The sequence below is a fragment of the Levilactobacillus yiduensis genome (assembly GCF_024718525.1).
GTDB classification, from domain to species: Bacteria; Bacillota; Bacilli; order Lactobacillales; family Lactobacillaceae; genus Levilactobacillus; species Levilactobacillus yiduensis.
In genome coordinates, this window is the sequence record NZ_JAMXAZ010000003.1 from 68,033 (window position 1) to 125,703 (window position 57,671).

The window sequence follows — 57,671 nt, forward strand, 5'->3', positions numbered from 1 at the left end:
CCGGTTCTGGCTTCGGTTCTGGCTTCGGTTCTGGCTTCGGTTCTGGCTTCGGTTCTGGCTTCGGTTCTGGCTTCGGTTCTGGCTTCGGTTTCGTTTCCGGTTGGCTACTGCTAGAATCCGGTGGTAACTGTTCCGTTCCATTAATCGCTTTAACCTTAATATGTTGCGTTTCACCATGATGCAGGACAATCCTCGTACGATCACTCGGATCAACTAGTTCAAACTTCTGCGGTGGCGTTAAATCAGCTGCACCACCCAAGGTCAACTTTCCTTTGGCTGTCCGATGACTAATGAGTTTTCCATTTGTATCTTCGAAATAAAGTTCGACAGTGGTTGGTCTCTCACTGCCATAATAATGTGCCTTCTTACCAGCCACTGGCATTTTCTTAGGCGCCTGAAGCCCTGAATATCTAAATGCGACAAATTCTTCCAGTGGCGGTACTTCTTCTCCCGGACGAACCTGTCTAACAGAAAAAAACTGATCTGTAGTCCTCTCATTTCCGTCCTCGTCAATTCCTGAGACAACGTGCTGAATGTGTAGGTTATAAGCATCTACTCGTGTATCTCCTAAAGCCGAAACCGACCCCAACCCCAACGATGCCCCGGTCATCACCAATACAACAATTCGAATATTCCGCAAAATTTTCATCATCCATTCCCCCTCGTTAAAGTTAACTCCGTAAGAAATGGTCGAAAATTTTATTTTGCACAAAAAAAGAAGCAAGCCCATCACTGGACCTGCCTCTTAGATTTCATGTTTAATTACTTGTTGATGATGGCCAAACGCGCATCTTCGCTCAAGTTGTAGAAGGAGTGAATCCCCTTGTATTCGGAAGTCTTACCTAATTGGTCTTCGATCCGCATTAATTGGTTGTACTTAGCGATACGTTCGCCACGGCTCATAGAACCAGTCTTGATTTGGCCAGCGTTTAAGGCCACAACCAAGTCAGCGATAGTCGTATCTTCAGTTTCACCAGAACGGTGAGAGATAACAGCCGTGTAACCAGCTTGCTTAGCCATTTCAACGGCTTCAACAGTTTCAGTCAAAGTCCCGATTTGGTTCAGCTTGATTAAGATAGAGTTGGCAACGCCCATCTTGATACCCTTAGCCAAGTAGTCCGTGTTCGTAACGAATAAGTCGTCACCAACGATTTGAACCTTCTTGCCCAAGCGTTCAGTAGCCATTTGCCAGTCTTCCCATTCGTTTTCGTCCAGAGGATCTTCGATGGAAACAACTGGGTACTTGTCAACGATGCTTTCCAGCAAGCTAACAAATTCTTCAGCAGTGTATTCCTTGCCGTCACCCTTAAGTTCGTACTTCTTGGTGTCAGCATTGTAGAATTCTGATGAGGCACAGTCAAAGGCGATAGCAACGTCCTTACCAGGTACGTAGCCGGCGTTCTTGATGGCTTCAACTAAGATTTCGAATGGTTCTTCGTTGTTCTTCAGGTCAGGTGCAAACCCACCTTCATCACCAACGGCCGTGGAGTAGCCCTTTTCGTTCAACAAGTTCTTCAAGTTGTGGAACGTTTCTGAACCCATCCGGATAGCTTCCTTGACAGTCTTGGCACCAACAGGCATGATCATGAATTCTTGGAAATCAACCTTGTTGTTGGCGTGCTTCCCACCGTTGATAACGTTCATCATTGGCGTAGGAAGAACGTGGCCGTTAAAGCCGCCTAAGTAGTTGTACAGAGGTTGGCCTAATTCGTCAGCAGCAGCCCGGGCAGCAGCTAAGGAAACACCTAAGATAGCGTTAGCACCTAACTTACCCTTGTTTGGCGTACCGTCCAAGTCGATCATGGCTTGGTCAATGGCCCGTTGGTCAGTAACATCGTAGCCAACGATTTCCTTGGCGATGATGTTGTTTACGTTGTCAACAGCCTTAGTAACACCCTTACCCATGAAACGACTCTTGTCGCCATCACGAAGTTCAACGGCTTCGTGTTCACCGGTTGAGGCACCAGAAGGAACGATTCCCCGGCCCATAGCACCGGCTTCAGTGTAAAGTTCAACTTCAACAGTTGGGTTACCACGAGAATCTAAGACTTCGCGTGCGTAAATATCAGAAATAATAGACATTTTTTGTATTCTCTCCTTATGAGTGTTTGGCTTCACGGGAACAAACAACAATCCCATGCTTTATTCTATAAGTTTAACATTGAACTTTCAATTATATTTTGCCCGAATTACAAATTTTGATAGTTCGCTAACTGAATGAAAGAGTTTTCATCCAAACTAGACCCGCCAGCGAGGACCCCATCGACATTATCCTTGGCCATTAGGCCGACAATATTGTCGGGTTTCACGCTGCCACCATACAAAATTCGCACGCCGTTGGCTAAATCATCCGAGTAGATGTCAGCCAACGTCTGGCGGATCAGGTAACACCCTTCTTCGGCTTGGTCAGTCGAAGCTGAGGTGCCACTGCCAATAGCCCAACTCGGCTCGTAAGCAATCACGATCTTGGCAGCATCTTGCGAACTAACGCCCTTGAGCGCCGCCGTGACTTGGTTGACGACCCAGTGAATCTTTTCACCGGATTCGCGCCGCCCCATGGTTTCATCACAACAAACGATGGGCGTCATGTCATTGCGAAAAACCGCTTGGACTTTCCGGTTGATGACATCGTCCGTCTCGTTAAAGTAACGTCGCCGTTCGGAGTGGCCCACGATGGTGTAAGGAATCCCCATCGCGTGTAGGGCCTTGGGGCTCGTTTCGCCCGTGTAGGCACCTTCGTCTTCGTAATAGCAAGTCTCAGCACCAATTCGTAAAATATCTTCCCGATTGGCATCTAACATGGTCTGTAAAAATAACGCTGGTGCGGCAATCGCCGTTTCCACCACGTTTTCAGCCGGTAGCTTGCCCTGCACAGCTTCAACGAAACTGCGCGCTTCAGCAACCGTCTTGTTCATTTTCCAGTTACCAGCAATGAGTGGTATCCGCAACCTAATCCACCCTCTCTAAAAAATAAATTGACTACGCTCATCATCTTACCGAATTCCCGCCGGATTAGCCAGCGAAGACCCTTACCGATTGACGAGTTTAAGCATAAAAAGCTGTGATGACAACCACCACAGCTCTTTACAAATTTACTTATCAGAAATTGCGGCAATTCCTGGTAAGGTCTTCCCTTCGAGGTATTCAAGAGAAGCACCACCACCAGTGGAAATGTGGGACAGCTTATCAGCAACACCGAGTTGTTGAACAGCGGCAGTTGAATCCCCACCACCGACGATCGTCTTGGCATCAGTCAAAGTCCCTAAGAACTTACCGATTTCCAAAGTACCTTCGGCGTAGTTGCTCATTTCAAAGACACCCATTGGGCCGTTCCAAACAACCGTCTTGGCAGACTTCAGAACGTCTTCGAATTCAGCGATAGACTTAGGTCCAATATCCAAGGCCATGTAGCCATCAGGAACGTCGCCTTCGACCGTCTTGTGGGCAGCATCGTTGTCAAACTTTTCAGCAACAACGGAGTCAACTGGGAGAACCAACTTGTCGCCGGCCTTGTCCAAGATTTCCTTGGCTAAGTCGATCTTGTCGGTTTCAACCAGTGAGTTCCCAATCTTCATACCCTTAGCAGCGTAGAACGTGTAAGTCATCCCACCACCGATAAGAATCTTGTCAGCCTTAGCCAACAAGTTGTCGATCACACCGATCTTGTCAGAAACCTTGGCACCACCCAAGATCGCAACGAATGGGTGTTCAGGGTTGTCAACGGCACCCCCGATGAACTTGATTTCCTTTTCCATCAAGAAGCCAGCAGCCGTTTGGGCCATGTTGGCAGCGATCCCGGCGTTAGATGCGTGGGAACGGTGAGCCGTCCCGAAGGCATCGTTAACGAAGACGTCACCCAATGAAGCCCAGTACTTGCCCAATTCAGGGTCGTTACCAGATTCACGCTTAACGTATTCGCCGTCTTTAACATCTTCGTAACGGGTGTTTTCCATTACCAAGACATCGCCGTCGTTCAAGCCATCAATGGCATCTTCAAGCTGTTTGCCTTCAGTGGTTGGGACGAACGTAACTGGCTTGTTTAACAAGTTGGACAGACGTTCTGCGACTGGGCGCATGGACAGGCCTGGCTTGTCGTCTTCCTTCTTGATCCGACCTAAGTGAGATAAGAGGATGGCCTTGCCACCATGTTCGATTACGTACTTGATCGTTGGTAATGCCGCAACGATACGGTTATCGTTACCAATCACACCGTCTTTGATTGGGACGTTAAAGTCGACCCGCATCAGGACTTTTTTGCCCTTTAAGTCTAAATCAGAAACTGTTAATTTAGCCAATTCTGAAATCCTCCTTGAGTAATATCTATTAAAAGATTACTTTCACAATATACAGCACTTACCTCTGAAATTCAAAGGACTTATGCAAATTTTTACAAAAAACGCAGCGAAGAAATTCCTCCCTCCGCCGCGTTCGTGAGTCTATTTAAAAGCTGTTACAACTGTCGGATTAGAGAGTTGCGAAGTGCAATAACGTCCGAACCATGTTGCAAGTGAAGCCCCATTCGTTGTCGTACCAAGCAACAGTCTTGACAAGTTGGGTGTCACCGTTAGTCGTAACTTCAGTTTGGGTTGGGTCAAAGACAGAACCGTGATCATCATCGATGATGTCTGAAGAAACGATTTCGTCGGCGTTGTAACCGAAGGCTTCGTTACCTTCAGTGTGCTTCTTCATAGCGTCGTTGATTTCGTCAGCAGTAACCTTCTTGTCCAGAACAGTGACTAATTCAGTCAAAGAACCGTCAGTCAAAGGAACACGTTGTGCATGGCCTTGTAACTTACCCTTCAAGTCAGGGATAACCAAACCGATAGCCTTAGCGGCACCAGTTGAGTGAGGAATCGTGTTAACACTGGCAGTACGGTTGTTCCGCATCTTCTTGCCACGAGGGCCATCCAAGATTTGTTGGGTAGCAGTGAAGGCATGAATAGTGGTCATCGTACCAGCCTTGATACCGAATTCCTTGTTCATGAAGTAAGCCATTGGTGCCAAGCAGTTCGTGGTGCAAGAACCAGCAGAAACGATCACATCGTCCTTGCTTAAGGCATCCAAGTTAACGCCAGGTACAACCGTCGTAACGGCACCGGCTGGAGCAGATACTAATACCCGCTTAACACCAGCATCGATGTGGGCGTGAGCCTTTTCTTCGGAAGTGTAGAAACCGGTACATTCGAGGACGAAGTCAACACCGTCGTTCTTAACCCAAGGAATGTCTTGAGCCTTTGGTTCAGCGTAAACAGGGTATTCCTTACCGTCAACCACGATGCCCTTGTCCGTAGCGGAAACTTCGCCAGGGAAACGGCCATGAGTTGAGTCATACTTCAACAAGTAAGCTAACATGGAAGGTGTCGTCAAATCGTTGATGGCAACAACTTCGATGTCACTTGAGTGGAGTTCGTGAATCCGCTTGAAAGCCAAACGGCCGATACGTCCGAAACCATTAATACCAATCTTTACAGTCATACTGTGATTTCCTCCTTCAGGAAGCAAACAAAGATAATTTTTTAAAAAGCAATACATGTTCATTGTATCACTTTTTTAAAACAAAGTCAGCAGCACCTTCATCGGTTACTAGCCAAGTCTGTGCTGGCGCTAAACGCATGTAAGCCGCAATTGCGGCCCCCTTCTCGGCACCACCGGCAACGGCGATGACTAATTGTTTAGCGGCTAAGTCGCCAATTTCCAACCCGATACGGGGGAACTTGCTGACGACGTGGCCCTGGTCATCATAGAAATAACCAAAGGCCTCACCCACGGCATGGGCCGCGGATAAATCGGCGATCACGTGCGGATCCATTTTCCGCCGCTCGGCCATGACAAATGCCTGACCGATGCCGTGAATCACCACGTTGCTCTGGGCAATCAACTGTAACACTTCGTGGATTGCTGGCTCCGCGAACAACGATTTATAGGTGGCTGAGTTCAGTTGTTCCGGCACATAGAGCTGTCGAAACGCGCTGTTGGTGTGCTCCGCCATGGCGGCACTCACCGTGTTGGCCTGAATGGCGGGCGACTCACCAACCCCACCACGCGCCGGAACGAATAACAATTCCCGGTTAGTGGCCAGTGCCGGTGTCAACGCATCCGCCACGCTTGCCAACGTGTGACCGCCCATGACGGCAACCGTACTGGGTCCTGCTGGCATCTGCGCCATCAGAACCTGCCCGGCCGCCTGGGCTAAGCCATTGAGCGAACCGTTAGCCGCGGTGCTGTCACCGGGAACGATCGTGCAATGCGCGATGCCCAGCTTTTGCGCCAGTTCGCGTTCTCGCTGTTGGCGGCCCGCCAGGTCGTTCATCACGGGGGTCAACCCCCGCAAGACCCGCTGGCCACCAGCCGTGATCTGCATCCCCCGGACAGACATCTGAATGAATCCCAAGTCTGCCAAGGCGTCCGTGGTCGTTCGTACCGTCCGCTCGGAACACGCGAGCTTGGTCGCTAGCGTCCGCCGCCCCACGGGTTGGAGGCGGGCAACACCCTGCAGAACACGGAAGCGGCTGGTCAGTTTCCCAACCATCTGGGGCATAATCGCATCCACCCACTGCCAATCTTCATGCATCCTGCTTACCTCCTAGTGGGACGATAACCGACCTATGGTGGCTGATAAACGCCCACCCTGGTCAAAAAATTTAAGGCCAACCAGAGCTAACCTTTTACGATTAATAGTATAAGCCCATGCTCGCCCTTTAGCAAGTAATTCAGACCGTTAATTTATGTAAGCCCTTACAATAGAAGAAACTGAAACATAAGGTGTACTGGACCAGCCAGAAACTGGCGGCGTACCTCGAATTATAGGCAAAAAAATCGCCGTCCTCCGGCGAACCGGCGACGACGATTTCTTTGCTTTTATTTGATGCGCCCGGAGGGAATCGAACCCCCATTTCAAGAACCGGAATCTTACGTGCGATCCATTACACTACGGGCGCATAAAAATTGTTATGAACAACACCTTGATTACTATAACTGATTTTGAATAAAAATACAAGGCAGTTTTTCATTTTTAGGGGAGAATTCATGCTATAATGACGGCATTAACTTTTTCCTGGAGGTTTCCGCAATGACGCGACATAAGACTTTTCGCCTGGTCGTTGACGCATTATTAATGGCGATCGTTTTGCTACAAAATATTATTCCGTTTCTGGGCTACGTGCCCCTGGGTCCATTCAGTATGACCCTGATTGGCTTGACCGTCATCGTGGCCGGTACGGCTCTGGGTCCCAAAGACGGCCTGGTCATCGGTGGGTTCTGGGGCCTAATCACCTTCGTGCGGGCCTTTACCTGGCCATCCAGCCCGGTTGCCCCACTGATCTTTACCAACCCGTTGATTTCCATCCTGCCCCGCTTGCTGATGGGGCTAGCGGCTGGTGGACTCTACACCTGGGGCCGTAACCGTCAGTGGTCTCAGCGTCGCGCCATGCAAGTTGCCGCCGGTTGTGCGGCGTTGGTCAACACCCTTTTGGTCCTAGGCCTGGTCTTTTTCTTCTACCAAACGCCCGCCGTCGCCACGGCGTTCGGCGCCAAGGGTAACCAAACCTTGGGCTACGTGCTGATGATTTCCTTACTGACTAACGGGATTCCAGAGTTTATTTTAGATGTTCTAGTTGCCCCGTTGATTGCCCGGCCCCTACGTAACCGCTGGGATCGGCTCAGAGCCTAATCAGTATTGGTCCTACACGGGTGGCCGGCCGCGATTTATGACTGCTCACCCTGAGTTAATCATTAATTTTCTACGCGTTCACGTTACTTGTGAGCGCGTTTTTTTGGTTTCAAATCCAATAAATTAAAATAATCTAATAGCCTGACTAAACCCTTATCCCAGCTGGTCTAGATACCAGATAGGACGGTATCATCTAGCGGTGTACACGAGTGGTGTATACCGCCTTCAGTCACATTGGTGTACATTTCGGTGTACATTTGTCCACGATTAATCTGCATCAAACAAAAAGAAAAGACCGCAATAGCAACGTTTTCACGTCCTATCACGACCTATCCTAACTATAAGTGCGCCCGGAGGGAATCGAACCCCCATTTCAAGAACCGGAATCTTACGTGCGATCCATTACACTACGGGCGCCTATCAGCATCAGTATTTTTGAGCACCTAATTACTATACCTGATGCTGAATATAAATTCAAGGGGTCGTTGAAAATTTCTTCCGGATTAGATGTAAATCAGCGTGACCCCACCAAAGGACACATTCCCGTGAATCGTGACTTGTGGCGTCGTCCGGTCGGGCGTGGCCGTGCCCTTTTCTTCAACCGCGCCGAAGCCCGTGTTGACGTTATTTTGCACGTTCCAGTTCTTAGGAATGAACAACTCCGTGCCGCCAAATGAATCGTCGACCACGATCTCTGCGCCGTCTGGATTCAGCGCAACGTTGTCGAAGTACACCTTGGCATTACCCATGTAAACCTTGATGACGGCCCGTTTAAAATCCTGTGATTGCAGGTAGCGAATACTGCTACTCATGTTCACGTCAACTAGAATTTCCGCCTCGTCGCTGTTCTGCACGTCCTCTTCTTCCCAGTCGTGGCCATGCCGGTGATGCCAATCCTGACCATTCACGATTACCCGTGGGCCATGGTGATGCCAGCGCCAACGCGGCTTGATGATCAGTGACAGACCCGCCGTTAACAGGACCGCCGCCCCCAGAATCGTCCAGGGTGCCAGGGTCGCAATCCCCAGCGGCTTAGCGAAGATGATGGCCAGAAAGGCTAAGGAAAACACCATCCCCCCTACCGTGACGTGAATCACGCTTTCGACAAACGCCGCGACTAAAAACATCGCCAGCAACAACGTCCAAAATCCAATATGATAGGTGAAAATGCCCAGTTGGCTGGTCACTAAGATACCTGCCGCCAACACTAGGAAAACACCCCAAAACCAATTTCGATGCATCTGCTTTACCCCTCTCGTTCTAGTGCCTCTTTGAGCGCCTTGTAGTAGCGCCGCGACACGTAGAGTTGCTTGTGTGATTTCTGAAATTTAACCAAATTACCCGTGACGGACTTGGTCAACGATAAGATTTGCTCACGGTTGAGGATGGCGGACTTGGAGACCCGCTGGAAAGTTGTGGGCAACGCGTCAGCCAGCTCGTACAAGGGCTGTCGCGTAACGTAGACGTCATCAGCCGTGTGGACCATCACTTGGTGATCCGCCGCTTCCAGGAATAAAATGCTACCGACTCGGACTTGATAATTCTGCCCGCGCTGGCGTAGCGTAAGTCGTTTGGCCGAAGCACTGGCAGCTTCTAGGGCCGCCACCAATTGACTGACGTCCGTATTAGCTGCCGCGCGAATGGTCACATCCGGTTCCGATGCCGTCTCATCAACTTCCACGTGGATTTTCAAATCGCCACCCCCTTTCGTTATTTCAAGTAAACCATATCCACTGGCAAAAATAAATAACGGTAGCGTGACCGGTCAATTAACCAACGCAAGTGGTCGCCTAAGTTCGGTGAGCAAACCTTCTGCCCGCTACGCCGCAAGGACTGGCCCGCCTGCTGGTCGCCGCTGATCACTGGTTCCTGACACAATCGATGGGTGTTTGCAAATTCACTTAAAACCGCCCTTCTGATTGACTTCACAGCGTTGCCACCCCGGTTCACGGCGTTAGCACTCTCCCCATTCGACTGACAGAATACGTGACGTTTGGCCAAACTCTGTTATGATGGTTTTAGTTAATTGGTTCTGGCCGAAATGGTAAGTCATATTGTTTGACCTACTTTGACCATAGCGGTACACTAACAACATGTTAGCGAAACGCTAGCCATTCAATAGTTAATAAGGGAGGCTATCTAGTCATGAATTTAGTACCAACAGTTATTGAACAATCATCCCGTGGCGAACGGGCCTATGATATCTATTCACGACTCTTAAAAGACCGGATCATTATGTTATCTGGCCCAATCGAAGATGACATGGCAAACGCCATCATTGCGCAATTGCTCTTCTTGGACGCCCAAGACTCCACTAAGGACATTTCGTTGTACATCAACTCACCAGGTGGTGTGGTTTCTTCCGGCTTGGCCATTTACGATACCATGAACTTCATCCAATCCGACGTGCAAACCATTACGTTGGGGATGGCAGCTTCCATGGCCAGTGTCTTGGCTTCATCCGGGACTAAGGGCAAGCGTTTTGCATTGCCACATGCCCAAGTCATGATTCACCAACCATCAGGTGGTGCTCAAGGGCAACAAACTGAAATTGAAATTGCTGCACGTGAGATCTTGAAGACCCGTGAATTGATCAACAAGATTTTGGCTGAAAACTCTGGTCAACCCGTTGAACGTCTGAACCAAGATACCGAACGGGACAACTACTTGAGTGCGCAAGAAGCCGTTGATTATGGTTTGATTGACCACATCATGACCAACAGTAGCGAACAAAAGAAGTAATCGACTAATTAAAAATAACACCGGCCCGGCTTGGGTTGGTGTTATTTTTTTTGCACTAAACACTTGAGTCCCACCACTAACGGATCGGTTGAGCTTGTCTTTTCGATTCAGAGATTAAGACTAACCAAAGATTGCAAACGCAAAATACCTGATAATACCTAGCTGACGGGGATTGCAGACATTAAAGTTAGCCCCCCATCACCTGCGGCTGTCAGAGATGTGGGGGCTGGCCGCCTCCCGTCCGCCAAATATGAGCCGGAACGCGGTGGGCGGCGGGACAAGCCAAGAAGCGGTCTCGTCTCCTCGACTTTGAGCCGAAGTTCGCGTCTCAAAATCGCCAGTTCCCTAACCGGCATGAACCATGCCGCTAAGGGAACTCCCACGGCTGAGCTCATATTTAGCGGACTCCCGGCTACAGAGATGTTTCACTAGTCGGTTAGGTTAGTCCTTGGCAACAGGTGAACTACAGTCACATCTAATCCAATTCGGTGGGACTGAGAAGCGCCAATCCGTCGGCGTCAACCGGCAATTCAGCGCCCCCCAGTGGTGTTGGCCCAGTTAGTGGCATCGCTGAAATGGCAAACATTAATGGCAATCTGCCACGTAGCCGTGAGTGAGCTAAATTTGGACTCAGCAGTGGGCGTTTTCAAGTGAACTGCTTGAAAACGGGCGTCTTCGAGACGTGGTTTTCGGCTCGAAGCGAGGTTGAAGACCGCTCTTGGGCTTCGACCGGTCCTTCCCACAGCGTCACGGTCCAAATTTGGCGAACGGTCAGGCGGCCAGCACGAACTATCTTGCGTTCAGAAACTAATTTTCCGTCATGAACTCAAGTGTCACAATGGCCCTGGCTACTTTCAAGCTTGCAATTTTTAAAGACTAACAGAAAAAACGGCCCCCAGCACCATTAGCTGAAAGTCGCTTTCCCCTACGCCGAAGCTTCTTCACGAAGGTGCTTGGCATAGTCATTGATTTTACGTAAGCGGTGATTGATACCGGACTTGGAAATAGGACCGCCGGGAACCAGGTCACCGAGTTCTTTCAAACTGACCTCTTGATGGGCCATCCGCGTTTCAGCAACTTCACGTAACTTGATTGGAAGTTGCCCCAGGCCGACCGTGGCTTCAATAAACTGAATGTTATCGAGCTGTCGGGTCGAGGCGTTGGCCACCTTGTCCATATTGGCGTTTTCACAGTTGACCAACCGATTGACCGAGTTGCGCATGTCCCGCATGATGCGGACGTCTTCGAACCGCAGCATGGCCGTGGTGGCGCCAATCAGGGACAGGAAGTCCGCAATCTTTTCGGCACCCTTCAAGTACGTGATGTACCCACTCCGTCGCACGATGGTCCGAGCATTCAAGTCATAACGGTTCATCATTTCCGCAATCATCTGGTTGTGCTCCTCGTATAGTGAGTAGATTTCCAGGTGGTAGCGACTGGTTTCGGGGTTGTTGACGGACCCGCCCGCCAGAAAGGCACCGCGCAAATAAGAGCGGACCCGCATGTCATCGTTTAAGATTTCATCTGGCACGGACTCCAACAGCTGCATCCCGTCAAAGATACCGAGGTCGGATAAGACTTCCGTGGCTCCCGTTTTGACTCGGACAATGTACAGGTTATTTTTTTTGAGCTTCATTTTACGCCGCACCAGCAATTCACTTTCCAAATCGTAGAATTGCTTGAGCAACTGGTACATCCGCCGGGCAATCGCCGGGTTTTCTGTTTGGACATTCAAGACAAAGTGATGATTGGCGAGCCCAAGGGCGCCGTTCATCCGGATCAAGGCGACTAATTCAGCCTTGGCGTTGTCGCGGTGAACCTCCAGGGTGGTTAATTCTTTTTTGACTTCACTGGCGTATGACACCGTTAAGGCCTCCGTTTCATTCGGTAACGCGGCTGGCCAATTAAGTTCAAGAGTTCATGAACGACCTCTTGCCCGTTGTGGAAAGCCCCATTATCGCGTAATTGTAAAAAGTCGGTCGAAATGACCCGGCACCCCTGATCACGGAGTCCCTGAAAGTCATGCCGCACCGGTTGAGACATTTCGTCCCAGCGTTGGTAATCAATGTATTGGTCAGGCACCTTGCGGGTGTTGACCAACACCGTGTCAATAAAATTTGTGTGTAAATGCTGGTTCAAGACGCGCACGTGATCGGCATCGGTGAAGTTTTCCGTTTCACCCTTTTGCGTCATGATGTTGCAGATGTAAACGACTTCCGCCGACGTCTCCTTGACCGCGTTGCCGACGCTTTCAATCATCAGGTTGGGCAGGATGCTGGTAAATAGGCTCCCGGGCCCCAAGACGATTTGATCAGCGTTCATGATGGCATCGATGACCGGCTGGACGGCTTGCGGCTGCTGGTGATGGTCGCTAGTCTCGACCCACACCCGCTTGATGAGCTTGTGGGCGGCCGTGATTTCCGACTCGCCACTCAGGGTACTGCCATCCGCAAATTGGGCGTGCAACTCCAACGGTTCATCGGCCGCCGGATAAATGTGGCCATTGACACGCATCAGTTGGGACAGTTCCTGAACAGCATCAAAAATACCGCCCTTCATTTCCGACAAGGCGGCAATGATTAGATTTCCGATCGCGTGACCGGCAAAGAAATCATCCGTCGTCTCAAACCGGTACTGGAACAAGTCTTTATAAATGTCTGGCACTTCCGCCAGCGCCACCATGACGTTGCGAATATCACCAGGCGGCACGACGTTCACGTAATGCCGAATGATACCAGAAGAACCCCCGTCATCAGCAACCGTGACCACTGCCGTAATATCGACATCTTGGTCACGCAGGTTGCGTAAGATTACGGGGAGTCCCGTTCCACCGCCAATGACCACGATTTTCGGGCGGCGGCTACTATTTAGCTCTCTCATGATCGATTAGCGGACTCCTTTCGCTTGTTGATGTCGCGGTGGGTCACGTGGACCGGATAGCTGTCCCCCAGTGCCTTGCCGAGGCGTTGGGCTAAGGCAACGGACCGGTGTTGGCCGCCGGTACAACCAATCGCAATGGTCAGACTGGACTTACCCTCTTTTTTGTAGCCCGGCACGATAGTCTGTAGCAGGCCCAAGAACTGTTGATAAAAGTTCTCCGTTTGCGGATGCGTCATGACGTACTCGTAAACGGGTTGGTCTAAACCAGTCTGTTCCCGGAGTTCTGGCAAGTAGTAAGGATTCGGCAAAAACCGCACGTCCATCACGATATCGGCGTCGATGGGCAAGCCATACTTAAAGCCAAACGACATGACTTCGATGTGAAAGGCATTCGTCGTTTCTGTTTCATAATTGTGGAAAATCTCTTCACGGAGCTTACGGGGACTGAGGTTAGTGGTATCCAGTACCAACTGGGCCGCCTGCCGAATCGGCGCCAGCAATTTCCGTTCACGCTGAATACCTTCCATCACGCGACCGTTACGGGCCAAGGGATGTGAGCGCCGTGTCTCCTTGTAGCGTGAAACCAGTTCCTCATCCGACGCGTCCAGGAACAGAACCTGGGCGTTCATGGTACCGTGGACCGCTACATCATTTAGCATGCGCACGATTTCGTCGTAAAATGCCCGTGAGCGTAAATCGATCACTAACGCAATCTTGGATAATTTACCTGACTCACGCACTAAATCCCAAAACTTGGGCAGCAGCGAAGGTGGCATGTTATCAATACAAAAGTAGCCTAAATCTTCAAAGCTTTGCATGGCGACGGTCTTGCCGGCACCACTCATCCCGGTAATGATCACCAACCGAATATCTTCAGTCATGGCTCTTCTCCGCTCCTTTCGAAAACAATCTTTATGCAGTATAACACACCGGGTGTGTCTTTTCCTAACAATTCTCTTAAATTACGTCAATTTTGGTCGGTTTGGCCACTGAATTTGCTTGCCGCTTCCGCTAGACCTTCGGCGTTACGCTGTGCACTTCCTAAGAAAGTTTAAAGTTCTTGGCAGCGGGGGCCACAAATGGCGGTTGGATTTCGTTGGTATCAGTAAGGACCTAACGATTGAGAGGCGGAGTTGCCTAGAATCATTGATACAAGTTGTTTGTGGCTGCCCGGTCTGTGCTGGCAGACTCTCGGCTACAGGAGTGGTTAACCATCAACTGGCCATTGCCAATAGTCCCGGTACGGCTAAATCTGACCTAATTCAGACTCACCGACAGGTCCTTCCCCGCCGAAGTCAGCTGGCAATTAATGATGCCAACTGTATCGACCTCAAACCAGCCATTTCTGTCTAATCACTGAGCAAAACACCTTTCAGACTGGTGAACTAGGCCAGTTTTCCAAGCAAACCAGAAAACCGCCTCTCCGGCTAATGACATCCCCAGAGTAGGCGGTTCGTATAGACGCATGCTCAGTCATACAACAGTTCGTCAGGGCGAACCGTGTGGTACAGCGAGAAGCCGCCGTCGAGGTTGATCACGTCAAACCCGTGTTGTTTCAAGATCCGTTCTGCCACGTAACTGCGGTGGCCACTTTGGCAACTAACGATGTATGGTTGCTCGCTGGATAATTCGTCTAGTCGTTCCCGTAATTGGTCCAGCGGGATATTGATGGCCCCGGGGAACCGGCCGGCTTGCAATTCGTCTGGGTTGCGGACGTCCAGTAGCTGTCTGCCAGCGACTTCCGCGGCTTTTAACGCTGACCACTGGAGATTGTCGCTGAGACCATCAACAATGTTTAACGCCATGTCGCCCACCAGATTGACCGGATCCTTGGCCGAATTGAATGGCGGCGCGTAACTCAGCTCCAATTCTGGTAAATCGGCGACAGTCAAATGACCCTTGATGGCCGTGGCCAACACGTCGATGCGTTTGTCCACGCCACTGCCGACCCCCTGTGCGCCGTAAAGTTGGCCGGTCTGTGGATTGAATAATAGCTTCAACACCATTGGCTTGCCGCCAGGGAAATAGCTGGCGTGGTCATCCCCACGATAGTGTACCGCCCGATATGGCAACTGTTGCGCCTGCAAGGCCGCCTCATTGAGTCCCGTCACGGCCGCGGCCAGGTCAAAGACCCGGACAATGGCCGTGCCCAGGCTCCCCCGATTTCGCCGTGGCAGTCCGGCTAGGTTATCCGCCACTTGGCGACCCTGCCGATTGGCTGGCGAGGCCAGTGAAATGAGATCCGCCTTGCCGGAAACTTGCTTTTGCACCACGATGGCATCCCCAACCGCAAAGACGTCAGGCACGCTGGTTTGGTAGGTCCCGTCCACTTCAATGCCACCCCGCAGGCCCAATTTGATCCCACTTCCGACGAGAAAGTCCGTGGCTGGCCGCACCCCTACTGCTAGAATTGTCAGATCTGTTTGTAACTGCGTGTGGTCGCTCAGTGTCAGTGTTCGACCAGCGTGCTTAACGGCAGTCACAGCTTGACCGGTGATGACACGGACCCCGTGCTGCGTCAAGGTTTGTTGCACGTAGGCCGCTATTTCTTCGTCTAGTGGTGCCAAAATGTGATCAGCCTGTTCCACGATTGTCACGGCTAAGCCACGTTGACGCAAGGCCTCGGCCATTTCCAGGCTAATGAAGCCCCCACCGACCAACGTGACCGCTCGCGCCGCCGTGTCGTTCAATTGAGCCATGATGCGGTCCAAATCTGGTATGTTGCGCAGAACCATCACGTTTTTCGCCGCGGCTAATCCGGGGAGTTGGGGGACGATCGGTACGGCCCCGGGCGCCAAAATGAGTTTGTCATAATCTTCGGTCACGGTCTTCCCCGCCACAACGACGTCAACTTGATGGCGGTCCGGATGAACTGCCGTGACACGCTGATTGACCCGAACATCAATGCGGAACCGTTGCCGTAGCTTCGTTGGCGTTTGGACGATCAACGCATCTCGATTAGCAATTTCGCCAGCCAAGTGGTACGGCAAGCCACAGTTGGCAAATGAAACGTATGGCCCCTGCTCTAACACCACGATTTCCGCCGTTTCATCCAGCCGCCGCAACCGAGTCGCAGCTGACATACCGCCGGCCACGCCGCCAACAATCAGAACTTTCATAATGACGCTCCTCTCCCCTGTTCCATCAGGGATGTAATAGCTTTCAGTATACCCGGGTCCTAAAGGGACGCAACTATTTTGTTTACAAAAAAACAGCCATGACAGAAGCCATAGCTGCGACAAATTATTTATTAAGACCGACTGCGTGCAATCGCGATCCAAATGGCGTTGACGCCAAAAATCACGAAGAAGAACGCAATCAACACGTTCAATGACAAGGCTGCGGCCACTGGGTGAATGAACAACATGATTCCAATGACCAAGCTGATAACATCCAATACCACGGACAGCCAAAACCACAGGCCACCGAAGTCCCGTAAATGGCTGGCAACCAGCAAGCGTTCGATGGAATCAAAGATGAACCACAGGGCAAATAGGTAGCCCAGCGTCACAATGGCACTGTTCATGTCAAAGAAGAACACGACGGCAATCAGGATATCTAACACCCCGAAGACCACGGCGAAGTTCGCCCGAATACCGGTCACGTCGCGCAGCTTCTTGTAGCCAGCAATCGTGGTCAAGCCACTCAGGAGCGCCATAAACGCAAAAATAATAGCAAGTCCCGTCAAGCCAATCTTGGGAGAACGCAAAAGTCCAGCCGCGGCAACGATAAACAGAATGCCGAGGATGAACTCGCCCCAGTCAAATCCCCAACGGGTACGATTCATATTAAACATTAGCAAAATCTCCTCACAACACCAGCCAAGTGTTGACTGGTTTTCAACCATTGTACTGGTTTTTCAGCCGCGCGACAAGTTCGAGGACCAATCATTGGTGCGCAAAACCGTGAACCATCAACGCTACGACCCATCTGTGACAATTTTGTGACGACTTGTGCTGGTCATTTGGCTGCGAGCATCTCAAAATTACCGTAAAGAACACAAAAACGGCAGTGAACCACAACCCGCAAGTTGTCATTCACCACCGCCATTTTTACACTTACATTACTTTGTCTTGGCTGGCTTCGGTTTTACCGTTGCCTGGTCTTCTTTGGTCCGCGCTGTATCGCGTTCCAAGACTGGCTTGAGGTACTGGCCCGTGTAACTCTCCGTGACCTCCGCCAACTCTTCTGGCGTTCCGGTAGCGACTACGTTTCCGCCAGCTTCTCCACCTTCAGGACCCAAGTCGATCAGGTGATCCGCTGTCTTGATGACATCCAAGTTGTGTTCGATGACCAAGACCGTGTTGCCCTTGTCGACCAACCGGTGGAGCACCGTCAACAGGCGTTTGATATCGTCCGTGTGCAGCCCCGTCGTTGGTTCGTCCAGGATGTAGAAGTTCTTCCCGTTTTGTTGCTTGTGCAGTTCAGACGCCAACTTCATCCGTTGGGCTTCCCCACCGGACAGCGTCGTGGCGGGTTGACCCAACTTCACGTAGCCCAAACCGACGTCTTGAATCGTTTGGAGCTTCCGGGTGATCTTCGGAATGGCATCGAAGAACTTCAGCGCTTCGCTAACAGTCATATTCAACACGTCAGAGATGTTCTTACCCTTGTATTCCACTTCCAACGTTTCGGAATTGTACCGCGTCCCGTGGCAGACTTCACACGGCACGTAAACGTCGGGCAAGAAGTTCATTTCGATCTTCAAAATACCATCCCCATGACAGGCTTCGCACCGGCCACCCTTGGTGTTAAAGCTGAAGCGGCCCTTTTGGTAGCCCCGCAGCTTGGCATCATTGGTCTGGGCAAAGAGCGTCCGCACATCATCGAAGACGCCGGTATAGGTCGCCGGGTTACTCCGTGGTGTCCGTCCGATGGGACTTTGGTCGATATCAACCAGTCGTTCGATGTTCTTAACGCCAGCAATCGACTGATATTTCCCAGGTTTTTCTGAGTTGTGATTCAGCTTTTGTGCCAACGCCCGCTTCAAAATGGTGTTGACCAGCGTTGACTTCCCGGAACCGGAGACCCCGGTCACGACGACAAACTCGCCCAATGGGAAATCAACCGTGATGTCCTTCAGGTTGTTTTCCGCAGCGCCCGTGATCCGAATGGTCTTACCGTTACCGGTCCGCCGTTCGAGTGGCACTGGAATGTATTTTTTCCCAGCCAGGTATTGCCCCGTCAAGGACTTGCGCGACCGCATGACCTGCTTAGGAGTGCCGGCGGCCATCACGTGACCCCCGTTTTCCCCGGCACCCGGGCCGATGTCGACGATGTAGTCGGCCGCCCGCATAGTGTCCTCGTCGTGTTCAACGACGATCAGCGTGTTGCCCAGATCGCGCATTTGTTTCAATGACGCAATCAACCGGTCGTTGTCCCGTTGGTGCAGCCCAATCGACGGTTCATCCAGAATGTACAGGACCCCGGACAAGTTGGAGCCAATTTGCGTGGCCAACCGAATCCGTTGGGCTTCCCCACCGGACAGGGTTCGGGCCGAACGACTCAGCGTCAGGTAATCCAAGCCCACGTTTCGTAAGAATGTCAGTCGATCCCGAATTTCCTTTAAAATGGGTTGGGCGATGACTTGATCTTGTTCGCCAAAACTCAGGTCCTGGAAGAAGGCCAATTCCTTTTCCACGGGCAGATCAGAGACTTCCCCGATGTGTTGGTGGTTGATCTTAACACTCAAAGCCTGCCGGTTCAGCCGGAAGCCGTGGCAGGTTTGGCAAGTCAACTCGGTCATGTATTTACGCATGACGTCGCGGGTGAAGTCACTGTTGGTTTCGTGGTAACGCCGGTTGACGTTGGGAATAACCCCTTCGAATTCAACGTCCACGTCGCGGACCCCACCGAAGTCATTTTCATAATGAAAATGGAATTCCTTGCCCTGAGATCCATAAAGGACCAGTGCTTGGTCGGTCTTGGACAACTGCTCAAATGGCGTGTCCATATCGACGTTAAAGGCGGCACAGGCCTGTTCCAGCAGTGCCGGGTAGTATTGCGAACTGATGGGGTTCCAGGGCGCTAAGGCCCCTTCACGCAGCGTCTTGGTCTTGTCAGGAACGACCAGATCCAAGTCGACTTCCAACTTCACACCTAACCCGTCACAGTCTGGGCAGGCACCAAAGGGCGCGTTAAAGGAGAACAGGCGCGGTTCCAATTCCCCCACCGTGAACCCACAGACGGGACAGGCGTAGTGTTCAGAAAAGATCATTGGCTCGCCATCGATCAAATCGGCGATGGCATAGCCGCCGCTTAACCGCAAGGCCGCTTCAAAGGAATCAAACAGCCGCGAACGAATACCCTTCTTGACCACGACCCGATCGATGACGATTGCGATGTCGTGGTTCTGGTTCTTGTTGAGTTCGGGAACTTCGCTAATATCCATGGTCTCGCCATCGACGCGAACCCGGACGAAGCCCTCTCGTTGAATCTTTTCGAAAATCTTCTTGTGTTGCCCCTTCTTGGCCCGCACGATGGGCGACAAGATCTGCATCTTGGTGCGTTCTGGCAGGGCTAAGACTTGGTCAACCATCTGTTCAACGCTTTGGCTGGTGATCTTGGTCCCATCATTGGGACAGATGGGGGTCCCGACCCGCGCCCATAAGAGCCGCAGGTAGTCGTTGATCTCCGTAACCGTCCCCACGGTCGACCGCGGGTTCTTGGAGGTCGTCTTCTGGTCGATAGAAATGGCCGGGCTTAACCCGTCAATCGAGTCAACGTCCGGTTTATCCATTTGCCCCAAGAACTGGCGCGCGTATGACGATAGACTTTCCACGTAGCGACGTTGCCCTTCCGCGTACAGCGTGTCAAAGGCCAGTGAGCTCTTCCCAGAGCCTGACAGGCCACTGATAACGACCAGCTTGTTCTTGGGAATCGTCACGTCAATATCTTTTAAGTTGTGGGCACGGGCCCCGTGAATCACGATTTTATCGTTTGCCAAATTGAAATCTCCTTACTTCCCTAATCACCGATCTCGGTCTTCATATCCATAATCGTATCGCGCAGTGAAGCGGCCTGTTCAAAGTCTAACTTCTTGGCCGCCGCACGCATCTCATCTTCCAGACGGGCAATCAGCTTTTCTTGATCCGGCTTGTCCATATCCTCGAAGTCACTCGCCACGAAGTCATCCTTCTCATCGGCGTTGTCATTCTTCTTGGTGACCGCAATCAGATCACGAATTGGCTTGATGATGGTGGTTGGCGTAATGCCGTGTTCCTTGTTATAGGCAATCTGGACCTTCCGCCGACGCGCCGTCTCATCCATCGCGGCTTGCATGGATTCTGTCACGGTATCCGCGTACATGATGACGTGACCGTGTGAGTTCCGCGCCGCCCGACCAATCGTCTGAATCAACGACCGCTCGTTACGCAGGAACCCTTCCTTGTCGGCATCCAAGATGGCAATCAAGGACACTTCTGGAATATCGATTCCTTCACGCAACAGGTTGATACCGACCAACACGTCATACTTGCCTAACCGCAAGTCGCGCATGATCTCCGTTCGTTCCAACGTCTTGATGTCCGAGTGTAGATAAGCGACCTTGATGCCCAGATCCTTGAGGTAATCCGTCAAGTCCTCCGCCATCTTCTTGGTCAGCGTCGTGACAAACGTCCGCTCGTTCTTCTCAACGCGGGCATTGATTTCGCCCACCAGGTCATCCATTTGCCCCATGATTGGCCGCACTTCAATGGTGGGATCAAGCAAGCCAGTTGGCCGAATGATCTGTTGTACTACGTGATCCGTTTGGGCCTCTTCGTAAGGTCCGGGCGTGGCTGACATGTAGACCACTTGGTTGATGTGGTCTTCGACTTCGTTTAGCTTGAGTGGCCGGTTATCCAGCGCACTCGGCAACCGGAACCCGTAATCAATCAGCTGTTGCTTCCGCGCCCGGTCACCGTTGTACATCCCCCGAACCTGAGGCATCGTCACGTGAGATTCATCGACGACTAGCAAGAAGTCTTTGGGGAAGAAGTCCAATAACGTGTATGGTGGCTCGCCGGCTTTACGGCCGTCCATCCAGCGCGAATAGTTTTCAATCCCACTGGTATAGCCCATTTCCCGCATCATTTCCAAATCATAGGTGGTCCGTTGCTTGAGACGTTGGGCCTCTAGTAGCTTGCCACCGTTCTCCAGTTCGGCTACCCGGTCCTTTAACTCGCCTTCGATGCCAGCCGTGGCCTTGGCCATGATGTCATCATTGGTCATAAAGTGGGTCGCCGGGAAAATGGCCACGTGTTCGCGGTCGCCCACGATTTCACCAGTCAGCGCGTCGACCTCACGAATCCGGTCGATCTCGTCGCCGAAGAACTCGATCCGCAACGCCCGTTCATCGCGTGACGCGGGGAAGATTTCGACCACATCGCCGTGGACCCGGAACCGGCCCCGCTGGAAGTCATAGTCGTTACGTTCAAATTGAATGTTGACCAATTTGCGCAGTAAGGCATCGCGTTCAATTTCCTGGCCAACCCGCAGTGAGACCACGTGGTTTTTATATTCGGTAGGATCCCCTAATCCGAAGATGGAGGAAACGGAGGCCACGACGATGACGTCGTTACGTTCTAGCAAGGAGCTGGTCGCGGAGTGCCGCAGCTTATCGATTTCATCGTTAATGGACGAGTCCTTTTCGATATAGGTATCGCTCGAAGGCACGTAGGCTTCCGGTTGATAGTAATCATAGTAACTCACAAAGTACTCCACCGCGTTATTGGGGAAGAACTGCTTGAACTCCCCATAAAGTTGGCCCGCCAACGTTTTGTTGTGTGACAGGACCAATGTGGGCTTGTTCACATTCTTAATCACATTAGAAATTGTGAACGTCTTCCCGGTCCCGGTAGCCCCCAACAGGATCTGGGCCTTCTCGCCACTCTCAATGCCATCGGTCAACTGCTTGATGGCTTGTGGCTGGTCGCCGGTAGGCTTGTATTTAGAAACCAGATCAAACTTGCGGTCCGTTTGTCGATCAATCATGCATGGTAACCTCCCTACTGTACCGTTTACACTTAGAATTTTTTTGTGTGCTGAATGCCGGTCTCCCGGCACAAATCAGCGTCAATCGCAAAAAGAGTCTGGACGCAAATCCAAACTCATCACGCTCAAATATTCTACCATACCGAACATACTTTCGCCAGTTTGACGACCTACTTAAAATTTATCTTGGTAAATCGTCACGTTGGCGACCCGTTCGCCGCGTACGACGGCTGTGGTCTGCATTGCGGCCAAGCCTTGGTCGGTCCAAAATTGCTGCATTTGCCGGTCACCCATGAAGACGCTCAGCTGCAGTTGTACGGCTTGGGCTTCCTTCAAGGTCGCCACTAGACTGGCATAAAAGGCGGCGGAATCGGCCGTGCTTAACGACTTAGCAGGCAGCCACATCCCCAACCACACCAGACTTGGCAGCGGGTAGTCAATGATCAGGTCAACCAACACGACCAAGTGGTCATCGCGGAAAATCCCCAGGTAGGCCTTCTGCTCTGGCAACGCGTTCAACGGCACATCGGTCACATCTTGAATGGCTTCCTGCCGAGTCACGGGATGGTCTTGAAAGTGGGCAAAGTATTCCGGATGCGCCGCTTGAAATTGATAGATCAGCTCATCATCTTCGTGCGTCAAGGGCCGCACCGTGGCACCCGTCAGGTGTTGGTTCCACACTTCTGCTAATTTCACTTTTTGGCCTCCAATAACTGGTCTGTTAATTCGGCTAATTTCTGCCGGTCACTAAAGTCTGCGGACAACATTTCCGGTAAGACGGCTGACAGGAAATATTGAACGCAGGCCATCTGTTTGAATTTCAAAATCGTACTGAGGCTTTCGCGGTAGATCTCGGTGAAGACGGGTTCCGGATTACCCTTTTGAATCTCGCCAAAGGATTCGTACAGCAGGTCGACCTTATCGGCAACGGAAAGAATCTGGCCTTCCAGCGTGTCGTCTTTCCCCTCACCCAAACGGCGGGTGTAGGCGGCCTGGAACTGTTCCGGAATTTCATTTTTAATAAAGTTCGCCGTCAAAGACGTTTCCACGTCGGCCAGCATCTGGCGGAGTTGCGGCGTCGCGTACTTGACCGGCGTCTTGATATCCCCGATAAATCGTTCCGTGTAGTCATGATTCAACGCCTTTTCGTAAAGCAACCGCCAGTTGACCTCATGGCCGTCTTGTTCCTCAACGTCCCCTAAGAACTGGGCCACTTCCGCCACCTTAAACGAATGGGCAGCAACGGAGTGTTGTTCGAATTTAAAGTAACCGGGAGCCCGGTCAATCGTTTCCAAGTCACTCAAGCTTTGCAAAAATTGGTTCATTCCCATGGTTCACGTCAGCTCCTTTAGTTTTTGTCTCGTGGTTCAGTGATTGCTTTCAGCTTACCACTTTTCCGTGGTCGAATTCATCTATTCCTACCTGAAATAGTCAGGCATTGGCTGGGCTGACCGCCTCCCGTTCGCCAAATATGAGCTGGAACGCGGTGGGCGGCGGGACGAGCCAAAAAGCGGTCTCGTCTCCTCGTCTTTGAGCCGAAAGACCGCGTCTCAAAGACGCCAGTTCCCTAACCGGCGTGAACCGTGCCACTAAGGGAACTCCCACGGCTGAGCTCATATTTGACGAACTCCGGCTACATAACAGATTCACCATTAATGTGGATGAACTTTGCCATTTCAACGACGTTTCTGCTAGTTGCGTATTATCAGTTTTTTACTCGATAAATTCGGCCCAAAATAAATATCGGCCACAAAAAATGACAACCACCAGAAAATACCAGCAATTGCCATTCGTTCATTTCTAATTATTTAGTAGCCGCAGCCTTTAAGTCTTCGATGTAGCTGAAGGCTTGTTGGCCGGCGATACCACCGTCGCCAACAGCCGTGGTGATTTGCCGCAAGTCCTTTTGCCGCACGTCACCGATGGCAAAGATGCCAGCAACAGCCGTCTGCATGTGTTCGTCCGTCTTGATCCAGCCAGCATCATCCGTGATGCCGAGGTCCGTGAAGGCGTCCGTCATTGGGAGATTCCCCACGTAGATGAAGACCCCACTCACAGCCTTTTCACCGGTCTCGCCGGTCTGGTTGTTCTTGATGGCCACACCGGTAACCTTCATGTCGTCGCCCAAGATTTCAGTGACGTTCGTGTTCCAAACGAATTCGATCTTGTCGTTCGCGAAAGCCCGGTCCTGTAAGATCTTTTGGGCCCGTAATTGGTCCCGCCGAACAAAGACTGTGACTTTGGAAGCCAACCCAGCCAAGTAGAGGCTTTCTTCAACAGCGGAGTCCCCGCCACCGATGACTGCGACTTCCCGGTTCTTAAAGAACGCTCCGTCGCAGACCGCGCAGTAGGAAACACCCCGGCCACCGAATTTATCTTCGCCAGGAACGCCGAGCTTCTTGTACTCGGAACCCGTCCCAATGATGACTGCCTTGGCAGCGTAGTCCCCATCGTCGGTCTTAACCACCTTGTGGTCACCATGATCTTCGATAGCTTCGACACTTCCGTAGGCAAATTCAGCGCCAAATTGGGTCGAGCCTTCATACATGTCCTTGGCCAAGTCTGGTCCGAGGACGGACTTGAAGCCTGGGTAGTTTTCAATGGCTGCCGTGTTGTTCATTTGACCACCGTAGATGCCGCGGTCCAACATTAATACTGATAAATTAGCCCGTGAAGCGTACAGTGCGCCCGTCATACCACCGGGGCCGGCACCAATCACGATTACATCATAATTCTTCAAGCGTAACGCTCCCTTCCACTCATGCCTTGATGATACCGTCCACTTTACTATTAAAAAGTAAGTTTGTCACCTATTTTGCCTTGGACGCTTTTTCATCGGCCTTGTTGAGCTTGGCACCAAGTTCTTTAATGTAGGCGCGCAGTTGGTCCTTCGTTTCTGGATGATTCAAGCCGTATTCAATGTTCGTTTGAATCCAGCCAAACTTGTTGCCGACGTCAAAGCGCTTGCCCGTGTATTCGTGGGCAAAGACCCGTTGCGTCTTGTTCAAATTATCAATGGCATCGGTCAATTGCAATTCGTTGCCCAAGCCGACCGGCGTGTTTTCCAGGGCTTCAAAAATCTCTGGGGTAAACAGGTAGCGGCCGATAATGGCCAGATCACTGGGCGCTTCGTCAGGTTGTGGCTTTTCCACAAAGTTCGTAACGTTGTACAGCCCCGGCGCGGTCTCTTCTGAGGGATTGATGACCCCATACTTGGCCGTATCCTTGTGAGGGACCCGCATGACGGCCAGCGTTGAGGCGCCCGTTTGTTCGTAACGGTCCATCAATTGCTTGGTCAGCGGTACCTTGCTGTCGGTCATGTCATCGCCCAACATCACCACGAAGGGTTCGTCGCCGATGAAGGCCTTGGCAGTCAAGACCGCATCCCCCAAGCCGCGGGGGTACGGTTGCCGGATGAAGTAAAGGTTCATGCCCGTGGTCTCTTGGACCTGGCGCAATAGTTCATCCTTGTGCTTGGCTTCCAGGTTGGCTTCCAGTTCGGGGTTGGAGTCGAAATGATCTTCGATTGACCGCTTGGATTTCCCGTCAACGATCACAATGTCTTCGATTCCTGACTTGCGGGCTTCCTCAACGATGAATTGAATCGTTGGCTTGTCGACGATGGGCAGCATTTCCTTGGCAAGCGCCTTGGTGGCTGGCAAGAAACGGGTACCCAAACCTGCGGCTGGAATCACAGCTTTTCTAACTTTTCTCATAAGTAAACTATCCTTCCTCGTATCCCCAGAAAATTTTTAAAACTCAGACCGACCTTCGCGTTGCATCAGCTCAGAAATGGCCGTGCGAATGTCTTTGCCCTCATAAATAACTTGGTAAATAGCTTCCGTGATTGGCATCGAAACGCCACGTTCACGGGAAAGCTCGTAAGCGGCCTTAGTCGTGGCCAAGCCTTCGATCACCATGCCCATGTGGCTGATGACGTCATCCAGCTTTTCGCCGCGGCCCAGTTCATCGCCGGCGCGCCAGTTCCGTGAGTTGGCACTGGTAGCCGTCACGATGATGTCACCGACACCAGACAGGCCGATAAAGGTCATAGGATCCGCCCCAAACGAAGTCCCTAACCGTGAAATTTCTGCCAAGCCCCGCGTCATCAATGCGGCCTTGGCGTTGTCGCCGTAACCCAGGCCATGTAAGGCCCCGGCACCCAGCGCGATGATGTTCTTCAAGGCCGCACCAATTTCCACCCCAATGATATCGGGGTTGGTGTAGACCCGGAAGTAAGACGTCATAAATAATTTTTGGGCATATTTTGCCGCATCCGGACTCAAGCTAGCCGCCGTGACCAAGGTGATATCCTTACGGGCCACGTCTTCCGCATGACTGGGACCAGAAACGACCGTGACGGCCTTGCGGTTTTCGGCAGGAATTTCTTCTTCCAAGACCTGTGACAGCCGCTTGTAAGTCTTCTGTTCGATCCCCTTGCTAGCGTGGATCAATTCTGGCTTCAGGTTCTTTTCCTTTAGGATGGCTGCGACTTGTGCTGCCACGGAACGGATGGCCTTGGTTGGCACCACGAACAAGATGGCGTCCACGTTGTCGAGGGCACTCGCCAAATCAGAGTAAGCCACTAACGACGGAGAAAACGTAAAGTCCTTGATGTAATGCGTGTTCGTGTGCTGCGTATTTAATTCCTCAACCTGCTTAGGATTGTACGACCACAAGCGGACGTCATGACCATTTTCGTCCAAAACGCTCGCTAAGATTGATCCCCATGAACCGGCACCGAGTACTGCAATTTTCTCTGACATAGTAATGGATTCTCCTTATTTAGAAAGATTAGATTTTTCTTGGAACGGATTGCCGTCTAGGTAGGCGATTGGTGGCGTAACTGACCGCCGCCGACTGATCCAAATGATCAAGGCCCCGACAAACAAAACGACCGACAACAGCTGTGACACCCGAATAACGTTGAACAACATCAGACTGTCCGTCCGCATCCCCTCGATGAAGAAACGGCCGAACGAATACCACATGACGTAAGCCAAGAAGACCTCGCCTTGTTTGAATAGCCCCGGGTAATGCCGCAGACTCATCAAGACGACGAAGCCCATCAGGCTCCAAGTCGATTCATACAAAAAGGTCGGCTGGCGATAGGCCCCATTGATCAGCATTTGATCAATGACCCACTGGGGTAGATGCAGCCCCTGTAAGAAGGCCAGACTGGTGACCCGCCCGAAGGCTTCTTGATTCATGAAGTTGCCCCAGCGGCCAATGGCTTGGCCCAGGATCACTGTCGGTGCGGCCACATCGAGCATCAACCAGACCGGAATGAACCGCGACCGGCAGAAGAAATACACGACCAGCCCGGCCCCAATCAGCGAGCCGTAGATGGCGATCCCACCGTCCCAAATGGCAATGATCTCGCCTGGATGCTGCTGATAATACGGCCACTGGAAGATGACGTAGTAGGCCCGCGCCGCAATCAAGGCGGCTGGCAAGGCCCACAGAATCATGTCGTAAATGTCGTCGGACTTGATACCACGTCGATTGCCTTCGCGCACAGCCAAGGTCACCGCAATGATGACACCGGTCGCAATAATGACACCGTACCAATGGACCGCAATGGGTCCTAAATGAATGGCAATGGGGTTAAGCGCCGCCACAATAGGTGAAAAGATAACGCCCATCTCCCTTATGATTTATTTCCGTTTTGTTTAATTAAGCGCTTTAAGTTTTCGTCAAAGACTTTGGTAGCGTCATACCCCATCGAGCGGGCCCGGAAGTTCATGGCTGCGGCTTCGATGATGATGGCCAAATTCCGCCCGGTCTTAACCGGAACGCTGATTTTAGGCACGACCACGTCAAAGAATCGTTGGGTTTCGTCGTTGTTGCCCAGCCGATCAAAGTGGTTGTCATCCTTCCACAACTCCAGATGGACGATCAGGTCGATGTCCGTTTCACTGCGGACCGCCCCGGCTCCAAACAAGTTCATGACGTCGATGATCCCGATCCCCCGAATTTCCAGGAGGTGACTCAGAATCGCTGGCGCAGCGCCGACCAAGGTCTGTTCATCTTGCTGGTAAACTTCGACCCGGTCATCCGCAATCAACCGGTGACCCCGTTTGACCAGCTCCAAGGCTGTTTCACTCTTACCGACACCAGAATCGCCGGTAATCATGACACCGACACCGTAGATATCGACCAAGACCCCGTGAACGGATTGGCGTTCCGCAAGCTTGCCTTCCAAGAAATTGGTCATGTTACTGAGGACCCGCGACGTAGTCAACTTGGTCCCTAGGATGGGAATACCCGCCTCATCAGCGGATTGTTTCAATTCCTCTGGCGGATCGAGTTGCGTCGAGATCACAAATGCCGGGGTCTCCGGCTGACACATCTTACGCATCACGTCGAGTAACTTCTTGTGACTCATGCCCTTTGCAAAGGACGTTTCGGTAATTCCCAGCAGTTGAACCCGTTTTGCTGGATAATAGTTAAAATAACCGGTTAATTCCAAACCTGGTCGGGAAATATCACTGGTCGTAATCTGCCGATTCAGATTTTCTTCGCCGGAATACACATCTAAGCGGTTGGCTTTGACGAGCTCGGCCACCGTGACACTTTCTGTCATGGGCGCTCCTCCTTACTGCATAGTAAACTACTCTAATTTTAGCACTTTCACGTGGGAACTCCCACCAAATTAAACCGGTTTTAGTCCCGCGCAAAGTGATCACTGATAATGGCGTTGCACAGAGACATGAGGATGGCGATGATCAGCGTCGTCCCAAATGAACTGAAGCCAAAGTTACTGCCCACAAACCACGAGGTCAATTCCAGCATGATAGCGTTGAGCACCACACTGAACAATCCCAGTGTCAAAATGGTGATGGGCAGGGACAGCACGAACAAAATCGGCTTCACCACGGCATTTAACAACGCCAACACAAAGCTAGCCAGTAGCGCGATCCAGACACTGGAGACGTAGAACGTATTTTGTAGCCCACCCGCTAGTGAACTTTGGAAAAAGCCAGCCAGCGCTAAAAAGATAACCGCGTTCACCAAGATTCTCGGCCAAAAGCGCATGCTACTCACCGTCCTTGTGATGGTCTTTCACATCTTGTTCCGTGACATCGTGAATGACCTTACGATCAGGTTCCTGCGGTGAGGCGGGCCCGCCGCGAAACAAGTCGCGAAAGTTCGGCGTGTTCGGCCGTGAATCATCCAGCGGCATGAAGGTCATGACCACTACGTACACCAACAATCCCAAGACGCCGTGCGTGGGAATCGCCAGGGAAACCAACACATAAATCAAACGCAATAAGTTTGCGTTCCAACCAAAATAGTCTGCAAAGCCGCCCAATACCCCACCGACTAAACGGTTTGTACGGGAACGGACCAGACGTTTTTTCTCTGCCATAGGCGGACAACTCCTTTTAAAGTAAGTTTAAGTGCTTCTATCATATCCGAAAAGCCCGGGGTAAATCCAGTAATCGCCCTAGTTTCGGCGGCGAAATCTGATAAATGGGGGTAGCTAGTGAAATCAGTTGCCAGCCATGGGAGACACCGCCAGCTTAAAACGTGGCCTGCCGGTTCGTTTTGAGGCCTGGCACCCCCACCCCAAGACACTCGCTAGGGCAAGAATACCCAAAGCGGCCACTGAAAGCAAGTCTTCAGTGGCCGTTCGGGTAAATCTTCAATTTAGATTAAACTTCTGCAGGTAAAACCCACAACGCCTATTCGCTAGCGCTATCCTGGCTCGCCGTATTCAGCTCAATAATCTGCCCGGATTTCAGGTAGACGACCCATTCACAGACGTTGGTAACGTAATCCCCGATGCGACTGAGGTCTTGGGCCACGTTCAAGTAGATGGACGCGCCAGTTTCAAATGCTGGGTCCAGCCGCATTTGCTCGTAGCTGTTGGCCCGCACCTGGTGATTCAACTGGTCCAATTCCCGGTCAACTTCTGCCAATTGACGGGCTTGGTGTTCATCCTTGTTGACGTAGGCCGTCAACACGTCCTTGACCATTTGCGTGGTCATCTGCCCCATTTGATTCATGAGCTGCTCGAGCACGGGAATCTTTTGCTTCGTGCCAAATTTAATCGCAGCGTGCGCGATGTTACGGGCGTGGTCCCCGGCGCGCTCCAATTCCGAAACGGCCTTTAAGATCGTCACGATTTCTCGCAGATCTGTCGTCACGGGTTGGTACAACGCAATCATCTCAAACGTCTTCTTTTCCAACGCGATTTCTCGTTCGTTGATTTTATGGTCCTGGTCGATCAATTGTTGGGCAGCAACGGCGTCGCGGTTAGTAAACGCGTTCACGGCTTGCTCGATGGTCTCACTGACCAGCATCCCCATTTCAGTAAAGTCTGCGTCTAAATCCGCTAGCTCATCATCAAATAATCTGCGCATATACTTCCTCCTTACCCAAAGCGACCGCTGATGTAATCTTCAGTTTGCTTGTTGGCTGGGTTCATAAAAATGTTCTTGGTCTGATCCACTTCAATCAGCTCCCCGTTCATAAAGAACGCGGTCCGGTCCGCAATCCGCGAAGCCTGCTGGAGGTTGTGGGTCACAATAATAATCGTATAATCGTGACGTAAATTCAAGAGAGTTGCTTCAATTTGGCTACTGGACACTGGATCCAAGGCACTGGTTGGTTCGTCCAGCAGAATAATTTCGGGTGAAACGGCCAGGACCCGCGCGATGCAGACCCGTTGCTGTTGCCCACCGGACAAGGCCAAGGCACTTTCGTGTAAGTGGTCCTTCACTTCATCCCAAACGGCGGCTTGCCGCAGGGACTTTTCAACGACGGCGTCCAACTTTTCCTTGTCCTTTTCTCCGGCGATTCGGAGTCCATAGATGACATTATCATAGATGGAAAATGGGAAGGGGTTCGGTTGCTGGAAGACCATGCCAATTTCCTTACGAATCTGTACGGTGTCCGCATTGGGCGCGTACAGGTTCTCGCCCTTGAACTTGATGGTCCCGGTGATCGTCACGTTGGGAATCAGGTCGTTCATCCGGTTCAGCGTTCGCAAGTACGTGGACTTGCCACAACCAGAAGGCCCGATCAACGCGGTGATCCCCTTCTCATCAAAATTCAAGTTGATACCTTTTAACGCTTCTTTATCCCCGTAATACAAATGCAGGTCTTGCGTCGTTAAAATTTCTTCTTTCATTAATTCTTCCTCCTCTTAACCAAAGTTCCCCGAAACATAATCACTGGTCACCTGAACCGACGGATTGGTAAAGATATGGCTCGTGGTGTCGTATTCCAACACCCGCCCCTGATTGAAAAATGCCGTATATTCACTGATCCGCGCGGCCTGTTGCATGTTGTGGGTGACAATGATAATCGTGTAATGCTGCTTAAGTGACAACAACGTGTCTTCCAGTTGCCCGGTCGACACCGGATCCAACGCACTGGCTGGTTCGTCTAACAATAAGATATCTGGCTTGATGGCGATGGCCCGAGCGATACACAACCGCTGCGCCTGCCCACCAGACAGCGCGAGCGCACTCTTATTCAGGTCGTCTTTGACCTGATCCCACAGTGCGGCTTGCTTCAACGACGTCTCTACGATTTCATCCAGCTGATGCTTATTCGTGACCCCTCGCAGGCGCAAGGCAAAGGCAATGTTATCGTAGATGGATTTGGCAAATGGGTTGGGCCGTTGAAACACCATCCCCACCCGTCGCCGCATCTCGTAGACGTCGATGTCCGGTTGGTTGATGTCCACGCCGCGGTACATGATTTTCCCGGTTACCGTGGCGATACGGTCATTCATTCGGTTCAACGACCGCAAGTACGTGGACTTACCGGAACCGGATGGACCGATCAGCGCGGTAATTTGATTACTAGCAAATTGCAGGTCACCTTCAAACAACGCTTCCTTCTTGCCGTAATAAACGTGGAGGTCTTCTGTGGATAGAATCACCGGGTGGTCTGGATCATTTAGGGTGATGACGTGCCGGTCTTCCATCGCATTGGCGACATCGTTATTGACAAACATGGACTAACCTCCTCTACGCCGACGTTAGGCGTTTGTACAAGCGCTTGCCCAGATACCGGGCGGCAAAGTTAAACAGCAAGATGGCGATCACTAAGACAGCCGACGACCCTGATGAAATGGCCTTGGCATCCGGCATGATGCCTTCAGAATTAATCTTCCAAATGTGAACCGCCAGTGTTTCGGCTGGCCGCATCGGGTTTAAGGGACTGGAGATATTGAACGGGTTCCAATCAGCAAAGTTCAAGGCTGGGGCGCTTTGGCCGGCCGTGTAGATCAGAGCGGCCGCTTCACCGAAGACCCGCCCCGCACTGAGGATAACCCCCGTTAGGATACTTGGCACGGCGGCAGGTAAGATGACCCGTGAAACGGTCTCCCACCGCGATAATCCCAGCGCCAGGCCCCCTTCGCGTTGCACATCACTGATGGTCCGCAGCGAATCTTCAATGCTCCGCGTCAGTAGCGGCAGGTTGAAGAAGGTCAAGGCAAAGGCACCCGAGAGAATCGAGAAGCCCAGGTGTAACTTGACCACGAAGAACAAGAACCCGAAAAGCCCCACGACCACGGATGGTAGTGAACTCAGGATTTCAATTGCCGTGCGAATCGTGGTGGTTAACCAATTGTCCTTGGCGTATTCGTACAGGTAAATGGCTGCGCCCAAAGCAATCGGAAAGGAAATCAGCATGGCCAAGATCAACAGGTAAAAGGAGTTGAAGAGCTGCACGCCCACACCCCCGCCTTTCAAGAAGGCCTTGCCTGGTGCGGTCAAGAAGTGCCAGCTCAATTGTGGCACCCCACTCACTAAGATGAAGCCGAGCAGGGCCAGCAAGATGAGGACCACGAAACCGGCGATCCCGTAGAGGCCGCCGATGGCCACCTTGTTTTGCGTTTTCGAATTCATTATTGCAAACGCCCCTTTCGACCAATCAAACGAATAATTAAGTTAAAGACTAACGACATCAGTAAGAGCACGAGGGCCAGTGACCACAGGGCATTGTTTTGCAGTGACCCCATGACCGTGTTCCCAATACCCGTGGTCAGCACCGACGTCAGCGTGGACGACGGAGAAACCAGGCTATTTGGCATCAACGCGGCGTTCCCAATCACCATTTGTACGGCTAAGGCTTCACCGAAGGCCCGAGCCATCCCGAAGACCACGGCCGTCATCAGCCCTGGCGTAGCGGCACGCAAGACGACCTTGTAGATGGTCTGCCATTGCGTGGCACCCAGGGCCAGTGAGGCTTCCCGGTAGTAACGCGGTACGGCACGCAACGCATCGGCACTCATTGAGGTGACCGTTGGTAGAATCATGACGAACAGCACGCAGGTCCCGGATAGGATCCCAAAACCACTGCCGCCAAAGAGTGCCCGCGTGGTTGGGACCACGACGGACAGCCCGATGAACCCGTAAACCACGGAGGGAATTCCCACCAGCAGTTCAGTCACGGGTTGTAAGATCTTTGCCCCTTTATTGGGGGAGATTTCATTCATAAAGACCGCCGTACCAATGGCAAATGGCGTTGCCACGATGGCGGATAAGATCGTAATCAGAAAGGACCCGACGATCATCGGCAGCGCGCCGACTTCCGGCTTGCCCTGCGCATCAGTAATACCTGGGTTCCAGCTCTTGCCAGTCAAGAAGTCCCACAGATTGACGTGGTTGCTGGTAAATGTGGCGATTCCTTTAGAGGCAACGAATCCGATGATGCCCACGACCACCGCTACGATTAGTAACAGAGCCGTCAAGCTGACCAGTCGGCCCCAGATTTCTAATTTGGCGGCCTTGGAGCGCCGCTTTAATTGTCGTTCTAGTTGTTGGGTACTCTTCATCCTACGCGCCTCCCGTCTTGGTAATGTGTCCCGTTGCATCGCGTTCCACCGACATTTGATTTGGGGAAAGGTACCCCAGTTGGCGGACCAATGTTTTTTGAATGGCGGGAGACTGGACGTAAGCAATGAATTTCTTGGTTAAGCCCGTGGGCTGACCCTTCGTGTATAAATGTTCATAAGACCAGATTGGCCATTTATTTGTAGTCACGTTATCTTCCGTGGGCGCCACGTGATTCAATGACACATCCTGCACGGTCCGATCCACGTAAGAAAAAGCCACGTAGCTAATAGCTCCCGGCGTGGTCGCCACGATTGAGCGGACCATCCCGGAAGAATCTTGTTCTTGGGCCGTTTTCGACCGGTGTTTCTTCAGTCCAAACTGTTCAAAGGTGGCCCGAGTCCCACTTCCCTGCGCCCGGTTGATTAAAACGATGGGGAGGTCAGCGCCGCCAACTTGTTTCCAGTTGGTCACTTGACCCGTGAAGACTTGAATCAGTTGGTGTGTCGAGAGATTCTGCACGCCTACCCGCTTGTTCACAATCGGGGTAATCCCCACGACCGCGACCCGGTGATCGACCAGCTCGTCTGCTCGAATCCCCTTTTGTTCGGCGGCAAAGAGGTCGGAATTTCCGACTTGCACGGCGCCCTCTTGGATCTGACTGAGACCAGTCCCCGTACCACCACCCTGCACGTTAATGAACGTGCCCAGGTGTTCGCCCGTATACTGCTCACCGGCGGCTTCAACTAAGGGTTGGAGCGCAGTTGAGCCCACCGCGGTAATGGATTCTCCCGCGTGACTGACCTGCCGTGTTTGGTAGGCAAAGACTCCCAATGCCACCAGCACCACCAAGACCAGGCCCTGCACCCAGCGTTTTTTCGACATACCGTAACCTCCTAAATTGGCTGCGCGTCATTGGCCCAACCATTTCAAAATTTAGTATACCGAATCAATGTAAATGTCATGTAGACGTATTGTAAAGGTTGTGTAAATATATCCCGTATCAGGCTAATTTTTGTCGAAATCATGCTGGGTGGCGATCATTTTTAGGTAAATCGGCACCTGGCGCTAACCAAATCACTGCCTGGGGCTGCCGGTTTTTCCGTCTGCCATGAGCAAACACCTCCAACCAAAGAGCGGTCTTCCGCCTCAAAACGAGGCGTCGCGCATGAATTTAATCCGTTTAAGCAAAAGGACGCAACCATCCCCTGGCTACGTCCTGATAGTTTTTTAGTTCGCACATCACCAACTAGGCCACCGGAAAGGTCATCGTGACCTGGGTGCCGACGTCGGGGGTGCTTTGTAAGTCGATCTTGCCATTTAATGATTGGACCAGTTCGCGCACGATGGCTAGGCCTAAACCACTACCACTGACCAACTGGTTGGAATGCGAGACGTCCGCTCGGTAGAAGCGTTCGAACACCCGCAATTGGTCTTGGGGGGCGATACCGATTCCAGTGTCCGCAACCGTGAGGGTCCACGATTTAGGCGTGACTTTGCTCGTCAACGTGACCGTGCCCTGGGGCCGATTGTACTTGATGGCATTGCTCAACACGTTCTTCAAGATCTGGTCGAACTTGTGCTGGTCGGTGACTGCCATTAACGTGGTGGGCACCTGATTGACTAGCGTCACGGCATTGACCGCTGCTAGTGGCGTCAACAAGGCCACCTGACTAGCAATCACCTGGCCGACCGGTACTTCGGCGACTTCGACGGCATTGCCCGACTCGATGTGTGAAATCGTCAAGACGTCGTTGATCAATTCCACCAGCCGTTCACTCTGCTGGTCAATGATCTTTAAGAACTCGACTGATTTCTCGGGGTCATCCTTAGCCCCCGCCAACAACGTCTTGGCAAAGCCCGAGATAGCCGTGACCGGTGTCTTTAACTCATGTGAGGCATTAGACACGAAGTCCATCTGCATCTGTTCGACGGCGTACACCTCCGTGACGTCATAGAGCAAGACCAATACTTGGAAATAGTCCTGAGAAGTTGCCGTGTAGATGGCGCGCGCGTCAACCGTTCGCTCCTTGACTACACCTGGTAGCTTCAACGTCTTGTGCTGCGTCTGTCGATCATTTAGCGCTGCGTTGATCAGACTCGCCAGCTCAAACTGCTGCACGTCTTGGGTAAACGGGTGCCGCCGCGGTGAAATCTGGCGTTGCAAGAATTGTTCCATCGCGGGATTGGCCAACTCAACTTTGCGGTAACGGTCAATGACCATCACGCCAATCGGTAGGTAATCCAACAACGTCGCAAATTCCTGATTCTGACTGGCCATGTCCCGCCGCGCCTTACGTTGTTGTGTCTGCAGATAATTGATCTGCAAGGCCAACTGCTGGAACGGATCATGTGGCGACAACAACACGTGGGCCGGCGTTTCTTCGTGGCGAATCCCCTCGACTTTCTTGGTCAAAATGGCGATCCGTTGTGTCAACCACCGGTAACCATAGCCGAGCACCACCGTTTCCAGCAACGCGACTGACCACGCCACCAGCGTTGCCAACGCCACGTGAGGTGCGCGTACCCCCCACACCAGCAACGTGTTCACTGCACCGAGCCCGACAAATGCCACGGCCAGTTGCCGGATCATGGCTGGGCCTCAAACGTGTAACCGAAGCCACGGACCGTCTTCAGTAAAACGGGATGCTTGGGGTCGCGTTCGATTTTTTCTCGCAAATGTGAAACGTGAATATCGACCATCCGTGTCTGACCACTATAGTCAAAGCCCCAAACGCCTTCCAACAGTTGCTCACGACTCCAGACCTTGCCGGGACGCTTGGCGAAGAATAGCAGTAATTCAAATTCCTTGGGCGTCAATTCGATCGGTTTGTCGCCGCGTTTGACCTGAAATTTGTCCTGATCGATGGTCAGATCCCCGACCTGCAGGCGATGGTCCACCTTACTAGGGGCCTGCTCTTGCGGTTCATCGTCGTGCGTTCGCCGCATGACCGCCTTTATCCGGGCAATCACCTCTCGTGGGCTAAATGGCTTGGTGATGTAATCATCCGCGCCGAGTTCCAGGCCAAAGACTGTATCGAATTCCCCAGTCTTAGCCGTCACCATGATGATTGGGGTCTTAATTTTCTCTTGGCGGAGACGCTTGGTCACCTCCACCCCATCCAATTTGGGCAACATTAAATCCAACAGAATAACATCAAACTTTTCGTGTAACGCTAAATTTAACGCCTGCTCACCGTCAATTGCGGTGACAACTTGAAAATCCGCTTGCTCCAAGTTGTACTGCAACAACGTCACAATTGCGGGCTCGTCATCGACGACTAGGACTCGACTCATAGATTTACCCCTCCTGATCTCTGAATAAAACGATTCCGATTTCGTGCGGTGCCCCAGAATAAATAGCTGTTTCCGTCATCTTTAACTCGCCATTCATATCCCGCACGCGCAAATGACAATACGCCGGGTTGGCGAGGAGGGCCTCATAAAAACTCGTTTCGCTGTTCACGGGACGATGGTTACACTCTAAAATAATATCGCCGGCCGCCAGATCCATTTTTACAGCTGGCGTCTGCGGGCGAATCGCTAGGACACGTACACCATCATCGACCTGAGAATACCAGAATTGTTGGCGTTCATCATAGCGTTTAGCTCGCCATAGGATAACCGCATAACCAACTAACAGGACGATTAATAGGTAAGGTGAATCGGCCGGGCGCGCCATGGTCCAGCCACAGAAGGCTGCCGCGGCCACGCCTAACCACATGAACTGCTTGGATAAATGCCGATACACGGCTCGTGGCGCCTGCCGAAAGACCGTCCAGCGCAGGCCTAAGATCAGTGGAATCACTAAAATGGCAAAACTTTTTCCTTGAAAATGAAAGACTGGCCAAAAGGCCCATTGACTGGTCAACCAGTCCCCTGGCACCAGCGTGACCATCGGCAGCACTAAGAACTCACGCCACGGATAACCCGCAATCCGTTTACCCCGCTGCTTGGCATAGATCTTGGGACTCGCAAAGCGGCCGCCATAATGCGCCACCCAGTGCCCCAACAAGAGGAAGAATACGACGGCCAGCCACAAATAGTTGGCACCCGCGACCGTTGACCAATTGAGGCCGATTGCCGACAGGTCCGGTTTCCCCGTTATGTAAGGCCCCCCCAAGACCGTCAACGCCGTGGTGACTACGATCAGCGTCAACGGCAAAATCGTCGTTGGTAACACCACCAACGTGAGAATCGACAGGCCTTCGTAGATGATGACCCAGAGTAACGGCAGGCTGAAGCCCATCACCAGGTTGATCACTGATAGACCCAGGCCCAACACGACCCCCTGAGTCAGCATATGACGCAGTTCGAAGTGGTCGCTGTAAACGGCACTTCCAAAATCATGACGCTCGGACTTGATCCGCGCGCGACTGGTCAGCCAAACGCGTAAAATCGCCAGCCAAACCAGCGGCTGCAGCAGGTAAGTGCTACAAGCAATAAATGTCCGCATGAAATCGACACCTTTCCTGAAAAGATAGCTGTTCCCAGTATATCATGAAATAAAAATGGGTAACACGACATTCGCGTTACCCATACAATCATTATTTTAATCATCAATTGGCAGTAATAGGTGTTTCACCCCGCATTAGTCCGGGTTCTTTTGACTTAACTGCCACTGCAGGTAAGCGTCAATGAACGGATCAAGGTCGCCATCCATGACGGCTTGGCCGTTCCCCGTTTCGTAGTTGGTCCGATGGTCCTTGACCATGGTGTACGGATGGAAGACGTAGGAGCGAATCTGTGAGCCCCAGCCAATATCCATCTGGTCGCCCTCCAGCTTGGCCTTTTCAGCGGCCTTTTTCTCTTCTTCACGTTCGTACAATTTGGCCCGCAACATCCCCAACGCCGTCTGTCGGTTTTGTAACTGCGACCGTTGGGCCTGACTTTGGGTCACGATACCCGTTGGCAAGTGGGTGATTCGCACGGCCGATGACGTCTTGTTGACATGTTGGCCCCCAGCCCCGGAAGCCCGATAAACGTCGACCTTCAAGTCAGCTGGATTGATCTCAACGTCCACGGAATCATCCAGTTCGGGTAAGACATCCACTGATGCAAACGACGTGTGCCGCCGCCCAGCCGAATCGAACGGCGAAATCCGCACGAGCCGGTGGACCCCCTTCTCAGAGCGCAAGTAACCATAAGCGTTGTGCCCCGCAATCAGCAACGTGGCACTGCTCAGGCCAGCCACATCCCCCGCCTGGTAATCCAGCACGGTGACCTTGAACTGGTGCTGTTCCGCCCAGCGTGTGTACATCCGCATGAGCATCTCGCCCCAGTCCTGGGATTCAGTCCCCCCAGCGCCCGGATGGATTTCCAAAATGGCGTTGTTCCGATCGTATTTTTGGTTGAGCAACATGTTTAAACTGTACTGCTGTAAGGCTTTCTTGGCCGCCGCGAAGTCGGTTTCAAACTCGGCTTGCATATCGGCGTCCGGCTCGGCCTGCAATAATTCCAAGGCGACTTCTAGGTCATCCACCTGGTCAGACAGTTTTTGATATTCCTCAACTTTTTTCTTCATTTCGTTGGTCTCGTCGATCAACTTCTGGGCGGCCTGGGCGTTATCCCAAAAGCCGGGTTGGGCCATTTGACCCTCATTGACACTGATGCTTTCGTTCAGGGCATCAAAGTCAAAGTGACCCCCTAAAGCCGGTGAGTTGTTCTTTCATGGCAGTGATTTCGCGTTTCGCATCGCTTAGTTCCATGTTTGTTGGCTCCTTTTTAAGTTATTTTTTAATCCGACACAGTGTGTGCTGGCCGCCTTGCCGTTCGCTAGATATGAGTCGGGACGCTGTGGGCGGACGGGCCGAGCCAAAGGACGGCCTCGACCCTCAGTTCGGAGCCGAAAATCACGTCTCCAAACTGCCAGTTCTCCAACCGGCAAACTTCACCGCTTGGAGGACTCCCACGGCTGAACGCACATCTAGCGAACTATCGGTTACGGTAGTGCTTATCATCTAGAATTGATTAGCCCCAGCGCTACCAAATTACGGGACTTTCTCGACCATAATCGGTCACCGATTGACTCCGGCGAGCTTGTTATTCTCCTGAGCATTACCTTAATTCGAAGACTAACAACAACTATATTATTCCCACGACCAATGGTGTATGTCCAGTGAGACGAATCGTTGCTGTTCGCCAATTAAACCAGTTTTGTTTTTGCTTAGCCGACCGGGCGTAAAGGCATTAAATCAATCTACGCCATCACCTATGGCTGTCAGAAATCACCCACAAAGTTAGCCGAAACTTCCCTGAAATGGCAATGTTCATCTACAGTAATGGGTTATCTACCACGTAGCCGTGAGTGAGCTAAATTTGGACTCAGCCGTGGGAGTTTGCAAGTGGTCTGCTTGGAAACTGGCGTCTTCGAGACGCGACTTTCGGCTCGAAGCGAGGTTGAAGACCGCCCTTTGGCTTCGACCGGTCCTTCCCACAGCGTCACGGTCCAAATTTGGCGAACGGTAAGGCGGACAGCACGGACTACCTTCCGTTCAAGCTCGCAACCTTTAGTTAAGAAGCTGGCGCCCTTGGTCCCACTCTTTTCACAAAAACGAGGCGAAAGAATCTCTTCCGCCTCGTCCGTTCCCGTTTATCGGGTAATATTTTGTCGAATTTCAGACTTCATGAACAGGCGCGTGGCGTCGTAGTCGATGTCAGAGATCATTTCCCCAAACATCCGGAATCCGTCTTGTTGGTATTCAACCAACGGGTTCAACTGACCATAACCCCGTAACCCAATTGATTGTCGTAATTGGTCCATGGCATCAATGTGGTCGGTCCAATGAGAGTCCACGCAACGCAAGAGCACAACCTTTTCGAATTCTAGCATTTGTGCTGGATCGTACAGTTGCTTTTGCTTTTCAGCGTAAACGTCTTCGGCTAAGCCCATGAAGAAGGCCTTGATCTCGTCTGCGGTCTTGCCCTTCAAGTCATCCAAACTAATCTTGTCTGGGGAAACCATCGCGGAAATCCCGAAGTCCAGTAAGGTATCCAAGTCCCAATCGGATTGGTCACCCTGCGTATGCAAGTTAACCACCCGGTCAACGGTCCGTTTGATCATTGGCATTAAGACCCACTTCAATGACTTGTCTTGGTTAATGACTTGGTTCCGTTCGCCATAAATGACGTCCCGTTGTTGGCGCATCACATCATCGTATTGCAAGACGTTCTTCCGGGAATCATAGTTGTTCCCTTCAACCCGCTTTTGGGCGGATTCCACTTGCTTGGTGATCATGCGACTCCGGATAACGGCATCTTCGCCATCCACGTTCATCCGTTCCAAGAAGGCTTTGACTCGGTCAGAACCGAATCGCCGCATCAAATCATCTTCCAAGGACAGGTAGAATTGCGTCATACCAGGGTCCCCTTGACGACCGGAACGTCCACGAAGCTGGTTATCGATCCGCCGTGATTCGTGACGTTCAGTCCCGATAACGGCCAATCCACCAATTTCAACCACGCCGGGTCCCAATTTGATATCGGTCCCCCGCCCAGCCATGTTGGTGGCGATGGTAACAGCACCCTTTTGACCGGCATTTTGAATGATGTCGGCTTCCTTGGCGTGGTTCTTCGCGTTCAAGACCACGTGAGGGATGTTTTCCTGATCCAACCGTTGTGACAGGTATTCGGACGTTTCCACGGCCACGGTCCCGATCAACATCGGTTGCCCCTTGGCGTGCAGCGTCTTGATTTCCTTAACGACCGCGTTGAACTTGGATTCCAGAGTTGGGTACAGCAAGTCAGGTTGATCGACCCGGACGACCGGTTTGTTGGTCGGCACAGTGATAACTTCCATGTTGTAGATTTCCCGGAATTCTTCAGCTTCGGTCTTGGCCGTCCCAGTCATCCCGGAGAGCTTCTTGTACATCCGAAATAAGTTTTGGTACGTAATGTTGGCCATGGTCTTGGTTTCTTCTTGAATCTCGACGCCTTCCTTGGCTTCAATGGCCTGGTGCAGGCCGTCAGAGTAACGACGACCGTCCATGACCCGCCCAGTGAAGGAATCAACGATCAAGACTTCACCATCTTGTACCACATAATCCTTATCGCGTAGCATGATAAAGTTGGCCCGCAGCGCTTGGTCCATGTGGTGGGTCAAGGCCGTGTTGTCCGTGTCATATAAGTTCTTCAAGTTGAAGTACTTTTCGGCCTTTTCAATCCCGGTGTCGGTCAACGCCACCGTCTTGGATTCCAGGTCGATCTTAAAGTCGTCTTTTTCGTGCAGCGTCTTTGCGAAACGGTCAACCCGTTGATACAGGGCACTTGTCCCTTCGGATTGGCCAGAAATAATCAATGGCGTCCGGGCTTCATCAATTAAGATGGAGTCAACTTCATCGACAATCGCAAAGTTCAATGGTCGTTGAACCATATCTTCTTTGTACACCACCATGTTATCCCGCAGGTAATCGAACCCGATTTCCCCGTTGGTTGAATAAGTGATGTCCGCATTGTAGGCTTCGCGCTTTTCTTCAGGAGACTTTTCAGCGGAGTTTAACCCCACCGTCAAGCCCATCCAAGTGTACAGTTCACCCATTTCAGTTGCGTCCCGCGCAGACAGGTATTCGTTAACCGTAACCACGTGAACCCCTTTACCCGCTAAGGCATTCAGGTACACGGGCATCGTGGCGGTCAAGGTTTTCCCTTCACCGGTCTTCATTTCGGAAATGTTCCCTTCATGAAGCACAATTCCCCCCATGATCTGCACGTGGAAAGGATAGAGACCGAGGACCCGCTTGGCACCTTCACGGATAGCCGCAAAAGCCTCAGGCAGTAAATCGTCCAACGTTTCGCCGTCTTGATAACGCTTCTTAAATTCAGGCGTTTTTGCTTTCAAATCGTCGTCTGAAAGTTCTGCGTACTCGTCAGCGTAAGCACCAACTTGGTCCGCTAATTTACTGAGGCGTCGTAAAGTCCGGCGATCACTTTCGACCCATCGTTTCAAAATATTTGCCATGTGAGAATTCCCTTCAGTACATTTAGTAAGTCTATTTAAAGTTACCCATTTATTTGCAATAAATCAACCTACATTTTACCACTATCCGGGCCAAGATGAAACAAATCTCCACAGCCGCCGCACAGTGAAGCGGTTTCTTTGGCGTGATAGCAACTACAAATGGGGTTAACAAAATTAGTTTAAACCTTTATCTGTTTCGCCATTTTTCAGAAAATGACCTTCCGACTAGCATACCAGTTCGAGATTAGCCCCTGATTGCGTGCAGATTAAATCTAGATGTCACCTGCCTGTAGCCTACCACAGGCCATAAAAAAAGCACCGCAGGCACGCGGCGCTTCGTAAATTAAACTTACTTAATCTTGATTATCGGCTTCGATCAAACCATACCGACCGTCATTGCGGCGGTAGACGATGCTGATACCATTGGTTTCAGCATCTTCATAGATAAAGAAGTCATGGCCTAGCATGTCCATTTGTAAGACGGCCTCTTCGTTATCCATTGGCTTCAACGAAACGCGCTTGGTGCGGACAACTTCTAATTCGTTACTGTCAGCTGATTTGTCACTGTCAGTATCTGGTGAGAAGTCGAGATTCTTGTATCCCTTCTCCCGTGACTTACGGTTGACTTTGGTCTTGTACTTGCGAATTTGACGTTCCAGCTTGTCCGTAACCAAGTCAACACTTGCATATAAGTCCGGAGAGGTTTCCTCTGCCCGTAATGTCAAGTATGGGAGTGGGATTGTTACTTCAACCTTCGCTGTCTTGTTTTGGTAGACCTTCAGGTTGACATGCGCAATTGCCTCAACATTGTTGTCGAAATATTTCTCCAACTTGCTGATACGCTTTTCAACGTAATCCCGTATTGCGTCAGTAACTTCGATGTTTTCACCACGAATATTAAATGTGAGCATAAAACTTCTCTCCCTTCAGCCAAGAGATCACTTGGCTTGCTCAGCATTAGAAGGACCACTCTTCTAATATGCTTTGCTTACACTTATTATAATAGAAAGCCCTACCAGAAACAATTAATCTAATTATTTTTTCGGGGCAACTAACGCGCTAATGTCAGGCTGGTAACCGCTTTCGCCCCACCCAAATAAATTTGATCGGCGGCATGGCGCAACGTCCGCCCCGTCGTATAGACGTCATCTAGCAGTAAAACCCGGCGATTTGTCAGGAGTGACGCGGCATTGGGCGCCAAGGTAAAGGGCTGGGCTGTCCGCAACCGTGCCGCCCGGTCCTTAGCCGATTGCGGCTGTGCCTTGCGCGTGGCTTGGACCAACAACGCCTGTTGAAAGGGTTGGGTCTGTAGCCAGCCGGTGACCTGATTGAAGCCCCGCTGCTGCCAGGTCGCCTGATCCACCGGAATTGGCACCAACACGTCGTAGGTCTCTTTGGCCAGAGCCAAGCGCAACGGTTCCTGTAAGACCCGACGCAGCGTATAATCCCCCTGAAATTTGTACTGCTGCATGTACGCCTTCATCGCCGCGTCATAGACGTATACCGCGTGATTGACCAGTGGCCGCCCCGACCAGCGCTGACAATCCCGACAGACGGTCTCATCCGTTTGCTGGCGGCCACACTGCGGACAGTGCTGACTGGAAATGGGTGTCAGGCGCGTTTGACACGCTCGACAGACCGCCGACCTGATCAACGGGCCCCAGCGCCAGAGCTGGCTGACTGTCACCACGCCCCCGAGACGGCGGCCACACCAGACACACGCATTCATGGTCGGCCCCCTTGACGCCGGCCCTGCAGATTCAGACGGGCAATCATCCCCCGGGCCAACCGCACCCGTCGCGTATAGCTGTGGCAGTAGCTGGTCACCTCGCCCGTGGGAAATTGGGCGCTTCGACCGACCCGGCCGGCAATTTGCACCAACGCGGCCGTGGAAAAGACCGGGTCGTCCCCACCTAAGATCACGACCGCCACGTTGGGAAAGGTCACACCGCGCTCCAAAATCGTTGTCGTCACTAGAAATGAGACCTGACGATCACGCATGGCTTGGACCTTTTCCTGGCGGGACTCATCAGCCGCATGAACCGTCACCCCGCCAGCAATGCCGGCCCGGTGTAACGCTCGATCCACCAGCGCCAAATCGGCCACGTGTGGCACGAACAACAAGAAGCGCTGACCGGCCTGTTGATACGCCCGCAATTGCCGAATCAGCCGCAACGGTAATCTGCCATGCCCCAGCTGCTCACGCCACCGCCAGGCAATCTGCAAATCGATTTGCGGCAACAAATGGCCGTGATAGCGCAACGGCACGTAGGTCACCGCCAACGTCTTTCGGGCCACGCGTTTTTGCAAGCCCTCACCAGGCGTTGCCGTTAGTAGCAAGTGACAACCCGTGGGCTTCTGGGCATGATCGATGGCGCGTTTTAACATGGGACTGGTGGCCAGCGGAAAGGCGTCGACCTCATCAACCACGATCAGGTCAAAGGCCGCTTGAAACCGCAGCAGCTGATGTGTCGTGCAAATGGTCAGTGGACAATACCGGTAAGGCTGCGGCTGATTCCCATACAACACGGTCTGTGGCACGTCCGCAAAGGCTGACTGAAGTCGGGGCGCCAGTTCCAGACACACATCGACTCGCGGCGAGGTCCAAGCGACCCGCCAGCCCTGACCCAACGCCCACGCCAGCGCCGGGTACACGATTTCCGTCTTCCCCGCGCCGGTGACTGCCCACAACAAGTGATTCGTCTGCGACTGGACGTGGGCCAATACGGACTGGGCCGCCACCTGCTGCTGGGCGCTCAGTTCACCATCCCAGGTCAGCCCACCATTGGCCAACTTTGGTAACTGATTCGGCTCAGGAATAGTGTATAATTTATGCTGAGAGGTCAAGCGCCCCAACTGTAGGCATTGCCGGCAATACCAGGCCTGATTGGCCAACCGATCCGTGGGCCCTAACCAGTGGCCACAGCGCTGACATTGCAACCGGGACCCCAGCGCCTTGAGCGCAGGCGTGGCCGTGAGATCAGGGGCAGGCGCCGCACGAAACGGGAGTTGCCGACCAAAAAACGCTTCCTTGTCTGTCATCCATCTTCCTCCTCTAGGTGTCTCTATAGATAACTCCGTAATAACGAGCCGATATTTTTTTGAAAGGTGTTTTTAAATGGAAACTGATTACTTAACCATTCAAGCCAGCGGCAACCACGAGCTGGAAATCAAAAAATCACGCTTCATTGGCGATCTGGGCCGCGTGACGTCTGAGGATGAGGCCAAGGCTTTCATCGCCGCCGTCACTGCCCGAGAACCTAAGGCGACCCACCACTGCTGGGCCTACCTGATTGGTGAACACGACGAGATCCAACGGGAAAGTGACAACGGTGAACCCTCTGGGACCGCGGGCGTCCCCATTCTGACGGTGCTACAGCGTAATCACCTGCACAACGTCATTGCAGTCGTCACCCGGTACTTCGGGGGCATCAAGCTGGGCGCCGGCGGGTTGATCCGCGCCTACAGCAATAGCACCTCCACGGCAATCGAAGCGGTCGGCGTGGTCAAATTGGTCCGCCAACAAGCCATGACGCTGACCGTGGACTACCCCCACTTTGACCGGCTCAACCATTACCTGACGGAAAATAACATCGCCATCTTGGACACCAGTTATACCGATCAGGTCGCCATCACGATTGCCGTGGACCTCGCGGACGTCGCGGCAACGCAAACGGCCATTACCAATTTGCTGAGTGACCGGCTGACTCTCAAGCTCGGCGACATCGCCTACAACGAGGTTCCGGTCGAAATCAACGCCAGCAGCCGGAGCGATGACTGATATTGCCACAACTAAAGATTGAAATCGACATGAACCATTGTCACCACACGGTTCATGCCGTTAAACTTAGTCGTTTACAGCCCCGTAGTGGGGACTGGTCGCCTACCGTCCGCCAAATATGGGTCGGAACGCGGTGGGCGGACCGGACCGAGCCTGAAAAGCGGTCTCGGCCTCGCTTTGAGCCGATGGCCCACGTCTCCAAGACGCCAGTCTCCTAAGCGGCATGAAACGCGCCGCTAAGGAGACTCCCACGGCTGAACCCATATTTGGCGAACTCTCGGCTACAAGAGTACGTGCTACTAGCAGTCGGCTTAGTCCCAGATAGCAGGCAGAATCTCTGGCTGACACAAGCACTTGCTTTCACTAACATATTAGTAGACAGAACACTGTCGTTCCAGAAATCAGTCCGTTAACGCTACTTACAACCTGTTCACAATTGTCCATATATGAAAGGCGCCAACCTGCTCTCTCCAGCAGATTGGCGCCTTTTGCATTGTCTCAATCTAAAGGTTGCAAGTACAAAAACACCTGATAATACTCAGCTGACAAGGATTGTGAACATGAAATTAGTCCACACCGCCATCTGTAGCAGTCAGAGATTACCCGCAAAATTTGCAAGGAAATTTCTGAAATGGCAACGTTCATCCACATTAGTAGGCAACCTGTCACGTAGCCGTGAGTGAGCTAAATTTGGACTCAGCCGCGAGGTTGAAGACCGCCTTTTGGCTTCGACCGGTCCTTCCCACAGCGTCACGGTCCAAATTTGGCGAACGGTAAGGTGGCCAGCACAGAGCAAGGTGCGTTCAAAGACTAAATTTATCCCTGTAAACCCTGGTGTCACCATAAATTTAGCTACTTTTAAACTTGCAACCTTTAGACCTTGATACTGATTACCGCCAGCCCATTCAATCCGCAAAGTCCACTTGCAGCTGCTTCACAAAGCTTTCAGCGATTGGCGTGAAGACCTGGTATTTCTTCCAAATGATATACATCTTCGTCTTCAGTTCTGGTGCCAAGGGGCGGAAGGTCAGCCCACTCTCAGCGCTGGTATCGCAGAGGCCTTTAAAGGTCAGCTCGACACCTAACCCGCTACGCACGAAGACGGAGCCGTTGAACGATAGATTCGTCGTCCCAATCAAATTCAAATCCAAAGTCTCATCCCCCGCCCACCGTGGAATGTCATTTTGAATCGACTGTTCCGAGCAAATCACGGCTTGTCCCCGCAAATCGGCTGGTGTGATGACAGCCTTTTGCGCTAGTGGATCCTGTTGGCGCATGACTACGCCCCAGGTGTCCGCTCCGGGCACTTCTAAATACGTGTACCGTTCCAGACTAGGTGGCTCCACGATAACCGCCAGATCGACCAATCCCCGGTCCAACCGGTCAGTTACCAATTCCGTATCTCCGCTGACTAGATGGAACCGTAAGTCCGGATATTGCTGGCGAAACCGACTGATGGCTTCCGCCAGATAATGGATCAGCTGGGATTCCGCACAGCCAATGTAGATGTCACCACCCGTCAGCGTCGTCAGGGCCGCAAACTCAGCGCTAGTCTTATCCACCATCGCCAGAATATCTTCCGCCCGTTTGCGCATCAAGTTTCCAGCTTCCGTTAGCTTGATGCCGTAATTATCGCGCCGAAATAACTGTTTGCCTATTTCATCCTCTAATCCCTTTAATTGTTTGGACAGCGTAGGCTGCGACACGTGCAACGCTTCGGCCGCCCGGGTGATGCTTGCCTGCCTGGCCGCCTCAACAAAGTACCGGAGCACCCTGATTTCCATTTACTCACCTCTCTAGTTATTCTGAAAAAGCATAACTGGTTATCGTTATTAAGTATTATACATAATCGTGTCGTGCAGGTAAACTGTAATCACAGTCAAGAAAGGAGCCCCCATGACTAATGCCAATGACCGCTTAGGACTGATTCAGCAAAACCTCATCGACGCCGGCTGTAGCACCGCCACGACCCAGGCCTTCCTCGCCTCGCTTAATCGTGACGACCAGGTTGGTCTACAACGCCTTCTCCAACAACACCGCCGTCAGCTACTGAAAACCTTACGTCAAACCGAGCAGCAAATCGACTGTCTCGACTTTCTTGCCAATCAATTTCACCAATAGAAAAGGAGTTAGATGATATGATTAACGAAAAATTAACCCTCACCACTGACTGGGATAAGGTTTTTCCAAAAAGCAATTTAGTTAACCACCAAAAGGTTACCTTTACCAACCGCTACGGCATTACCTTGGCCGCCGACATGTATACCCCCAAGAACGCTACCGGTAAACTGGCTGCGCTCGCCGTCAGTGGTCCCTTTGGCGCGGTCAAGGAACAATCTTCCGGCCTCTACGCACAGACCATGGCCGAAAAAGGCTTCTTGACGATTGCCTTTGACCCGTCGTTTACCGGCGAAAGTGCCGGTCAGCCCCGCTTCATGGCGTCTCCTGACATCAACACCGAAGATTTCCAAGCGGCCGTTGATTTTCTCTCGGTGCACCCAACGTTGATCCCGAAAAAATCGGTATGATTGGTATCTGCGGTATGGGTGGCATGGCCCTGAACGCTGCCGCGCTGGACACTCGCGTCAAGGCAACTGCCACTATGACCATGTACAATATGAGTCGGGTCAACGCCAACGGCTATTTTGACGCCGACGACAACGAAGCGGCACGGCACAAGATGAAGGTTGCCTTGAACCAGCAACGCACCGCTGACTACCAGAGTGGTCGCTACCAACGCGTTGGTGGTGTGGTGGACCCCGTGCCAGACGATGCCCCCCAATTTATCCGTGATTACAACGCTTATTATAAGACCGACCGCGGCTACCACGCCCGTTCCGTCAACTCTAATGATGGCTGGAACACCATTGGCACAATGTCCTTCATCAACCAACCCATCAACCAGTACTCGAACGAAATCCGCAGCGCTGTCCTGATGGTCCACGGCGATAAGGCTCACTCCTACTACTTCAGCAAGGATGAATTTAAAAAGATGACGACCGATTCAAAGTATACGGCTAATAAGGAATTTATGACTATCCCTGGTGCCGTACACACGGACCTGTACGACGGTGGCGTCAACCATGATCTGATTCCATTCACGAAGCTGACTAGCTTCTTTAACCAGTACCTGAACTAGACGGATTACCGCCTTCAATCTCAACCCAAAAAACGCCTGTCGAATTGCGCTAAGCAACCCGACAGGCGTTTTTGATGCGTCTAAATAAACGACGCCAGTTAATCTGAATTTTTTGATGTCAATTTTTGTACGATACGATTGATCCAGTGCAGTAGCGGCTGGCGGTTGGACCCGACCAAGCCGATGGCCTCAACGAACAGCTCCAGCCCAATCAAGATGGCAATCGTCAGTAGGACGGATCCCCAAATGGTTGACAGCGGGTACAGTAAGGAAATGAACGAGAAGATCAAGGCAATTCCGTAGATGACCAGTACCGTTTGCCGGTGAGTCAATCCCAGCTGCATCAAGCGGTGATGCAAGTGATGCTTATCCGCGTGGGAAATCGGTTGGCGATTTAAAATTCGCCGAATCATGGCGTAGACCGTATCCGTGATGGGTACTCCCAAGATAATCACGGGAATGATCACGGAAATAAAGGTGACGTTCTTCAGTCCATAAAGGGAGAAACAAGCAATCATGAAGCCGATGAACTGTGCGCCGGTGTCTCCCAAATAAATACGCGCTGGGAAGAAGTTATACGGCAGGAAGCCGACCATGGCGGCCACCAGCGCAAAGATCATGATGGCCACCCAAGTGTTGGCCACGTTCAAGAAGAACAAGCCCGTAATCCCGGTCGTGGTCAACGCGATGATCGACACCCCGGTCGCCAGGCCATCCAGCCCGTCGATCAGGTTGATTGCGTTGACGATGGCCACGATCCATAGCAGCGTGATGGGCAACGCTAACCAACCAAAGTGCCAGACACCCACGAATGGTAGCGTTAGGTAACGCATCCGCACGCCAGCCACAAAGTAGACTTCCAGGGCGGCCAGCAGCTGTCCCAGAATCTTTTGTCTCGGCTTTAACTCAAAGACGTCATCGATCATCCCTTCTGCCACGATGATACACTCGCCACCGAACAGCCCCCACAGCTGTTGGGTCGGCATTTGGTCGCGCAGTAAGAACATCGTCGAAAACGTAAACGCAATAAAAATAGCTAGGCCACCCAGCGTCGGCATCGGAACTTTGTTGACTCGCCGCTGATTAGGTTTATCCACCGCACCAATTTGAAACGCAAAGCGGCGTACAAACGGGGTTAGGACCGCGGAGATAATCATGGTAGCAAATAAGCTAACAATAATCTCAAATTTCATTGAAGTGTCCTCTTTCTTTCATTACAGCTCTTTTGCTAATTATACAAATCTCTGAAATCAAACACAACCGCGATTTCGGAGTCGTTAGCGAAAATCAATCTTTCACGCGCATCCTCTGACAATTCACAAGCGGTTATTCCCAACCCTTGTGAATAAAGAAATAATTCATAAAGTTCATGTAAGCGTTTCCTTTCTATCCAATCAGGTGATTTCGTGCACAAGTATACAGACAAAAGCCTAAAATCCAAAGATTTATCTTGTGCAAATCGCGCAAAAGCCATATAATGGATTTGTGCCATTGAGAAAGGTTTCACATTTCATTTGTGTCCAAGCTATTTATCCTATTTCCTTGTGAAACCTTTCCAGTCGTCCGTCACTTTGGTTTGTATTTCGAAAGGAGATTTTTCTATTGGCTGCTAATGATAAAGCAACAAAGACAGAAACGGCTAAAGAAGAACAAGCTTCACCCATCTTAATTCAAATGGGGATCTTCGCCGCAATCCTGTTTGTTTCCAGCCTAATTTCCCCGTTGTTCCCAGCAACATTCCCAGTTCCAACGCCTGTTATCGGTTTGGTAATCCTTTACATTTTATTGGCTTCCCACATCGTTAAGTTACGCAACGTTGAAAAATTTGGGGACTTCATGATCAGTTTAATTGCCTTCCTGTTCGTTCCTTCAGGTATCCAATTAGCTGCTAGCCTGGACATCTTAAAGGCGCAAGGGGTTCAACTGGTTGTTGTTATTTTAATTGCAACGATTGTCCTGCTGGTTGTTGTGGCTTACACGACTGCCGGATTCATCTGGCTTCGGAAGAACGTCTTCCATCGTGACGTTAACGTCGAAGAATAATTTCGTCGGCTGCTACTACTTTCACTAGAAAAGGATGAAAATTTATGATTACATTAACTGGAACCGCCCATATGGCAGTTTGGGGCAAATGGCTCGGTGATGCGTTAGGGACTAACGCCGCTGGTGCTTCTGCCGGTAACGCTTTATTTGGTATTTTTCTATCATTAGTTGTTTACTTATTCGGTCAATGGTTGTTCAAGATCGGTAAAGGTTTCTTCTTATTCCAACCTCTGTTCGTTGGGATGGTCTTAGGGATCTTCATTCTGTTCCTGTTTGCTAAGGCATTCGGTACAGACACGGCTACTTTCTATAAGTCCGCATACTTACCAGGTGGTAACATTATCTTCTGGTTCTTGAACCCAGCTACTATCGCCTTCGCTATTCCACTGTACCGTCGGAATGACGTTGTTAAGAAGTTCTGGTTGGAAATCGTTCTTTCCCTGATCGTTGGGTTGATCATTTCCCTGTTCGTTATCTACTACGTTTCAAAGCTTATCGGCTTGGACAACGTTGGTATTGCTTCCATGATGCCACAAGCTGCCACGACCGCGATCGCGATGCCTATTGCGACTGCTATCGGTGGTAACTCAGCCGTTACTGCGATGGCCTGCATCCTCAACGCCGTTATCATTTACGCCTTGGGTGACTGGCTCGTTAAGTTCTTCCGTGTTAACAGCGACCCAATCGGTGCCGGTCTTGGTTTAGGTACTGCAGGGCACACGGTTGGTTCAGCTAAGGCCTTACAACTTGGTTCTATCCAGGGGTCCATGGCTTCTATCGCCGTTGTTGTTATCTCAATCGTTGTTGATATCGTTGTACCACCATTTGCTTCTATGATGGGCTTGATCTAAATCTGATATTAACTAAAAAACACCGAGTCCGTTGTGGGTTCGGTGTTTTTTTGCGCGCAAATGTTAGTGGCAACGTGGCCAGTATTGCCTACCCCGACCACTCGTTATTTGCCTGTCTGCACGTCTTGACAGGCATTTTCCCAGTGCCACAGGTAAGTTTACCCGTAACCCGTGGATTGGCTAAAAGCGGCCAAAACATGGTGAATTTCACCTAGTCTAGCGTACTCCCCTGTTCCGGGATGTTACCAGGCTATCAAACACATCTCCTTAGGCTAAAGGCATTCCCTAGTACAGGCAAAATTCCGCCCGGTGCAAGTGTTTGCGCGTGGACCAATCTAGTGTCCAGAATCCCTGTCAATTAGGTGCTGTCAGCTGCTTTTGCACTGGCAGCCCCTTTAAGACCTAAAAAGGCGGCTCTCCATCAAAGGAAAGCCGCCCTGTTTAATTTATTTCTTCAAATGATAGTTATACGTAGAAACAATAATGTTTTCCCGTGAATTTAAAATCGTCCGTAAGCGCAACGCCGTTTGGTTATGCAAGACGTTTTGCCAGGGGTGTCGTGGCACGAACTGTGGGACCAGCACGGTCGTCGTAAAGTTACGTTCCGCCGCCCGTTTGGCAATGACATCACAGAACCGCAACGTTGGCGTGGCGATAGACCGGTAAGACGAGTGGATATCCACGAACCGAATGTCCGGGAACTCTTCTTTGAATTCCTGCGCCGTCTTGTGCTCCTTCTCCGGATTCTCATCGAAGGACACGTGCATTGCGATGACGTAATCCCCAATCGACCGGGCGTAGTTGATCGCCCCAGATGTCACGCGGGTAATGTTGCTGACTAGCACAATGACCGTCGCCCCATCGTACTCGTGGATGTCGGCCCGTTCTTTTTCCGCGACCCGCAATTGCTTCGCAACGTTGTGGTAATGGCCGTTGATGCGGTAGAACAGCAACAGAATCAGTGGCATGATGATCAGGTAAGGCCAAACATTCGGGAAGCGTAGCAGCATCAGTGAAACCACCAGGACCAGTGACATCACGGCTCCCAGTAAGTTGATCAATGACTTGCCGATCCACCAGCCCTCACGTACCCGGAACCAATGAATGATCATCCCGGATTGTGACAGCGTAAATGGTACGAAGACCCCGACCGCATACAGCGGAATCAGTAAGGTCGTTTGCCCGTGGAAGATGAAGATCAGCACGATAGCCCCGACCGCTAAGGAAATGATCCCGTTGGAATACCCCAGCCGGTCGCCCCGGTCCAGGTACGCGTGCGGTAAGAATTTATCCTTAGCCAAGTTGTAGGCCAAAATTGGAAAGGCCGAGAACCCGGTGTTGGCAGCTACGGCTAAAATCAAGGCCGTTGATAGTTGTAACAAATAGTAGAGCACACCGTGACCAAATACGCCGACCCCGATTTGAGACAGGACGGTTTGGCTACTTTGTGGCCGAATCCCCATGTAGTAACTCAGGTAGGTGATGCCGGCAAAGAAGACAGCCAAGATGCAGGCCATGATGGCCAAGGTAGCCGCCGCGTTGTGTCGCTTCGGTTCCTTGAAGTTTGGCACCGCATTACTGATGGCTTCAACCCCGGTCAGTGAAGATGACCCGGATGAGAATGCCCGGAAGAACAGCAACAGGGTCATGCCCTTAACGGGTTCTCCTAGCGATGCTGAGGCATGGTAGGTAATGTTCCCGCTCATGATGTTGTAGAGCCCAACCCCCACCATCAAGATAATCATGACAATGAAGAGGTAGACGGGCACCGTCAGAAAGGCTGCAGATTCGCGCATCCCCCGTAAATTTAGCAACATAATGCCAATGACGATCAAAACCGACACCAATACAGAGTACGGATACAGCGCCGGAATCGCCGAGGTAATCGCCTCGGTCCCGGAAGTCGTTGAAACCGCCACGGTCAGCATATAATCAACCAGCAAGGAGCCACCCGCTACTAACCCGGCCGACTGGCCCCAGTTGGTGCTGGCAACCACGTACGCGCCACCCCCAGAAGGATAGGCGTGAATGATTTGCTGGTATGAAAGCGTGATCGCAAATAACAGAACTAAGACCAAAGCCGCTGCCCACATTTGATACATCAAGGCGGCTGCTGATAAGGTAATCAGGACTGTCGTAATTTGCTCAGTACCATAAGCCACGGAGGATAACGCATCAGACGATAGTAAGGCTAATGCTTTAAACTTGGTTAGCGCCTGACCGCCCTCGTCCATGGTCTTGAGGGGTTTCCCAATTAAAACCCGCTTTAAATAACGCCACATGACTATTTACTCCTTATCTCCAGAAATAATGAAAACGGGACTAGGCCCGTTAAATAATAGCTTGTTTCTGTCAAAGCTCAACGTGCAGCAAGTCTACTACAACTAGCTCCACATTACCACAATTCCAGCAGTTAGCAACCGTAGAATTGCTTAGCGAACTTATCCATTATCCGGCAAAGTCTGACAGAAATAAAGACTTTCTTTTTGCTAAATTTTGTTGCTACCCTCTTGCGTGGGTTCTAAGCCAGTCTTTGGCAGTTACATAGCCGATACTGGCCGCCTCGCCGTCGAAGTCTGGTTCTCCCTGTTTCAGCGACAATGCCTGATTCTAACGCTAAGTCACCACACTTTCAAGCTAAAGTGGAACTTTTACTGTCAATTAAAGAGGCTGAATAACGAAAATCGGCTAGAAGCGAGGTTGAAGACCGACTTTTGGCTTCGACCGGTCCTTCCCACAGCGTCACGGTCCAAATTTGGCGAACGGTAAGGCGACCAGCACCAATCACATGACATTCAAAGACTAATTTTGTCCCTGTAAACCCTAGTGTCACCATAAATCCGACTGCATTCCAACTTGCAATCTTTAGCCGATAATCAAAAAAAGAAGCCTGAACCCGAAAGTCCAGACTTCTCGTCAATCATTTTTAATTGGATGCAGCTTACATCATGCCGCCCATACCTGGGTTAGCAGCTGGGGCTGCAGGTGCTGGGTTGTCTTCTGGCTTTTCAGCGACAACGGCTTCCGTCGTCAACAGTAAAGCAGAAACAGAAGCAGCGTTTTGCAGAGCAGAACGGGTAACCTTGGTTGGGTCGGTGATACCAGCCTTAACCATGTCTTCGTACTTGTCGTCTGCAGCGTTGTAACCAACACCTGGCTTTTCGCTCTTCAAGTGTTCAACCACAACAGAGCCTTCAACACCGGCGTTTTGTGCGATTTGACGAACTGGTTCTTCCAAAGCACGGAGCACGATGTTAACACCAGTTTGTTCATCGCCTTCAGCGTCAACCTTGGCAACGTCACCAATGACGTTGATCAAGGCAGTCCCACCACCAGCAACGAAGCCTTCTTCAACGGCCGCACGGGTCGCGTTCAAGGCATCTTCAATCCGGTATTTACGTTCCTTCAGTTCAGTTTCCGTAGCGGCACCGACACGAACGACGGCAACCCCACCGGCTAACTTAGCCAAACGTTCCTTCAGCTTGTCACGATCAAAGTCAGAAGTCGTTTCGTCGATCTGACCCTTGATTTCAGCAACCCGAGCAGCGATTTGGTCCTTAGCACCAGCACCTTCAACGATGGTGGTGTCATCCTTCGTCACGTTGACCTTTTGGGCTTGACCTAATTGATCAATGGTCGTGTCCTTCAAGTTCAGGCCTAAGTCATCGGTAATCACAGTCCCACCAGTTAAGGTAGCAATGTCAGCCAATTGGGCCTTACGACGGTCACCAAAGCCAGGCGCCTTAACAGCAACCACGTTGAAGGTCCCACGCATCTTGTTCAAGACCAAGGTAGGTAAGGCTTCACCGGTGATGTCATCAGCGATGATCAACAGGGAACGGCTTTGTTCAACAACGGATTGCAGCAATGGCAAGATGTCTTGGATGTTACCGATCTTCTTGTCAGTGATCAAGATGTATGGGTTGTCGAGGTTAGCTTCCATCTTATCGTTGTCGGTAACCATGTATTGAGACATGTACCCACGATCGAATTGCATCCCTTCAACAACGTCCAAGCTGGTATCAACCCCACGGGATTCTTCAATCGTGATGACCCCGTCGTTACCAACCTTTTCCATGGCGTCAGCAATTAACTTACCAGTTTCCTTGCTAGCGGATGAAATGGAAGCGATTTGGGCGATATCGTCCTTCGTCTTGACGTCAATCGACATCTTGTGTAAGGCATCAACAGCGGCGTCAGTCGCCTTTTCGATCCCGCGACGGATACCAACAGGGTTGGCACCGGCAGTAACGTTCTTCATACCTTCGTTAACGATGGCTTGGGTCAGAACCGTTGCGGTCGTGGTCCCATCACCAGCGATGTCGTTGGTCTTGGAAGCAACTTCGGAAACCAACTTGGCACCCATGTTTTCGAAATGGTCATCGAGCTCGATGGCCTTGGCAATCGTAACCCCATCATTCGTGATGGTTGGGTTGCCATAGCTTTGTTCCAAAACAACGTTACGACCCTTAGGCCCTAAGGTCGTCTTGACCGTATCAGCTAACTTGTCAACACCAGCCAGCATCTTGCTGCGTGCATCTTCAGAGAACTTTAATTCTTTAGCCATTTTCTACATTCACCTCATACTAAATTTTTTAAATAGTCTCTCGTATCAGTGGGAAAGCAATTAGTCAACGACAGCGACTAAATCCTTTTCGTGTAAAACAAGGTAAGTCTTGCCGTCATACTTAACTTCTGTACCGGCGTACTTGTCGAACAATACCTTGTCGCCAACCTTAACAGCTGGGGCTACCTTATCGCCATTGTCTAACACACGGCCATCACTCACAGCAACAACATTGGCCGTTGAAGGCTTTTCCTGCGCATTACTTGCTAAAA

51 protein-coding genes, 2 tRNA genes and 1 pseudogene (1 of these 54 cut by a window edge) are annotated in these 57,671 nt (G+C 51.5%); 7 read left to right on the forward strand and 47 right to left on the reverse strand.

The features are described from left to right. The 7 genes from NGM66_RS02700 to NGM66_RS02730 all read right to left on the reverse strand — a co-directional run. Positions 1-652, reverse strand: a 652-nt coding sequence (locus tag NGM66_RS02700; RefSeq protein WP_258115379.1) for a hypothetical protein, incomplete at its 3' end; no start/stop codon positions are given. Between the two features lie 110 nt (positions 653-762). Then, positions 763-2,082, reverse strand: a complete 1,320-nt coding sequence (gene eno, locus NGM66_RS02705) for a phosphopyruvate hydratase (protein WP_208910443.1) — start codon at positions 2,080-2,082, stop codon at positions 763-765. A 107-nt stretch (positions 2,083-2,189) separates the two neighbouring features. Continuing rightward, positions 2,190-2,948, reverse strand: coding sequence for a triose-phosphate isomerase (gene tpiA, locus NGM66_RS02710; protein ID WP_208910445.1), 759 nt, complete (start codon positions 2,946-2,948; stop codon positions 2,190-2,192). Positions 2,949-3,092: 144 nt separating this feature from the next. Further along, positions 3,093-4,295, reverse strand: a complete 1,203-nt coding sequence (locus NGM66_RS02715; protein WP_208910447.1) for a phosphoglycerate kinase — start codon at positions 4,293-4,295, stop codon at positions 3,093-3,095. Positions 4,296-4,464: 169 nt separating this feature from the next. Continuing rightward, a complete protein-coding gene (gene gap / locus NGM66_RS02720; RefSeq protein WP_125575690.1) occupies positions 4,465-5,475 on the reverse strand; it encodes a type I glyceraldehyde-3-phosphate dehydrogenase in 1,011 nt (336 codons plus the stop codon). A 67-nt stretch (positions 5,476-5,542) separates the two neighbouring features. After that, on the reverse strand, positions 5,543-6,571 hold the full coding sequence (locus NGM66_RS02725) for a sugar-binding transcriptional regulator (RefSeq protein WP_208910451.1): 1,029 nt from the start codon (positions 6,569-6,571) through the stop codon (positions 5,543-5,545). Between the two features lie 295 nt (positions 6,572-6,866). Continuing rightward, positions 6,867-6,938: transfer RNA gene (locus NGM66_RS02730), tRNA-Arg, on the reverse strand. Between the two features lie 131 nt (positions 6,939-7,069). Here NGM66_RS02730 and NGM66_RS02735 point away from each other — a divergent pair. Then, positions 7,070-7,669: an ECF transporter S component gene (locus NGM66_RS02735; RefSeq protein ID WP_258115367.1), complete on the forward strand. Its 600-nt coding sequence runs from the start codon at positions 7,070-7,072 to the stop codon at positions 7,667-7,669. Between the two features lie 345 nt (positions 7,670-8,014). Here NGM66_RS02735 and NGM66_RS02740 read toward each other — a convergent pair. The 4 genes from NGM66_RS02740 to NGM66_RS02755 form a co-directional block, all read right to left on the reverse strand. Beyond that, positions 8,015-8,086 (reverse strand) — tRNA-Arg (locus NGM66_RS02740). 86 nt (positions 8,087-8,172) lie between these two features. Continuing rightward, complete coding sequence (locus NGM66_RS02745; RefSeq protein ID WP_208910453.1) at positions 8,173-8,910, reverse strand: LiaF transmembrane domain-containing protein; 738 nt, start codon at positions 8,908-8,910, stop codon at positions 8,173-8,175. Between the two features lie 5 nt (positions 8,911-8,915). Further along, entirely contained in the window at positions 8,916-9,362 is a 447-nt protein-coding gene (locus NGM66_RS02750) for a LytTR family DNA-binding domain-containing protein (RefSeq protein WP_208910454.1), read from the reverse strand. Between the two features lie 17 nt (positions 9,363-9,379). After that, positions 9,380-9,547 carry a hypothetical protein gene (locus tag NGM66_RS02755; protein WP_258115368.1) on the reverse strand — a complete coding sequence of 56 codons (168 nt, stop codon included), beginning with the start codon at positions 9,545-9,547 and terminating at the stop codon, positions 9,380-9,382. A 267-nt stretch (positions 9,548-9,814) separates the two neighbouring features. Between NGM66_RS02755 and clpP the strand changes: the two genes are divergently transcribed. Next, positions 9,815-10,411, forward strand: coding sequence for an ATP-dependent Clp endopeptidase proteolytic subunit ClpP (gene clpP / locus NGM66_RS02760; protein ID WP_043022142.1), 597 nt, complete (start codon positions 9,815-9,817; stop codon positions 10,409-10,411). 925 nt (positions 10,412-11,336) lie between these two features. Here clpP and whiA read toward each other — a convergent pair. From whiA to NGM66_RS02910, 30 genes are all read right to left on the reverse strand, one after another. Next, positions 11,337-12,275: a DNA-binding protein WhiA gene (gene whiA / locus NGM66_RS02765; protein ID WP_208910456.1), complete on the reverse strand. Its 939-nt coding sequence runs from the start codon at positions 12,273-12,275 to the stop codon at positions 11,337-11,339. Between the two features lie 2 nt (positions 12,276-12,277). After that, complete coding sequence (mgfK, locus tag NGM66_RS02770) at positions 12,278-13,291, reverse strand: gluconeogenesis morphogenetic factor MgfK (protein ID WP_208910458.1); 1,014 nt, start codon at positions 13,289-13,291, stop codon at positions 12,278-12,280. Next, the gene (rapZ, locus tag NGM66_RS02775) at positions 13,288-14,172 is read right to left on the reverse strand and encodes an RNase adapter RapZ (RefSeq protein WP_258115370.1); all 885 of its coding nucleotides are present in this window, start codon (positions 14,170-14,172) and stop codon (positions 13,288-13,290) included. Before rapZ ends, mgfK begins: the two co-directional genes overlap by 4 nt. 588 nt (positions 14,173-14,760) lie before the next feature. After that, a complete protein-coding gene (locus NGM66_RS02780; protein ID WP_208910463.1) occupies positions 14,761-16,410 on the reverse strand; it encodes an FAD-dependent oxidoreductase in 1,650 nt (549 codons plus the stop codon). Between the two features lie 131 nt (positions 16,411-16,541). Further along, entirely contained in the window at positions 16,542-17,087 is a 546-nt protein-coding gene (locus tag NGM66_RS02785) for an HdeD family acid-resistance protein (protein WP_208910466.1), read from the reverse strand. A 267-nt stretch (positions 17,088-17,354) separates the two neighbouring features. Continuing rightward, positions 17,355-20,237 (reverse strand): excinuclease ABC subunit UvrA, encoded by a 2,883-nt coding sequence (gene uvrA, locus NGM66_RS02790; protein WP_208910470.1) that lies wholly within the window; start codon positions 20,235-20,237, stop codon positions 17,355-17,357. Positions 20,238-20,257: 20 nt separating this feature from the next. Further along, positions 20,258-22,264 (reverse strand): excinuclease ABC subunit UvrB, encoded by a 2,007-nt coding sequence (uvrB, locus tag NGM66_RS02795; protein WP_208910479.1) that lies wholly within the window; start codon positions 22,262-22,264, stop codon positions 20,258-20,260. A gap of 174 nt (positions 22,265-22,438) precedes the next feature. Further along, the gene (locus NGM66_RS02800; protein ID WP_208910482.1) at positions 22,439-22,960 is read right to left on the reverse strand and encodes an acetyltransferase; all 522 of its coding nucleotides are present in this window, start codon (positions 22,958-22,960) and stop codon (positions 22,439-22,441) included. Next, complete coding sequence (locus tag NGM66_RS02805; RefSeq protein ID WP_208910486.1) at positions 22,957-23,595, reverse strand: YfbR-like 5'-deoxynucleotidase; 639 nt, start codon at positions 23,593-23,595, stop codon at positions 22,957-22,959. The genes NGM66_RS02800 and NGM66_RS02805 overlap by 4 nt, the downstream gene beginning before the upstream one ends. Positions 23,596-24,068: 473 nt before the next feature. Further along, on the reverse strand, positions 24,069-25,004 hold the full coding sequence (gene trxB, locus NGM66_RS02810) for a thioredoxin-disulfide reductase (RefSeq protein ID WP_208910489.1): 936 nt from the start codon (positions 25,002-25,004) through the stop codon (positions 24,069-24,071). 70 nt (positions 25,005-25,074) lie between these two features. Next, positions 25,075-25,980, reverse strand: a complete 906-nt coding sequence (gene galU / locus NGM66_RS02815; protein WP_208910490.1) for a UTP--glucose-1-phosphate uridylyltransferase GalU — start codon at positions 25,978-25,980, stop codon at positions 25,075-25,077. Positions 25,981-26,016: 36 nt separating this feature from the next. Continuing rightward, positions 26,017-27,030: an NAD(P)H-dependent glycerol-3-phosphate dehydrogenase gene (locus tag NGM66_RS02820; protein WP_208910491.1), complete on the reverse strand. Its 1,014-nt coding sequence runs from the start codon at positions 27,028-27,030 to the stop codon at positions 26,017-26,019. A gap of 15 nt (positions 27,031-27,045) precedes the next feature. Then, positions 27,046-27,909: a prolipoprotein diacylglyceryl transferase gene (gene lgt, locus NGM66_RS02825; protein WP_208910492.1), complete on the reverse strand. Its 864-nt coding sequence runs from the start codon at positions 27,907-27,909 to the stop codon at positions 27,046-27,048. A gap of 5 nt (positions 27,910-27,914) precedes the next feature. Beyond that, a complete protein-coding gene (hprK, locus tag NGM66_RS02830; RefSeq protein WP_208910493.1) occupies positions 27,915-28,850 on the reverse strand; it encodes an HPr(Ser) kinase/phosphatase in 936 nt (311 codons plus the stop codon). An 80-nt stretch (positions 28,851-28,930) separates the two neighbouring features. Next, positions 28,931-29,302 (reverse strand): phage holin family protein, encoded by a 372-nt coding sequence (locus NGM66_RS02835; RefSeq protein ID WP_208910495.1) that lies wholly within the window; start codon positions 29,300-29,302, stop codon positions 28,931-28,933. A gap of 1 nt (position 29,303) precedes the next feature. After that, complete coding sequence (locus tag NGM66_RS02840) at positions 29,304-29,636, reverse strand: PspC domain-containing protein (protein ID WP_208910497.1); 333 nt, start codon at positions 29,634-29,636, stop codon at positions 29,304-29,306. A gap of 316 nt (positions 29,637-29,952) precedes the next feature. Then, the gene (phoU, locus tag NGM66_RS02845) at positions 29,953-30,633 is read right to left on the reverse strand and encodes a phosphate signaling complex protein PhoU (protein ID WP_208910499.1); all 681 of its coding nucleotides are present in this window, start codon (positions 30,631-30,633) and stop codon (positions 29,953-29,955) included. Between the two features lie 11 nt (positions 30,634-30,644). Further along, positions 30,645-31,403 carry a phosphate ABC transporter ATP-binding protein PstB gene (gene pstB, locus NGM66_RS02850; RefSeq protein ID WP_208910502.1) on the reverse strand — a complete coding sequence of 253 codons (759 nt, stop codon included), beginning with the start codon at positions 31,401-31,403 and terminating at the stop codon, positions 30,645-30,647. Between the two features lie 15 nt (positions 31,404-31,418). Continuing rightward, positions 31,419-32,207, reverse strand: coding sequence for a phosphate ABC transporter ATP-binding protein PstB (gene pstB, locus NGM66_RS02855; protein ID WP_373418456.1), 789 nt, complete (start codon positions 32,205-32,207; stop codon positions 31,419-31,421). A 43-nt stretch (positions 32,208-32,250) separates the two neighbouring features. Then, positions 32,251-33,135: a phosphate ABC transporter permease PstA gene (gene pstA, locus NGM66_RS02860; protein WP_125575666.1), complete on the reverse strand. Its 885-nt coding sequence runs from the start codon at positions 33,133-33,135 to the stop codon at positions 32,251-32,253. Beyond that, positions 33,135-34,064: a phosphate ABC transporter permease subunit PstC gene (gene pstC / locus NGM66_RS02865; protein ID WP_208910506.1), complete on the reverse strand. Its 930-nt coding sequence runs from the start codon at positions 34,062-34,064 to the stop codon at positions 33,135-33,137. The genes pstA and pstC overlap by 1 nt, the downstream gene beginning before the upstream one ends. Position 34,065: 1 nt before the next feature. After that, positions 34,066-34,947: a phosphate ABC transporter substrate-binding protein gene (locus tag NGM66_RS02870; RefSeq protein WP_208910508.1), complete on the reverse strand. Its 882-nt coding sequence runs from the start codon at positions 34,945-34,947 to the stop codon at positions 34,066-34,068. 364 nt (positions 34,948-35,311) lie between these two features. Further along, on the reverse strand, positions 35,312-36,655 hold the full coding sequence (locus tag NGM66_RS02875) for a sensor histidine kinase (RefSeq protein WP_208910509.1): 1,344 nt from the start codon (positions 36,653-36,655) through the stop codon (positions 35,312-35,314). Next, entirely contained in the window at positions 36,652-37,359 is a 708-nt protein-coding gene (locus tag NGM66_RS02880) for a response regulator (RefSeq protein WP_208910511.1), read from the reverse strand. The genes NGM66_RS02875 and NGM66_RS02880 overlap by 4 nt, the downstream gene beginning before the upstream one ends. A 4-nt stretch (positions 37,360-37,363) precedes the next feature. Next, positions 37,364-38,518 (reverse strand): PDZ domain-containing protein, encoded by a 1,155-nt coding sequence (locus NGM66_RS02885; RefSeq protein ID WP_208910512.1) that lies wholly within the window; start codon positions 38,516-38,518, stop codon positions 37,364-37,366. 135 nt (positions 38,519-38,653) lie between these two features. Then, a protein-coding gene (prfB, locus tag NGM66_RS02890) for a peptide chain release factor 2 (protein ID WP_208910513.1) occupies positions 38,654-39,770 on the reverse strand; the annotation gives its coding sequence in 2 pieces (ribosomal slippage) (positions 38,654-39,697 and positions 39,699-39,770; 1,116 coding nt in all). A gap of 884 nt (positions 39,771-40,654) precedes the next feature. Continuing rightward, a complete protein-coding gene (gene secA / locus NGM66_RS02895) occupies positions 40,655-43,018 on the reverse strand; it encodes a preprotein translocase subunit SecA (protein WP_208910514.1) in 2,364 nt (787 codons plus the stop codon). Positions 43,019-43,371: 353 nt separating this feature from the next. Continuing rightward, positions 43,372-43,929 (reverse strand): ribosome hibernation-promoting factor, HPF/YfiA family, encoded by a 558-nt coding sequence (gene hpf / locus NGM66_RS02900; RefSeq protein WP_208910515.1) that lies wholly within the window; start codon positions 43,927-43,929, stop codon positions 43,372-43,374. A 140-nt stretch (positions 43,930-44,069) separates the two neighbouring features. Beyond that, positions 44,070-44,747: a ComF family protein gene (locus tag NGM66_RS02905; RefSeq protein WP_208910522.1), complete on the reverse strand. Its 678-nt coding sequence runs from the start codon at positions 44,745-44,747 to the stop codon at positions 44,070-44,072. After that, entirely contained in the window at positions 44,744-46,060 is a 1,317-nt protein-coding gene (locus NGM66_RS02910; RefSeq protein ID WP_208910524.1) for an ATP-dependent helicase ComFA, read from the reverse strand. Before NGM66_RS02910 ends, NGM66_RS02905 begins: the two co-directional genes overlap by 4 nt. A 76-nt stretch (positions 46,061-46,136) precedes the next feature. Here NGM66_RS02910 and NGM66_RS02915 point away from each other — a divergent pair, with 76 nt between their 5' ends. Beyond that, complete coding sequence (locus NGM66_RS02915; protein WP_208910525.1) at positions 46,137-46,799, forward strand: YigZ family protein; 663 nt, start codon at positions 46,137-46,139, stop codon at positions 46,797-46,799. 905 nt (positions 46,800-47,704) lie between these two features. Here the strand turns inward: NGM66_RS02915 and NGM66_RS02920 are convergent. Continuing rightward, complete coding sequence (locus tag NGM66_RS02920; protein ID WP_208910527.1) at positions 47,705-48,583, reverse strand: LysR family transcriptional regulator; 879 nt, start codon at positions 48,581-48,583, stop codon at positions 47,705-47,707. A gap of 112 nt (positions 48,584-48,695) precedes the next feature. On the opposite strand from NGM66_RS02920, the gene NGM66_RS02925 reads away from it, so the two are divergent. Beyond that, on the forward strand, positions 48,696-48,920 hold the full coding sequence (locus tag NGM66_RS02925) for a hypothetical protein (RefSeq protein ID WP_208910528.1): 225 nt from the start codon (positions 48,696-48,698) through the stop codon (positions 48,918-48,920). A 20-nt stretch (positions 48,921-48,940) separates the two neighbouring features. Beyond that, a pseudogene (locus NGM66_RS02930) lies at positions 48,941-49,938 on the forward strand (alpha/beta hydrolase). A gap of 98 nt (positions 49,939-50,036) precedes the next feature. On the opposite strand, the gene NGM66_RS02935 reads toward NGM66_RS02930, so the two are convergent. Both NGM66_RS02935 and NGM66_RS02940 read right to left on the reverse strand, forming a co-directional pair. Next, entirely contained in the window at positions 50,037-51,131 is a 1,095-nt protein-coding gene (locus NGM66_RS02935) for a glycosyltransferase family 4 protein (protein WP_208910529.1), read from the reverse strand. A gap of 35 nt (positions 51,132-51,166) precedes the next feature. Next, positions 51,167-51,430 (reverse strand): hypothetical protein, encoded by a 264-nt coding sequence (locus NGM66_RS02940; RefSeq protein WP_258115371.1) that lies wholly within the window; start codon positions 51,428-51,430, stop codon positions 51,167-51,169. Between the two features lie 182 nt (positions 51,431-51,612). Between NGM66_RS02940 and NGM66_RS02945 the strand changes: the two genes are divergently transcribed. Beyond that, on the forward strand, positions 51,613-51,981 hold the full coding sequence (locus NGM66_RS02945) for a CidA/LrgA family protein (RefSeq protein WP_125765725.1): 369 nt from the start codon (positions 51,613-51,615) through the stop codon (positions 51,979-51,981). Positions 51,982-52,025: 44 nt separating this feature from the next. Continuing rightward, a complete protein-coding gene (gene lrgB / locus NGM66_RS02950) occupies positions 52,026-52,832 on the forward strand; it encodes an antiholin-like protein LrgB (RefSeq protein WP_135367473.1) in 807 nt (268 codons plus the stop codon). A 446-nt stretch (positions 52,833-53,278) separates the two neighbouring features. Here lrgB and kimA read toward each other — a convergent pair whose 3' ends face one another. The 3 genes from kimA to groES all read right to left on the reverse strand — a co-directional run. Then, on the reverse strand, positions 53,279-55,114 hold the full coding sequence (gene kimA / locus NGM66_RS02955; RefSeq protein ID WP_208910530.1) for a potassium transporter KimA: 1,836 nt from the start codon (positions 55,112-55,114) through the stop codon (positions 53,279-53,281). 659 nt (positions 55,115-55,773) lie between these two features. Next, positions 55,774-57,399 (reverse strand): chaperonin GroEL, encoded by a 1,626-nt coding sequence (gene groL, locus NGM66_RS02960; RefSeq protein ID WP_208910531.1) that lies wholly within the window; start codon positions 57,397-57,399, stop codon positions 55,774-55,776. 60 nt (positions 57,400-57,459) lie between these two features. After that, positions 57,460-57,671, reverse strand: partial view of a co-chaperone GroES gene (groES, locus tag NGM66_RS02965; protein WP_208910532.1) — the 3' portion only. 73 nt of this gene lie beyond the right edge of the window; 212 of the gene's 285 nt are visible here — the last part of the coding sequence; the start codon falls outside the window, past its right edge; its stop codon occupies positions 57,460-57,462.

What these genes read in the sequence shown, in the direction of transcription:
- eno (WP_208910443.1), bottom strand. Translation starts at nt 2,082, where the DNA reads ATGTCTATTATTTCTGATATTTACGCACGCGAAGTCTTAGATTCTCGT.
- gap (WP_125575690.1), bottom strand. Translation starts at nt 5,475, where the DNA reads ATGACTGTAAAGATTGGTATTAATGGTTTCGGACGTATCGGCCGTTTG.
- NGM66_RS02725 (WP_208910451.1), bottom strand. Translation starts at nt 6,571, where the DNA reads ATGCATGAAGATTGGCAGTGGGTGGATGCGATTATGCCCCAGATGGTT.
- NGM66_RS02735 (WP_258115367.1), top strand. Translation starts at nt 7,070, where the DNA reads ATGACGCGACATAAGACTTTTCGCCTGGTCGTTGACGCATTATTAATG.
- NGM66_RS02745 (WP_208910453.1), bottom strand. Translation starts at nt 8,910, where the DNA reads ATGCATCGAAATTGGTTTTGGGGTGTTTTCCTAGTGTTGGCGGCAGGT.
- clpP (WP_043022142.1), top strand. Translation starts at nt 9,815, where the DNA reads ATGAATTTAGTACCAACAGTTATTGAACAATCATCCCGTGGCGAACGG.
- mgfK (WP_208910458.1), bottom strand. Translation starts at nt 13,291, where the DNA reads ATGAGAGAGCTAAATAGTAGCCGCCGCCCGAAAATCGTGGTCATTGGC.
- rapZ (WP_258115370.1), bottom strand. Translation starts at nt 14,172, where the DNA reads ATGACTGAAGATATTCGGTTGGTGATCATTACCGGGATGAGTGGTGCC.
- NGM66_RS02780 (WP_208910463.1), bottom strand. Translation starts at nt 16,410, where the DNA reads ATGAAAGTTCTGATTGTTGGCGGCGTGGCCGGCGGTATGTCAGCTGCG.
- NGM66_RS02785 (WP_208910466.1), bottom strand. Translation starts at nt 17,087, where the DNA reads ATGTTTAATATGAATCGTACCCGTTGGGGATTTGACTGGGGCGAGTTC.
- uvrB (WP_208910479.1), bottom strand. Translation starts at nt 22,264, where the DNA reads ATGATTGATCGACAAACGGACCGCAAGTTTGATCTGGTTTCTAAATAC.
- NGM66_RS02805 (WP_208910486.1), bottom strand. Translation starts at nt 23,595, where the DNA reads ATGGGAATGAACCAATTTTTGCAAAGCTTGAGTGACTTGGAAACGATT.
- galU (WP_208910490.1), bottom strand. Translation starts at nt 25,980, where the DNA reads ATGAGAAAAGTTAGAAAAGCTGTGATTCCAGCCGCAGGTTTGGGTACC.
- NGM66_RS02820 (WP_208910491.1), bottom strand. Translation starts at nt 27,030, where the DNA reads ATGTCAGAGAAAATTGCAGTACTCGGTGCCGGTTCATGGGGATCAATC.
- lgt (WP_208910492.1), bottom strand. Translation starts at nt 27,909, where the DNA reads ATGGGCGTTATCTTTTCACCTATTGTGGCGGCGCTTAACCCCATTGCC.
- hprK (WP_208910493.1), bottom strand. Translation starts at nt 28,850, where the DNA reads ATGACAGAAAGTGTCACGGTGGCCGAGCTCGTCAAAGCCAACCGCTTA.
- NGM66_RS02835 (WP_208910495.1), bottom strand. Translation starts at nt 29,302, where the DNA reads ATGCGCTTTTGGCCGAGAATCTTGGTGAACGCGGTTATCTTTTTAGCG.
- NGM66_RS02840 (WP_208910497.1), bottom strand. Translation starts at nt 29,636, where the DNA reads ATGGCAGAGAAAAAACGTCTGGTCCGTTCCCGTACAAACCGTTTAGTC.
- phoU (WP_208910499.1), bottom strand. Translation starts at nt 30,633, where the DNA reads ATGCGCAGATTATTTGATGATGAGCTAGCGGATTTAGACGCAGACTTT.
- pstB (WP_208910502.1), bottom strand. Translation starts at nt 31,403, where the DNA reads ATGAAAGAAGAAATTTTAACGACGCAAGACCTGCATTTGTATTACGGG.
- pstB (WP_373418456.1), bottom strand. Translation starts at nt 32,207, where the DNA reads ATGGAAGACCGGCACGTCATCACCCTAAATGATCCAGACCACCCGGTG.
- pstA (WP_125575666.1), bottom strand. Translation starts at nt 33,135, where the DNA reads ATGAATTCGAAAACGCAAAACAAGGTGGCCATCGGCGGCCTCTACGGG.
- pstC (WP_208910506.1), bottom strand. Translation starts at nt 34,064, where the DNA reads ATGAAGAGTACCCAACAACTAGAACGACAATTAAAGCGGCGCTCCAAG.
- NGM66_RS02870 (WP_208910508.1), bottom strand. Translation starts at nt 34,947, where the DNA reads ATGTCGAAAAAACGCTGGGTGCAGGGCCTGGTCTTGGTGGTGCTGGTG.
- NGM66_RS02875 (WP_208910509.1), bottom strand. Translation starts at nt 36,655, where the DNA reads ATGATCCGGCAACTGGCCGTGGCATTTGTCGGGCTCGGTGCAGTGAAC.
- NGM66_RS02880 (WP_208910511.1), bottom strand. Translation starts at nt 37,359, where the DNA reads ATGAGTCGAGTCCTAGTCGTCGATGACGAGCCCGCAATTGTGACGTTG.
- NGM66_RS02885 (WP_208910512.1), bottom strand. Translation starts at nt 38,518, where the DNA reads ATGCGGACATTTATTGCTTGTAGCACTTACCTGCTGCAGCCGCTGGTT.
- secA (WP_208910514.1), bottom strand. Translation starts at nt 43,018, where the DNA reads ATGGCAAATATTTTGAAACGATGGGTCGAAAGTGATCGCCGGACTTTA.
- hpf (WP_208910515.1), bottom strand. Translation starts at nt 43,929, where the DNA reads ATGCTCACATTTAATATTCGTGGTGAAAACATCGAAGTTACTGACGCA.
- NGM66_RS02905 (WP_208910522.1), bottom strand. Translation starts at nt 44,747, where the DNA reads ATGAATGCGTGTGTCTGGTGTGGCCGCCGTCTCGGGGGCGTGGTGACA.
- NGM66_RS02910 (WP_208910524.1), bottom strand. Translation starts at nt 46,060, where the DNA reads ATGACAGACAAGGAAGCGTTTTTTGGTCGGCAACTCCCGTTTCGTGCG.
- NGM66_RS02915 (WP_208910525.1), top strand. Translation starts at nt 46,137, where the DNA reads ATGGAAACTGATTACTTAACCATTCAAGCCAGCGGCAACCACGAGCTG.
- NGM66_RS02920 (WP_208910527.1), bottom strand. Translation starts at nt 48,583, where the DNA reads ATGGAAATCAGGGTGCTCCGGTACTTTGTTGAGGCGGCCAGGCAGGCA.
- NGM66_RS02925 (WP_208910528.1), top strand. Translation starts at nt 48,696, where the DNA reads ATGACTAATGCCAATGACCGCTTAGGACTGATTCAGCAAAACCTCATC.
- NGM66_RS02935 (WP_208910529.1), bottom strand. Translation starts at nt 51,131, where the DNA reads ATGAAATTTGAGATTATTGTTAGCTTATTTGCTACCATGATTATCTCC.
- NGM66_RS02940 (WP_258115371.1), bottom strand. Translation starts at nt 51,430, where the DNA reads ATGGCACAAATCCATTATATGGCTTTTGCGCGATTTGCACAAGATAAA.
- NGM66_RS02945 (WP_125765725.1), top strand. Translation starts at nt 51,613, where the DNA reads ATGGGGATCTTCGCCGCAATCCTGTTTGTTTCCAGCCTAATTTCCCCG.
- lrgB (WP_135367473.1), top strand. Translation starts at nt 52,026, where the DNA reads ATGATTACATTAACTGGAACCGCCCATATGGCAGTTTGGGGCAAATGG.
- kimA (WP_208910530.1), bottom strand. Translation starts at nt 55,114, where the DNA reads ATGTGGCGTTATTTAAAGCGGGTTTTAATTGGGAAACCCCTCAAGACC.
- groL (WP_208910531.1), bottom strand. Translation starts at nt 57,399, where the DNA reads ATGGCTAAAGAATTAAAGTTCTCTGAAGATGCACGCAGCAAGATGCTG.